Source organism: Caenispirillum bisanense, assembly GCF_039523075.1.
Lineage (GTDB): Bacteria > Pseudomonadota > Alphaproteobacteria > Rhodospirillales > Rhodospirillaceae > Caenispirillum > Caenispirillum bisanense.
Window position 1 is genome coordinate 116,991 of sequence record NZ_BAAAEP010000003.1, and the last position, 44,272, is coordinate 161,262.

Annotated in this window: 40 protein-coding genes and 1 CRISPR repeat array; of the genes, 19 read left to right on the top strand and 21 right to left on the bottom strand. The window is 70.0% G+C overall.

What is annotated here, in order from left to right; translation table 11 throughout:
* The first annotated feature begins 39 nt into the window (after positions 1-39).
* Positions 40-2,600: a CRISPR direct-repeat array (repeat unit 36 nt; unit sequence GCTTCAATGAGGCCCCGGCGGTTGGGCCGGGGAGGC).
* A gap of 452 nt (positions 2,601-3,052) precedes the next feature.
* Positions 3,053-5,299 (top strand): formate C-acetyltransferase, encoded by a 2,247-nt coding sequence (pflB, locus tag ABD056_RS03280; protein WP_425545002.1) that lies wholly within the window; start codon positions 3,053-3,055, stop codon positions 5,297-5,299.
* A 14-nt stretch (positions 5,300-5,313) separates the two neighbouring features.
* Positions 5,314-6,099: a pyruvate formate-lyase-activating protein gene (gene pflA, locus ABD056_RS03285; RefSeq protein ID WP_343864372.1), complete on the top strand. Its 786-nt coding sequence runs from the start codon at positions 5,314-5,316 to the stop codon at positions 6,097-6,099.
* Positions 6,100-6,760: 661 nt separating this feature from the next.
* On the opposite strand, the gene rpsU is transcribed toward pflA, so the two are convergent.
* Entirely contained in the window at positions 6,761-6,964 is a 204-nt protein-coding gene (gene rpsU, locus ABD056_RS03290) for a 30S ribosomal protein S21 (protein WP_009542764.1), read from the bottom strand.
* A gap of 206 nt (positions 6,965-7,170) precedes the next feature.
* On the opposite strand from rpsU, the gene def reads away from it, so the two are divergent.
* From def to ABD056_RS03305, 3 genes are all read left to right on the top strand, one after another.
* Positions 7,171-7,740 carry a peptide deformylase gene (gene def / locus ABD056_RS03295; RefSeq protein WP_343864377.1) on the top strand — a complete coding sequence of 190 codons (570 nt, stop codon included), beginning with the start codon at positions 7,171-7,173 and terminating at the stop codon, positions 7,738-7,740.
* Between the two features lie 32 nt (positions 7,741-7,772).
* Complete coding sequence (locus tag ABD056_RS03300) at positions 7,773-8,432, top strand: COQ9 family protein (protein WP_343864379.1); 660 nt, start codon at positions 7,773-7,775, stop codon at positions 8,430-8,432.
* A gap of 70 nt (positions 8,433-8,502) precedes the next feature.
* Positions 8,503-9,273, top strand: a complete 771-nt coding sequence (locus tag ABD056_RS03305; RefSeq protein WP_343864381.1) for an SDR family NAD(P)-dependent oxidoreductase — start codon at positions 8,503-8,505, stop codon at positions 9,271-9,273.
* A gap of 7 nt (positions 9,274-9,280) precedes the next feature.
* Here ABD056_RS03305 and ABD056_RS03310 read toward each other — a convergent pair whose 3' ends face one another.
* Genes ABD056_RS03310 through purE form a run of 3 tightly spaced genes read right to left on the bottom strand, consistent with a single transcriptional unit; the run spans position 9,281 to position 11,461 of the window.
* Positions 9,281-9,862, bottom strand: coding sequence for a GNAT family N-acetyltransferase (locus ABD056_RS03310; protein WP_343864383.1), 582 nt, complete (start codon positions 9,860-9,862; stop codon positions 9,281-9,283).
* Positions 9,846-10,973 (bottom strand): 5-(carboxyamino)imidazole ribonucleotide synthase, encoded by a 1,128-nt coding sequence (locus tag ABD056_RS03315; RefSeq protein WP_343864385.1) that lies wholly within the window; start codon positions 10,971-10,973, stop codon positions 9,846-9,848. The genes ABD056_RS03310 and ABD056_RS03315 overlap by 17 nt, the downstream gene beginning before the upstream one ends.
* A 5-nt stretch (positions 10,974-10,978) precedes the next feature.
* A complete protein-coding gene (purE, locus tag ABD056_RS03320) occupies positions 10,979-11,461 on the bottom strand; it encodes a 5-(carboxyamino)imidazole ribonucleotide mutase (protein WP_343864387.1) in 483 nt (160 codons plus the stop codon).
* 196 nt (positions 11,462-11,657) lie between these two features.
* On the opposite strand from purE, the gene ABD056_RS03325 reads away from it, so the two are divergent.
* Positions 11,658-12,416, top strand: a complete 759-nt coding sequence (locus ABD056_RS03325; RefSeq protein ID WP_343864389.1) for a GGDEF domain-containing protein — start codon at positions 11,658-11,660, stop codon at positions 12,414-12,416.
* Positions 12,417-12,449: 33 nt separating this feature from the next.
* Here the strand turns inward: ABD056_RS03325 and ABD056_RS03330 are convergent, their stop codons facing one another.
* The gene (locus ABD056_RS03330) at positions 12,450-12,656 is read right to left on the bottom strand and encodes a YdcH family protein (protein WP_343864391.1); all 207 of its coding nucleotides are present in this window, start codon (positions 12,654-12,656) and stop codon (positions 12,450-12,452) included.
* A gap of 98 nt (positions 12,657-12,754) precedes the next feature.
* Here ABD056_RS03330 and ABD056_RS03335 point away from each other — a divergent pair, with 98 nt between their 5' ends.
* On the top strand, positions 12,755-13,897 hold the full coding sequence (locus ABD056_RS03335) for an ATP-dependent 6-phosphofructokinase (protein WP_343864393.1): 1,143 nt from the start codon (positions 12,755-12,757) through the stop codon (positions 13,895-13,897).
* A gap of 56 nt (positions 13,898-13,953) precedes the next feature.
* Here the strand turns inward: ABD056_RS03335 and ABD056_RS03340 are convergent, their stop codons facing one another.
* Positions 13,954-14,529: a UbiX family flavin prenyltransferase gene (locus ABD056_RS03340; RefSeq protein WP_343864395.1), complete on the bottom strand. Its 576-nt coding sequence runs from the start codon at positions 14,527-14,529 to the stop codon at positions 13,954-13,956.
* 138 nt (positions 14,530-14,667) lie between these two features.
* On the opposite strand from ABD056_RS03340, the gene ABD056_RS03345 reads away from it, so the two are divergent.
* The gene (locus ABD056_RS03345) at positions 14,668-14,835 is read left to right on the top strand and encodes a YdcH family protein (protein ID WP_343864397.1); all 168 of its coding nucleotides are present in this window, start codon (positions 14,668-14,670) and stop codon (positions 14,833-14,835) included.
* 357 nt (positions 14,836-15,192) lie between these two features.
* Positions 15,193-17,154, top strand: coding sequence for a propionyl-CoA synthetase (locus ABD056_RS03350; protein ID WP_343864399.1), 1,962 nt, complete (start codon positions 15,193-15,195; stop codon positions 17,152-17,154).
* A gap of 179 nt (positions 17,155-17,333) precedes the next feature.
* Here the strand turns inward: ABD056_RS03350 and groL are convergent, their stop codons facing one another.
* Positions 17,334-18,971, bottom strand: a complete 1,638-nt coding sequence (gene groL / locus ABD056_RS03355; RefSeq protein ID WP_343864401.1) for a chaperonin GroEL — start codon at positions 18,969-18,971, stop codon at positions 17,334-17,336.
* Positions 18,972-19,020: 49 nt separating this feature from the next.
* Entirely contained in the window at positions 19,021-19,335 is a 315-nt protein-coding gene (gene groES / locus ABD056_RS03360; RefSeq protein WP_343864403.1) for a co-chaperone GroES, read from the bottom strand.
* 273 nt (positions 19,336-19,608) lie between these two features.
* Here groES and ABD056_RS03365 point away from each other — a divergent pair, with 273 nt between their 5' ends.
* The 3 genes from ABD056_RS03365 (at position 19,609) to ABD056_RS03375 (ending at position 21,735) form a co-directional block, all read left to right on the top strand.
* Complete coding sequence (locus ABD056_RS03365) at positions 19,609-19,872, top strand: usg protein (RefSeq protein WP_343864405.1); 264 nt, start codon at positions 19,609-19,611, stop codon at positions 19,870-19,872.
* A 98-nt stretch (positions 19,873-19,970) separates the two neighbouring features.
* Positions 19,971-20,711, top strand: a complete 741-nt coding sequence (locus tag ABD056_RS03370; RefSeq protein ID WP_343864407.1) for a DUF3750 domain-containing protein — start codon at positions 19,971-19,973, stop codon at positions 20,709-20,711.
* 196 nt (positions 20,712-20,907) lie between these two features.
* Complete coding sequence (locus ABD056_RS03375; protein WP_343864409.1) at positions 20,908-21,735, top strand: NF038132 family protein; 828 nt, start codon at positions 20,908-20,910, stop codon at positions 21,733-21,735.
* A 112-nt stretch (positions 21,736-21,847) separates the two neighbouring features.
* On the opposite strand, the gene ABD056_RS03380 is transcribed toward ABD056_RS03375, so the two are convergent.
* Positions 21,848-23,146 carry a hypothetical protein gene (locus ABD056_RS03380; RefSeq protein ID WP_343864411.1) on the bottom strand — a complete coding sequence of 433 codons (1,299 nt, stop codon included), beginning with the start codon at positions 23,144-23,146 and terminating at the stop codon, positions 21,848-21,850.
* Positions 23,147-23,281: 135 nt separating this feature from the next.
* A complete protein-coding gene (locus ABD056_RS03385; RefSeq protein WP_343864413.1) occupies positions 23,282-24,688 on the bottom strand; it encodes an aminotransferase-like domain-containing protein in 1,407 nt (468 codons plus the stop codon).
* 89 nt (positions 24,689-24,777) lie between these two features.
* Between ABD056_RS03385 and ABD056_RS03390 the strand changes: the two genes are divergently transcribed.
* On the top strand, positions 24,778-25,755 hold the full coding sequence (locus tag ABD056_RS03390) for a threonine dehydratase (RefSeq protein ID WP_343864415.1): 978 nt from the start codon (positions 24,778-24,780) through the stop codon (positions 25,753-25,755).
* A 23-nt stretch (positions 25,756-25,778) separates the two neighbouring features.
* Here ABD056_RS03390 and ABD056_RS03395 read toward each other — a convergent pair whose 3' ends face one another.
* Positions 25,779-27,074, bottom strand: coding sequence for an MFS transporter (locus ABD056_RS03395; protein ID WP_343864417.1), 1,296 nt, complete (start codon positions 27,072-27,074; stop codon positions 25,779-25,781).
* Positions 27,075-27,620: 546 nt separating this feature from the next.
* Between ABD056_RS03395 and ABD056_RS03400 the strand changes: the two genes are divergently transcribed.
* The 6 genes from ABD056_RS03400 to ABD056_RS03425 all read left to right on the top strand — a co-directional run bounded on the left by ABD056_RS03400 (position 27,621) and on the right by ABD056_RS03425 (position 32,079).
* On the top strand, positions 27,621-28,100 hold the full coding sequence (locus ABD056_RS03400) for an Hsp20 family protein (RefSeq protein ID WP_343864419.1): 480 nt from the start codon (positions 27,621-27,623) through the stop codon (positions 28,098-28,100).
* A 73-nt stretch (positions 28,101-28,173) separates the two neighbouring features.
* Positions 28,174-29,112 carry an RNA polymerase sigma factor RpoH gene (gene rpoH, locus ABD056_RS03405; protein WP_343864421.1) on the top strand — a complete coding sequence of 313 codons (939 nt, stop codon included), beginning with the start codon at positions 28,174-28,176 and terminating at the stop codon, positions 29,110-29,112.
* A 159-nt stretch (positions 29,113-29,271) separates the two neighbouring features.
* The gene (locus ABD056_RS03410) at positions 29,272-30,456 is read left to right on the top strand and encodes a type III PLP-dependent enzyme (RefSeq protein WP_343864423.1); all 1,185 of its coding nucleotides are present in this window, start codon (positions 29,272-29,274) and stop codon (positions 30,454-30,456) included.
* Positions 30,457-30,597: 141 nt separating this feature from the next.
* Positions 30,598-30,843 carry a type II toxin-antitoxin system Phd/YefM family antitoxin gene (locus ABD056_RS03415; RefSeq protein ID WP_343864425.1) on the top strand — a complete coding sequence of 82 codons (246 nt, stop codon included), beginning with the start codon at positions 30,598-30,600 and terminating at the stop codon, positions 30,841-30,843.
* Complete coding sequence (locus ABD056_RS03420; protein ID WP_343864427.1) at positions 30,833-31,291, top strand: PIN domain-containing protein; 459 nt, start codon at positions 30,833-30,835, stop codon at positions 31,289-31,291. The genes ABD056_RS03415 and ABD056_RS03420 overlap by 11 nt, the downstream gene beginning before the upstream one ends.
* Entirely contained in the window at positions 31,288-32,079 is a 792-nt protein-coding gene (locus ABD056_RS03425; RefSeq protein WP_343864429.1) for a hypothetical protein, read from the top strand. The genes ABD056_RS03420 and ABD056_RS03425 overlap by 4 nt, the downstream gene beginning before the upstream one ends.
* Here the strand turns inward: ABD056_RS03425 and ABD056_RS03430 are convergent.
* The 10 genes from ABD056_RS03430 to ABD056_RS03475 all read right to left on the bottom strand — a co-directional run.
* Positions 32,066-32,845, bottom strand: a complete 780-nt coding sequence (locus ABD056_RS03430) for a TerC family protein (protein ID WP_343864431.1) — start codon at positions 32,843-32,845, stop codon at positions 32,066-32,068. The two genes, ABD056_RS03425 and ABD056_RS03430, sit on opposite strands and share 14 nt — an antisense overlap.
* 100 nt (positions 32,846-32,945) lie before the next feature.
* Positions 32,946-33,800: a polyamine aminopropyltransferase gene (speE, locus tag ABD056_RS03435; RefSeq protein WP_343864433.1), complete on the bottom strand. Its 855-nt coding sequence runs from the start codon at positions 33,798-33,800 to the stop codon at positions 32,946-32,948.
* Positions 33,801-34,015: 215 nt separating this feature from the next.
* Complete coding sequence (locus tag ABD056_RS03440; RefSeq protein WP_343864435.1) at positions 34,016-36,244, bottom strand: diguanylate cyclase domain-containing protein; 2,229 nt, start codon at positions 36,242-36,244, stop codon at positions 34,016-34,018.
* Positions 36,245-36,305: 61 nt separating this feature from the next.
* Positions 36,306-36,923 (bottom strand): chemotaxis protein CheC, encoded by a 618-nt coding sequence (locus ABD056_RS03445; RefSeq protein ID WP_343864437.1) that lies wholly within the window; start codon positions 36,921-36,923, stop codon positions 36,306-36,308.
* Positions 36,923-37,291, bottom strand: coding sequence for a response regulator transcription factor (locus ABD056_RS03450; protein ID WP_343864439.1), 369 nt, complete (start codon positions 37,289-37,291; stop codon positions 36,923-36,925). The genes ABD056_RS03445 and ABD056_RS03450 overlap by 1 nt, the downstream gene beginning before the upstream one ends.
* A 122-nt stretch (positions 37,292-37,413) precedes the next feature.
* A complete protein-coding gene (locus tag ABD056_RS03455) occupies positions 37,414-37,944 on the bottom strand; it encodes a hypothetical protein (RefSeq protein WP_343864441.1) in 531 nt (176 codons plus the stop codon).
* A gap of 193 nt (positions 37,945-38,137) precedes the next feature.
* Positions 38,138-40,717, bottom strand: a complete 2,580-nt coding sequence (locus ABD056_RS03460) for an HWE histidine kinase domain-containing protein (RefSeq protein WP_343864443.1) — start codon at positions 40,715-40,717, stop codon at positions 38,138-38,140.
* A gap of 4 nt (positions 40,718-40,721) precedes the next feature.
* On the bottom strand, positions 40,722-41,270 hold the full coding sequence (locus tag ABD056_RS03465) for a biliverdin-producing heme oxygenase (protein WP_343864444.1): 549 nt from the start codon (positions 41,268-41,270) through the stop codon (positions 40,722-40,724).
* Between the two features lie 200 nt (positions 41,271-41,470).
* A complete protein-coding gene (locus ABD056_RS03470) occupies positions 41,471-43,219 on the bottom strand; it encodes an acyl-CoA dehydrogenase (RefSeq protein WP_343864446.1) in 1,749 nt (582 codons plus the stop codon).
* 12 nt (positions 43,220-43,231) lie between these two features.
* Positions 43,232-44,272: enoyl-CoA hydratase/isomerase family protein (locus tag ABD056_RS03475; RefSeq protein WP_343864448.1), on the bottom strand; the 1,041-nt coding region annotated here is incomplete at its 5' end.

The window sequence follows — 44,272 nt, forward strand, 5'->3', positions numbered from 1 at the left end:
CGCAGGCGTCGCGCACGCCAGTTGCGGGATGCAGCCGCCGCTTCAATGAGGCCCCGGCGGTTGGGCCGGGGAGGCATTACACCGCCGATCTTGATGCTACACTCCCAAACAGACGCTTCAATGAGGCCCCGGCGGTTGGGCCGGGGAGGCAGGCGTCGCGCACGCCAGTTGCGGGATGCAGCCGCCGCTTCAATGAGGCCCCGGCGGTTGGGCCGGGGAGGCCCGCCGCGTGAGACGGTATAGCGGGCACGGTTTTGCGAAGCTTCAATGAGGCCCCGGCGGTTGGGCCGGGGAGGCATTGTGCCGGCGCTGAAGGCCGGCCGCCTCGTCGTGACGCTTCAATGAGGCCCCGGCGGTTGGGCCGGGGAGGCTTCGTCCACAGTCCTTCGAAACCGTCAGGGTAAACAGCTTCAATGAGGCCCCGGCGGTTGGGCCGGGGAGGCCCAGAACCCGTGAGCCGTTTCGGGCCATCCAGACCCTGCTTCAATGAGGCCCCGGCGGTTGGGCCGGGGAGGCTGATCGACTTCCTCGGCGACGCCCGCGCCAACCACTCCAAGCTTCAATGAGGCCCCGGCGGTTGGGCCGGGGAGGCCCATCCTCCATCTACGATGGACTCGACTCATATCCGGCGCTTCAATGAGGCCCCGGCGGTTGGGCCGGGGAGGCCGGCCCTGGCCCGCGAGGTCTACAGGGCGCCGATCAACGCGCTTCAATGAGGCCCCGGCGGTTGGGCCGGGGAGGCTCCTGCGGCGCCTGAAGGCCGATTTCCGCTTCAAGGAGCTTCAATGAGGCCCCGGCGGTTGGGCCGGGGAGGCAATTATCGGTCATCCGAAGTGCACACTTGCACACTCCCTGCTTCAATGAGGCCCCGGCGGTTGGGCCGGGGAGGCCGTGGGCAATGGGCGTCAGGGCGCGCAGGACGGTCACGGCTTCAATGAGGCCCCGGCGGTTGGGCCGGGGAGGCCTGTCCGGGGTGAACGGCGGGTGCATGTGCTTCACCCGGCTTCAATGAGGCCCCGGCGGTTGGGCCGGGGAGGCCAGTTCGGCAAGCTGAAGGCTGCAAGCACTTCGGCTGCTTCAATGAGGCCCCGGCGGTTGGGCCGGGGAGGCCTACCTCACCGGGGTTAGCCTCTTCGAGTTTCAGCTTGCTTCAATGAGGCCCCGGCGGTTGGGCCGGGGAGGCTCCAGCAGGTGCAGCAGGTCGTGCAGCGGCAGCGCGGCCGCTTCAATGAGGCCCCGGCGGTTGGGCCGGGGAGGCGGTGTCGTGAGGGTTCATCGCAGTGCCCCATGATCGCGTATGCTTCAATGAGGCCCCGGCGGTTGGGCCGGGGAGGCGACCGCGTCCGGCAGCTGCACGTCGGCCATCATCATGCGGCTTCAATGAGGCCCCGGCGGTTGGGCCGGGGAGGCCTCGCCAACTACGTCGTCGCCGTCATCTCGCTGACCTGGCTTCAATGAGGCCCCGGCGGTTGGGCCGGGGAGGCAGGTTGGTAATGACCTTGCGGCGCGCCTTGATGGCCTCGCTTCAATGAGGCCCCGGCGGTTGGGCCGGGGAGGCCTGATCGGTTCGATCTGATAGAGCCGGTCATCGGGCTCGCTTCAATGAGGCCCCGGCGGTTGGGCCGGGGAGGCTGACACAGGCGCTCGGCGTCGTCGCGTCCGCCTTCGCGGTGCTTCAATGAGGCCCCGGCGGTTGGGCCGGGGAGGCAGACATCGCGCGCCGCAACAGCAGAGCGACCGACCTCGCTTCAATGAGGCCCCGGCGGTTGGGCCGGGGAGGCCCGCTTGCGCACCAGCGCATCTGCCAGCCATACGGCGATGACCAGCTTCAATGAGGCCCCGGCGGTTGGGCCGGGGAGGCGCCTCCTGGCTGACGCGCCTGACGCTTCCACCGACCCGCTTCAATGAGGCCCCGGCGGTTGGGCCGGGGAGGCCATGCTGAAAGCTGCCTGTGCCATGCCCTGATTAATCGGGCTTCAATGAGGCCCCGGCGGTTGGGCCGGGGAGGCGGGTGGTTCTGGTACAGCCAGTAGGCCGCCCGCTGCCCGCTTCAATGAGGCCCCGGCGGTTGGGCCGGGGAGGCGTGGCCCAGGTCGGGGTCCGGGTCGGCCATGAAGTTGCTTCAATGAGGCCCCGGCGGTTGGGCCGGGGAGGCATTAGGGTTCCCGGCAATGGTCTGACCTCCTGCAGTTGCTTCAATGAGGCCCCGGCGGTTGGGCCGGGGAGGCGACACCACCCGGAAGACCAGCGTGCGCCGAACCTTGTTGCTTCAATGAGGCCCCGGCGGTTGGGCCGGGGAGGCGGTCCGTGTCCGACGGCCCATCGGCGTATTGACCAGCTTCAATGAGGCCCCGGCGGTTGGGCCGGGGAGGCCGTCTGCCGCCACCATGCTTGCGTCAACCCGCGGCATATGGCTTCAATGAGGCCCCGGCGGTTGGGCCGGGGAGGCCGACACGAAGAAGCCGTACACCGCCTCGGCCGATCTGCTGCTTCAATGAGGCCCCGGCGGTTGGGCCGGGGAGGCCGTGGCGGTCCCGTAGTCGCCGGCCGTGGCGGTCCCCTCGGCTTCAATGAGGCCCCGGCGGTTGGGCCGGGGAGGCGGCGGGCGGGGTTTTGCCCGTTGCGCCAAGGGGCTGCCGGGTCCGCCGCGAGCGGGTGGCAGTCGTTACGATACCATACCATGTCTGCTCCGCCGGTCAAACGCTGAACGGAGCAGGTTTTTCTATCTTCACAATGGCCTAGAGCCACGCGAGCGGGTGCCGGGGAAATGGCAGCACTGGGGCGCTCGCGCATGGGCGGCGGAAATCGCCGCGTGTGAAGTGTACAGGATTATCGGTCCGCGCGGTACTGGGAGCGCACGCCGCCAGGGGGGGGAGGGCAGCGTCTTCGGCTGTCATCCGCCGCTCACCCTGTGCCCCCACTCCTGCTCTCGTCTGACATGCGGCAGGGGAACGGCGGCCCGTAACCATTGCCTAACCGAGTGGTGCTATAGTGCACGGACGAACTGACGGGGGGACACGTCGGACCAAGGCGGGGAAACTGGGAGAGTGTGATGAGCATGCAGGCTGATACCCGCGGTTGGACCGGTTTTCAGGCCGGGCCGTGGCAGGATCGCATCGACGTCCGCGACTTCATCCAGCGCAACTACACCCCCTACGACGGCGACGGCGCCTTCCTGGCCGGCGCCACCGCCCGCACCACCGCCCTGTGGCAGGGGCTGGCGGACCTGCTGAAGGAGGAACGGGCGCGCGGGGTGCTGGCGGTGTCGGCCGACCGGCCGTCGTCCATCCTGGCGCACGAGCCCGGCTACATCGACCGCGAGCGCGAGATCATCGTCGGCCTGCAGACCGATGCGCCGCTCAAGCGCGCCATCATGCCCAACGGCGGCGTCCGCATGGTGGAAGCCGGCCTGCACGCCTATGGGTTCGAGCTGGACCCGGCGGTGAAGGAGATCTGGAGCAAGTACCGCAAAAGCCACAACCAGGGTGTCTTCGACGTCTACAGCCCGGACATCCTGGCCGCCCGCAAGTCGGGCGTCATCACCGGCCTGCCGGACGCCTACGGCCGCGGCCGCATCATCGGCGACTACCGGCGGGTGGCGCTGTACGGCGTCGATGCCCTGCGCGCCGACAAGGAGCGCGAATACCACGAGCTGGACGACGCCGTCTTCACCGAGGAAGTCCTCCGCCTGCGCGAGGAACTGGTGGAACAGTGGCGGGCGCTGGACGAACTGCGGCAGATGGCCGCCCGCTATGGCTTCGACATCTCCCGCCCGGCGGCGACGGCGCACGAGGCGGTGCAGTGGACCTACTTCGCCTATCTGGCGGCGGTGAAGGAACAGAACGGCGCCGCCATGTCCTTCGGCCGCGTCTCCACCTTCCTCGACATCTTCATCGAGCGCGACCGCCTGGCCGGCCGGCTGACGGAGGACCAGGCGCAGGAACTGATCGACGATCTGGTCATCAAGCTGCGGCTGGTGCGCTTCCTGCGCACGCCGGACTATGACCAGCTGTTCTCGGGCGATCCCACCTGGGTGACGGAATGCCTGGGCGGCATGGGCGAGGACGGCCGGCCGCTGGTCACCCGCACCAGCTTCCGCTTCCTCAACACCCTCTACAACCTCGGCCCGGCGCCGGAGCCCAACCTGACGGTGCTGTGGAGCACCGGCCTGCCGCGCGGCTTCAAGACCTTCTGCGCCCGCGTGTCGGTGGATACCAGCGCCATCCAGTACGAGAACGACGACCTCATGCGGCCGCACTGGGGCGACGACTACGGCATCGCCTGCTGCGTCTCGGCCATGCGCATCGGCAAGCAGATGCAGTTCTTCGGCGCCCGCGCCAATCTGGCCAAGGCGCTGCTCTACGCCATCAACGGCGGCGTCGACGAGAATACCGGCCAGACCGTCGCCCACGGCCTCAGCCCCATCAGCGGCGACGTGCTCGACTACGACGAGGTGGTGGCGAAGCTCGACCGCACCATGGACTGGCTGGCGCATACCTACGTCAAGGCGCTGAACGCCATCCACTACATGCACGACAAGTACGCCTACGAACGCATCGAGATGGCGCTGCACGACCGCGACATCCTGCGCACCATGGCCTGCGGCATCGCCGGCCTGTCGGTGGCGGCGGACAGCCTGTCGGCCATCCGTCACGCCCGCGTCCACGTCATCCGCAACGAGGCCGGTCTGGCGGTGGATTACCGGGTGGAGGGCGACTATCCGGCCTACGGCAACAACGACGACCGGGCGGATTCCATCGCCGTCTGGCTGACCGAGACCTTCATGAAGAAGGTGGCGGCGCAGCCGCACTTCTACCGCGAGGCGGTGCCGACCCAGTCGGTGCTGACCATCACCTCCAACGTCGTCTACGGCAAGAAGACCGGCAGCACCCCCGACGGCCGCCGCGCCGGCGAGCCCTTCGCCCCCGGCGCCAACCCCATGAACGGCCGTGACGTGAAGGGCTTCATCGCCGCTGGTGCGTCGGTGGCCAAGCTGCCCTACGCCTGCGCCCTCGACGGCATCAGCTGGACCGCCTCGGCAACGCCCGCCTCCCTCGGCCATTCGCCGCAGGAGCAGGCGGAGAACCTGGTGAACTGCCTGGATGCCTATGGCGGTGCCGGCGGCTTCCATGTCAACGTCAACCTGTTCAACCGCGACACCCTGGTCCACGCCATGGAGCACCCGGAACTCTATCCGCAGCTGACGGTGCGGGTGTCGGGCTATGCGGTGAACTTCGTGAAGCTGACGCGGGAACAGCAGCTGGACGTCATCAACCGCACCTTCCACGCCAGCATGTGACGGAGGCGGCGGCCATGCACGACCTGCACCACGCGGCAGCGCACCTGTCGCAGGCGCTGCACCACGACCCCGACCACGGCTGGCTGCATTCGGTGGAGACCGGGGCGGCGGTGGACGGACCCGGCATCCGCTTCGTCTACTTCCTGTCCGGCTGCCTGTTCCGCTGCGTCTACTGCCACAACCCGGATACCTGGAAGCTGCACAACGGCCGCCGCCTCAGCCTGGACGAGGCGGTGGCGGAGGCGGCCCGCTACGCCGGCTTCCTGCGGGCGGCCGGGGGCGTCACCGTCTCCGGCGGCGAACCGCTGATGCAGGCGCCCTTCGTCGGCCGCCTGCTGCGGCGGCTGAAGGACGAGCACGGCCTGCACACCGCCCTCGACACCCAGGGCTTCCTCCATGCGGAGGTGGAGGACGACTGGTTCGATGCCGTCGATCTGGTCCTGCTCGACATCAAGCACAGCGACCCCGACCGCTACCACCTGCTGACCGGGCAGGAGCTGCAGCCGACCCTGGACTGCGCCCGCCGGCTGGCCGACCTGGGCAAGGCGATGTGGATCCGCTACGTGCTGGTGCCGGGTTGGAGCGACGATACCGCCGACATCGCCCGCCTGGCCAACTTCGTCGCCTCGCTGGGGCCGGTGGTGCAGCGGGTGGAAGTGCTGCCCTTCCACCAGATGGGCGCCCACAAATGGCAGCAACTGGGCCTGCCCTATCCCCTGGCCGACACCCCGGTGCCGACGCTGGAGACGACCGAAGCCTGCCGCCAGCAGTTCCGCGACCGGGGGATTTATACGTTGTGACATGCCCCTCTGCATGTCTCGCCAGGGGCGGCGACAACCTGCGCAAGGCTGGGGAAGGTTTCGCTGCGCCGGATGGCTGTGGTGTGTCAGGAGTTCTGAAGGGGGCGCCACGAGGCTGCTGCCGATGCCGATACAGATGGGCGGAAGGTAAATGCGCCCGTCGTCACCTAGTGAGTGGTGGCAGGCATCCGATCTTGAGGTGAAGCATCTTCCAAGCCTATGCTGGGGCCGCTGCAGCCGCCGTGAGGACCGGGCAAGGAACGCCCCGGCGCTGGGCTCTTCATCGGATCCTGGCAAAGTGGAACGTGGCGTCCCACCTCGGTGGTTGCAGTGCCCGTAAGCGTCGTGCAGTCGTCATGGCGACCGGGAATTGCGTCAGATCCGGCCCTGCCTTCGGCGCTCGTCGATCAGGGTACGCGGGGCGCGGAGTCTGACCTCGGCGACTGCGCAACGTCAGAAGGGCAGGATGCTCCGTTAGTCCCGATGCATCGCGGGAGGATGCCGGAGCCTGTTTCGGGGCATCTATAATCCCCTCTGTACATCCCAGAACGCCGACGGCGCGCCTGGGTCTGAAACCCGGGCACGCCAGATCGGTCGGAGATGTATGCTGTATCAGCCGCCGGTGGCGCCGGGCGCCGGGGCGGCTGGTATCGGCAGGTGCTTAGAAGCCCTCGCGCTCCAGGCGCTTGCGCTCCAGCTTGCGGGCGCGGCGGACGGCCTCGGCCTTCTCGCGCGCCTTCTTCTCCGAGGGCTTCTCGAAGGAACGGCGGAGCTTCATTTCACGGAAGATGCCCTCACGCTGCATCTTCTTCTTGAGCGCCTTCAGAGCCTGATCGACATTGTTGTCACGAACGAGAACCTGCACGGAACCCCATCTCCTTTCCAAAAACACTAAGTCGCGGCCTGGCAGCACCAAAGGGCGGCGCCAGCCGCGGATCGGTTTTCCTGACCGAAGGGCGCAAATAATAACAGCACCGCACCGATCTGTGAAGGGGGTGCAGGCATTATCATGGTGGGTCCGCGGGCAGGGGCCCTGTTTACGGACTGCGCGGAGGCGAGCATAGTACAGTCATGGCCATTCTGAAAATCGCAAAGATGGGTCACCCGGTGCTGCGCACCCGCGCCGCCGAGGTTCCCGACCCCACCGCCCCCGAAATCGCCCGCCTAGTGCGCGACATGGAAGAGACCATGGCCGATGCCGGCGGCGTCGGGCTGGCGGCGCCGCAGGTGCATGTGCCGCTGCGGGTGGTGGTGTTCTACGTGCCCGCCGGCCGCAGCGAGGACGGCCGCCCGGTGCCGCTCACCACCCTCATAAACCCGGTGATCGAGCCGCTGGACGAGGCCACCGCCGACGGCTGGGAAGGCTGCCTGTCGGTGCCCGGCATGACCGGCCTGGTGCCCCGCTTCAGCCGCATCCGCTACCGCGGCGTCACCCCGGCCGGCGGCGAGATCGACCGCGAGGCATCCGGGTTCCATGCCCGCGTCGTACAGCATGAGTGCGACCATCTCGACGGCACCCTCTACCCGATGCGCATGCGCGACTTGACGACCTTCGGGTTCGTGGACGAGATGAAGCGCGGCGCGGTGGAGCCGGCCACCGCCGCCGACGAAGATGATGACGACCAGGACGAGGCCGGCTGACCGGCCCAGGCGCGACGAAAGGACCCTGACCCATGGATCTCACCGAGTCCCGCGACCGCGTGGTGGAGCGCGCCCTCATCCACGTGCCGTTCGACGGCTGGAGCATGAAGACCCTGCGCCACGCCTGCGAGGACGAGGGACTCGGCGCCGGCGCGGCCGAGCGGCTGTTCCCCGGCGGGGTGATCGAGGCGGTGGAGCATTTCTCCGACCTCGCCGACCGCCTGATGGCGGCGGACATGGCGGCGGAGGACCTCTCCGGCCTGCACACCGCCTCCCGCCTCAAGCGCGGCATCCAGCTGCGGCTGCAGCGCTGGACCGGCGAGCGCGAGTCGATTCGCCGCGCCGTCGCCATGCTCGCCCTGCCGCAATACACCGCCACCGGCCTGCGCATGACGGGCCGCACGGTGGATGCCCTGTGGCGGGCGGCGGGCGATCACAGCGCCGATTTCTCGTGGTACACCAAGCGCGCCACCCTGGCGCCGGTCTATTCCACCACGCTGCTGTACTGGTTCGAGGACAAGTCGGACGATTTCGCCGACACCTGGGATTTCCTCGACCGCCAGTTCCGCACCGTCGGCGCCGTGCCGGCCATGACCGGGCGGGTGCGCAAGACCCTCGGCCGCCTGCCCAACCCCTTGCGCCTGATGCCCCGCCTGCCGCGGGTGCCGAAGCCGAAGTTCCGCAGCCTGTAAGGGCTCCCGTCATCCCCGGCGACCTCCGGCGCGTAGGTAGAAGACCTGCCACGCCGCCAGAGGAGCCGCCATGTACGCCATCGCCTGGGTGACCGGAGCCAGTTCCGGCATCGGCCGCGCCACCGCCCTGCGGCTGGCGGCCGCCGGAACGCGGGTGGCCGCCTCGGCGCGGTCGGAAGGCGCCCTGCTGGCCCTGCACGAGGAGGCGGCGCGGGCCGGCGGCGACATCCGCCCTTACCCCCTCGACGTCACCGACCTTGCCGCCTGCCGCGCCGTCGCCGGCCGCGTCGAGGACGACCTCGGCCCCCTCGACCTCGCCCTGTTCGTCGCCGGCACCGACGTGCCCATGGATGCCGCCAGCTTCTCCGCCGAGACGGCGGCGCAGGTGATGGCGGTCAACTACGAGGGCACGGTGAACTGCCTGGATGCGGTGCTGCCGCCGTTCCGCCGCCGCCGCCACGGCCGCATCGGGGTGATGGCGTCTGTGGCCGGTTACCGCGGCTTTCCCGGCTTCGCATCCTACGGGCCCAGCAAGGCGGCGCTCATCAACCTGTGCGAAAGCCTCTATGCCGAGTTGCGGGGGGAGGGCATCCGCCTGTCGGTCATCAATCCGTGGTTCGTGAAGACGCGCCTGACCGTCGGCGTGCGCTCGCCCATGCCCTTTGCCATCTCGCCGGAGCGGGCGGCGCGGGAGATCGTGCGCGGGCTGGCCTGCGACAGCTTCGAGATCCTGGTGCCGCGGGAGATCGCCGGCCAGCTGAAGGCGACTCGGGCGCTGCCCGACGCGCTCTACCTGCCGCTCGCCCGCACCCTGGCGGCGCTGCGGTCGGCGGCCGACTGAGGGCGCCCTACAGGGCCGGCAGCACGTCGCCGCGCACGGCGGCATAGAGGTGATCGTCGCGCCATTCGCCGCGGCGGCAGGCGTGGCGGCGCAGGGTGCCCTCCCGCCGCATGCCGATACGCTCCATCACCCGCCAGGAAGCCTCGTTGTCGACGTCGGCCACCGCCCACACCCGTTCGAACCCGGCGTCGTCGGACAGGGCGAAGCGCAGCACCATGGCGGCGGCTTCGGTCATGTAGCCCTTGCCCTGCTGCCCGGCATCCAGGCCCCAGCCCATGTCGGCGGCGGCGTTTGCGGCGTCGCGGGTGCGCAGTTCGATGGTGCCGCAGATGCGCTGCAGGGCCAGCGGCTCGATGGCCCACAGCCAGCGGTCGGGGGCATCGGCGTCGGCCATGCGGGCGGCATGGAACTCGGCCACCGCCCCGGCGGTCAGCGGCGGTAGCGGCAGCCAGCGCCAGAACGCCGGGTCGACGGCATAGCGCTGCATCTCCGCCAGATCATCCACCCGCAGCGGCCGCAGCAGCAGCCGCGCCGATTTCAGGGCGCGGCCGGGCTTGGGCAGGGCGACGGCATCACCCGTGATGGCCATCGTCCGACAGCGGCAGCAGGTAGTTGATGTGCCCCATCTTGCGCCCCGGCCGCGTCTCCGCCTTGCCGTAGAGGTGGACGTGGGCGGTGGCGTCGGACATGGCGCCCTGCCACAGGGCGACATCGTCGCCGATGAGGTTCTTCATGCGGCAGTCGCAGCGCCGCAGCGGGCTGCCGAGCGGCAAGCCGCACACGGCGCGCACCAGCTGCTCGAACTGGCCGGTCAGGCAGGCGTCCATGGTCCAGTGGCCGGAGTTGTGGGGTCGCGGCGCCATCTCGTTGACCAGCACGTGGCCGTCGCGGGTGACGAACATCTCCACCGCCAGCAGGCCCACCAGTTCCAGCGCCTCCGCCGCCTTGCGGGCGACGGCGACGGCGTCCACCAGCGTCTTGCGTCCGCGCGGGCCGGTGATCGGCGCCGGCGCGATGGTGGTGTCGAGGATGTGGTGGACGTGGACGTTCTCCACCGGGTCATAGGGCGCCACATGGCCGTCCAGCCCGCGGGCGACGATGACGCTGATCTCGCGCTCGAAGTCGACGAAGCCTTCCAGGATGGCGGCGTCGGTCTTCAGCGACGCCCAGGCGGCGGCGAGGTCGCAGCCGGCGTCGACCTTCACCTGGCCCTTGCCGTCGTAGCCCATGCGGGCGGTCTTCAGCACCGCCGGGCGGCCGAGGTCGGCGACGGCGGCCTCCAGGTCGGCAAGGCTGTGGACGGCCCGCCAGGGGGCGGTGGCGATGCCGATGCCGTTGAAGAAGGCTTTCTCGCGCAGGCGGTCCTGGCCGGTTTCCAGGATATGGGCGCCCGGCCGCACCGGCACGCGGGCGGCCAGGAAGGTCACCGGCGCCAGCGGGATGTTCTCGAACTCGTAGGTCACCACGTCGACGGCGGCGGCGAAGGCGGCCAGCGCCGCCTCGTCGTCGAAGGCGGCGCAGGTGACGGCGGCGGCCACCTGGGCGGCCGGCTCGTCATCGTGCTGGCAGAAGATGTGGACGCGGTAGCCGAGCTGCGCCGCGGCCAGCGCCGTCATGCGGCCAAGCTGGCCGCCGCCCAGGATGCCGATGGTGCTGCCCGGCGGCAGCAGCGGGGCGGAGCGCGAGGCGGAGGTGGTCATGGCGATCAGGTCTCGTCGACGGGCGCTTCGGCGACGGCGGCGGTCTGGCGGGCGCGGAAGGCGTCCAGCTTCTGCGCCACCTCGGGGTTCATGAGGGCGATGACCGACCCGGCCATCAGGCCGGCGTTGACGGCCCCGGCGCGGCCGATGGCGAGCGTGCCCACCGGCACGCCGGCCGGCATCTGCACGATGGAGAGCAGGCTGTCCATGCCGTTCAGCGCCTTGGACTGCACCGGCACGCCGAACACCGGCAGCGGCGTCATGCTGGCCGCCATGCCGGGCAGGTGGGCGGCACCGCCGGCCCCGGCGATGATGCACTTGAGGCCGCGGTCGCGGGCGGTGGTGGCGTACTCCACCAGCCGCTGCGGCGTGCGGTGGGCGGAGACGATCTTCACCTCGTGGCTGACGCCAAGCTCCGTCAGCACGTCGACGGCGTGGCGCATGGTTTCCCAGTCCGACTGGCTGCCCATGATGATGCCGACGTCCATGGCGCGCTTCCTTTCGCTTCAGCATCCGCGGAAAGCGGGGATTATAGGCAGCCGCGCCGGCCCTGCAAGGCCGCTTCCGGGCGAATGCGGCGCCGGCGGGGTGGAAGTCGGCCGATGCGCCCCCACTTCGCCGATGCTAGAGTGATCGTCACCGCCGCCGAAGGCGCGGCGGGGCGAGCGGGGAAGGGGGACTGACATGGCTGACATCAACCGGCCGCCGCCGTCGCCGCCGGTGTCGTGGAACGGCGGCGGCAACCCGCAGCAGCAGGGCCGTCGGCGCGCCTTTCGCCAGGCGGTGGACGCCTATGGCGGCACGCCGCTGGTGGAGCCGCAGGATACCCTGTCCATCCACGGCATCCCGCCGCGCGACCTGACCGAGCCGGTGCGCCGCGTCATCGACGACCTGATGGCCGAGATCGAACGCCTGCGCTGGGCGGTGGAGCAGAGCGAGGGCCGGCAGGCTTATCTTGAGGGGCTGGCGGACCGCGACTCCGTGCTGCCGGTGCTCAACCGCCGCGCCTTCGAGCGCGAGGTGGGGCTGCTGATCGGCCGCCTGGGGGCCGATCCGGCCTCGCCGCCGCCGGTGCTGGCGGCGTTCTACCTGGAGAATTTCGAGGAGCTGCACCTGCGCCTGGGCCTGGATGCGGCGGAAACGGCGCTGCGCCATGTGGCGGAGACGCTGCTGACCCATGTGCGCCAGTCGGATGTGGTGGGGGCGCTGGGCGGCGCGGGGGTGGGCGTGGTGCTCACCCTGGCCGACGAGGCGGCGGTGCGGGAAAAGGCGGCGCGGCTGCGTCAGGCGGTGTCGGCGTGGCCGCCGCGGCACAGCGACGCGGTGCTGCCGCTGGCGGTGCGCTTCGGGCTGGTGCGCCTGCGGGGCGACATGAGCGTGGCCCACGCGCTCGCCCTGGTCGACGACCGGCTGCGGCAGGGTCTGGACGACGCGATGGCGTGAAAGGGGCACCCGGCCTGCAACCGCGAGGGCGGTTCAGGCGATGATATCGGGATGCAACTTGGACTCGACGTAGGAAATCTCGTCTTTCAGGCTCAGCTTCTTCTTCTTCAGACGCTGCATCTGCAGCTGATCGAACGGCGCCCGCTCCAGAAGCCGCGCGATCACGTCATCCAGGTCCCGGTGTTCCTGTTTCAGCTCCGTCAGGCGGAGGCGCAGGCGCTCGGTCTCGTCGTCGATCATAATGCTCTGGCCTGAAAAGATTTAACGCCTTTGACACTACCAGATGCAGGTCTAAAAAGGTATGCAGTATCGCGGTCATCGTGGGAGACAGTGCTGACATGACGAAGCCCATCAAACGCATCGGCGTGCTGACCAGCGGCGGCGACTGCGCCGGCCTGAACGCGGTGATCCGCGCCGCCGCCTTCCGTGCCATCCGCACCTACGGCTGGGAAGTGTTCGGCATCGTCGACGGCACCATGGGCCTGATGAACCGGCCGCTGCAGTACCGCACGCTGGACATGCACTTCTTCACCGGCAATCACCTGCGGGAAGGCGGCACCATGCTGGGGACGACCAACAAGGGCGACCCCTTCAACTTCCCCATGCCCGACGGCAGCCGCCGCGACCGCTCCGGCGATTTCGTCGAGGGGGTTAAGCTGCTGGGTCTGGACGCGCTGGTGGTCATCGGCGGCGACGGCAGCATGCGCATCGTCTCCAAGCTGTGCGCGGCCGGCAACATCGGCATGGTCGGCGTGCCGAAGACCATCGACAACGACGTCCACTGCACCGACACCTCGGTCGGCTTCTCCACCGCCGCCAACGTGGTGACGGAAGCGCTCGACCGCCTGCAGCCGACGGCGGCCAGCCACCACCGGGTGATGATCCTGGAAGTGATGGGCCGCGATGCCGGCCACATCGCCCTCAACGCCGGCATCGCCGGCGGCGCCGACGTCATCCTGATCCCGGAAGTGCCCTACACGCTGGAAGGCGTGGCCGACAAGATCAAGGAAGTGCTGCACGGCGAAGGCCGCAGTCACGCCCTGGTGGTGGTGGCCGAAGGCTGCAAGACGGCCGAAGGCGACGTGCCGACCGTGTCCTACACCGGCGGCCAGCAGCGCTACGGCGGCATCGGCCACTACCTGACGCAGCAGATCGCCGACCTGACCGGCGCCGAAACCCGCGTCACCATCCTCGGCCACGTCCAGCGCGGCGGCACCCCGTCCATGCACGACCGCCTGCTGGCCTCGGCCTTCGGCGTCCATGCGGTGGACCTGGTGGCGCAGCGCAAGTTCGGCCGCATGGTGGCGTGGCGCGACCGCAGCGTCATCGACGTGCCGCTCGACAGCGTCACTATCGGCCCGCGCTCGCTCGATCCCAACGGCGCGCTGGTCCACACCGCCCGCGGCCTCGGCATCTACTGCGGCGAGTTCGGCGAGGACATGGAAAGCCCGCGCGACTGCTGCGGCGGCGAGAGCATCTGACGGCACGGCACGGCGGGGCGGCGGCCGGGGCGAGGGGCTCCGGCCGTCCGGTCCGTTCAGCCGCCGCCCCAGCGGCGGACCACGCCGGCATCCAGCCCGAACAGGTCCAGCGCCCGGCCGACCGAGTGATTGACGATGTCGTCCAGCGTCTGCGGCCGCGAATAGAACGCCGGCACCGGCGGCGCCACGATGGCGCCCATCTCCGTCACCGCCGCCATGGACCGGATGTGGCCGAGGTGCAGCGGCGTTTCCCGCACCATCAGCACCAGCCGGCGGCGCTCCTTCAGGGTGACGTCGGCGGCGCGGGTGAGCAGGTTGGAGGCGGTGCCGGCGGCGATCTCCGACAGGGTGCGGACGGAGCACGGCGCCACCAGCATGCCAAGGGTGCGGAACGATCCCGACGACGGCGCCGCCGCCAGATCGCCATGGCGGTGGTAGACATCGGCCAGGGCGCGCACGGCAGCGACCTTCATGTCGCATTCATGGGCGAGTGTCACCTCCGCCGCCTCGGACATGACCAGATGAGTCTCCACATCCAGCTCGCGCAGGATCTCCAGCGCCCGCACGCCGAAGATGATGCCGGAGGCGCCGGTTATTCCGACAATTACGCGGGGTCTTGTCATGGTGTTCATGAAGCTGTGTCCGAGCGGCCTGTATGGGTAATAATGTGAAAGTCATACGGTCACAACAGTTTAACAGATTGCCTGGAATCTGTTCCCGGAATGGCGTACCATCGTTGGCGTACCATATCGGTAAGACGGAGGTTTGCCATGGGCTATGACGCTCGGTTCGACGCTCTGAATACCAAGCATGCGACGCTGGAAGCTCAGCTGCAGGAGGAGGTTCGTCGGCCGAACCCCGATACCGCCATGGTGGCCATCATCAAGAGGCAGAAGCTCAAGATAAAGGACGAACTGGCCCGCATGTCGCGCCACTGAGGGCGCGCGGAACCGGTTCGCGAGGGAAAGCAGACTCCCCGGAAGACACCATAGACCTGATGTTCCGACGGGCCGGCGCGGCCGCCCCGTGAATTCAGCGCCCAGAGCGCCAGCCAGCCACAGAAGCCCGCAAATGAGAGGCAGTGGCGGCATACTCGATGAAGGCCTCGACCGCAGCGGCGGCGAGGCCTTTTCGTTTGCCGTCAAGTCGCCGAACGCACTCCGATTGTCGGACCGAGCGACATTTTCTTGATCCTTCACCCCATCGGCGTGAACATTTATGCATAAGCGCCCTTTCCTTGGCGCAACGATTGATGCAAACTCCCCGCACACATCGGAGGGGCTTCCGATGGGCCGGTGTCCCGGCGCCGGCCGGAAAGGCAGAGGTCACCAAAAAAGGAACGAAGTCAGGTCATGACCAGTCCGTATCAAGCCGCCCACGAGCGCTCGCTGAAGGACCCGGAAGGTTTCTGGGGGGAAGCCGCCAAGCAGATTACCTGGTCCAAGCCCGCGGACAAGGTGCTCGACGACAGCAACGCGCCGCTCTATCGCTGGTTCGCCGGCGGCGAGCTGAACACCTGCTACAACGCGGTGGACCGGCACGTCGAGGGCGGCCGCGGCGAGCAGGCGGCCGTCATTTATGACAGCCCCATCACCGGCGCCAAGCGCACCATCTCCTATTCCCAGCTGCAGGATCTGGTGTCGCGCTTTGCCGGCGCGCTGGCTGCGCAGGGCGTGGGCAAGGGCGACCGCGTCATCCTCTACATGCCGATGATCCCGGAAAGCGTCGTCGCCATGCTGGCCTGCGCCCGCCTGGGCGCGGTGCATTCGGTGGTGTTCGGCGGCTTCGCGGCGCATGAACTGGCGACCCGCATCAACGACGCCCAGCCGAAGGCGATCATCGCCGCCTCCTGCGGCCTGGAGCCCAACCGCACCGTCGCCTACAAGCCGATGGTCGACGAGGCCATCCGGCAGGCGGCGCACAAGCCTGACACCGTTATCGTCTTCCAGCGCGAGCAGTGCCGGGCCGAGCTGCAGCCGGGCCGCGACCACGACTGGGCCGACCTGATGGCCACTGCCGCGCCGCATCCCTGCGTGCCGGTGGCGGCGACCGATCCGCTCTACATCCTCTACACCTCCGGCACCACCGGCCAGCCCAAGGGCGTGGTGCGCGACAACGGCGGCCATGCGGTGGCGCTGAAGTACACCATGGGCGCGCTCTATGACGTGCAGCCCGGCGACGTGTACTGGGCGGCCTCCGACGTGGGCTGGGTGGTCGGCCACTCCTACATCGTCTACGGGCCGCTGCTGCACGGCTGCACCACCCTGGTGTTCGAGGGCAAGCCGGTCGGCACGCCCGATGCCGGCACCTTCTGGCGGGTGATCGAGGAACACAACGTCAAGGTGCTGTTCACGGCGCCGACCGCCTTCCGCGCCATCCGTCGCGAAGACCCGAACGGCGAGTTCCTGAAGAAGTACTCGACCAAGAGCCTGACCGCCCTCTATCTGGCCGGCGAGCGTTCCGACCCGGAGACGCTGAAGTGGGCCGAGCAGATGCTGAACGTGCCGGTGATCGACCACTGGTGGCAGACCGAAACCGGCTGGGCCATCTGCGGCAATCCCAAGGGGCTGGAGCTGTTCCCGGTCAAGCACGGTTCGCCGACCAAGGCCATGCCGGGCTGGGACGTGCAGGTGCTGGGCGAGGACCATCAGCCGGTGGCGCCGACCCAGATCGGCGCCCTGGTGTGCAAGCTGCCGCTGCCTCCGGGCACCCTGCCGACCCTGTGGAATGCCGAGCAGCGCTATCGCGACGCCTACCTGTCGGAATACCCCGGCTACTACAAGACGGGCGACGCCGGCTTCGTCGACGATGACGGCTATGTCTACGTCATGACCCGCACCGACGACGTCATCAACGTCGCCGGCCACCGCCTGTCCACCGGCGCCATGGAAGAGGTGCTGGCCAAGCACCCCGACGTGGCCGAATGCGCCGTCATCGGCGTTGCCGACGACCTCAAGGGCCAGACGCCGCTCGGCTTCGTCTGCCTGAAGGCCGGCGTGGACCGCGACGAGGCGGACATCGTCAAGGAACTGGTCAAGCTGGTGCGCGACGAGATCGGCCCGGTGGCCGCCTTCAAGCAGGCCATCGTGGTCAAGCGCCTGCCGAAGACCCGCTCCGGCAAGATCCTGCGCGGCACCATGCAGAAGATGGCCGACAACCAGGATGTGAAGGTGCCGCCGACCATCGACGATCCCGACATCCTGCCGGAAATCGAAGAGGCGCTGGAGAACATCGGCCTCGGCAAGAAGCGCGGCTGATCCCTCCACCGATATCGACGGTGACAGGGCAGGGGCCCGGCGGCAGCGCCGGGCCCCTTGCCTTTGCCCCGGCGGTGTCCGGCGGCGGGCCTTGCGCGCAAGCAGAAGGGGCCGCCCTGGCGGAGCGGCCCCGATGCTGCCTGACCGGCGGTGGAGCGGACGCGGGGTCCGCGCCGCGATCAGAAGTCCATGTCACCCATGCCGCCGCCGGGCATGGCGGGGGCGGCGGACTTGGGCTCCGGCTTTTCGGCCACCATGGCTTCGGTGGTGATCATCAGGCCGGCGACCGAGGCGGCGTCCTGCAGCGCGGTGCGGACGACCTTGGTCGGGTCGATGATGCCCTTCTTCACCATGTCGGTGTATTCGCCGGTCTGGGCGTCGAAGCCCCAGTTGGTGTCGGTGGACTCCAGCAGCTTGCCGGCGACCACGGCGCCGTCGTGGCCGGCGTTGACGGCGATCTGGCGCACCGGCGCCTGCAGCGCGCGGCGGACGATCTCGATGCCCACCTTCTGGTCATCGTTGGCCGGCGACAGGCCTTCCAGCGCCTTTGTGGCGTAGAGCAGGGCGACGCCGCCGCCGGCGACGATGCCTTCCTCCACCGCCGCGCGGGTGGCGTGCAGGGCGTCGTCGACGCGGTCCTTCTTCTCCTTCACCTCGACCTCGGTGGCGCCGCCGACCTTGATCACCGCCACGCCGCCGGCCAGCTTGGCCAGCCGCTCCTGCAGCTTCTCGCGGTCGTAGTCGGAGGTGGTTTCCTCGATCTGCGCCTTGATCTGCGCCACCCGGCCCTCGATCTCGGCACGGGCGCCGGCACCGTCGACGATGGTGGTGTCTTCCTTGGTGATCGTCACCTTCTTGGCGGTGCCGAGCATGGCGAGCGTCACGCTCTCAAGCTTGATGCCCAGTTCTTCGCTGATCAGCTGGCCGCCGGTCAGGATGGCGATGTCCTGCAGCATGGCCTTGCGGCGATCGCCGAAGCCCGGCGCCTTGACGGCCGCGACCTTCAGGCCGCCGCGCAGGCGGTTGACCACCAGGGTGGCGAGGCTTTCGCCTTCCACATCCTCGGCGATGATCAGCAGCGGCTTGCCGGACTGCACCACCGCTTCCAGCACCGGCAGCAGCGGCTGCAGGCTGGACAGCTTCTTTTCGTGGATGAGGATGTAGGGGTTTTCCAGCTCCGCCACCATCTTCTCGGCATTGGTGACGAAGTAGGGCGACAGGTAGCCGCGGTCGAACTGCATGCCTTCGACCACGTCCAGCTCGGTCTCCAGGCCCTTGGCTTCTTCGACGGTGATCACACCCTCGTTGCCGACCTTTTCCATCGCCTTTGCGATGATCTCGCCGATCTCGCGCTCGCCGTTGGCGGAAATGGTGCCGACCTGGGCGATCTCGGCATTGGTGGAGACCTTCTTCGACCGCGCCTTGACGTCGGCGACGACGGCGGCGACGGCCATGTCGATGCCGCGCTTCAGGTCCATGGGGTTCATGCCGGCGGCGACGGACTTGGCGCCCTCGCGCACGATGGCCTGGGCCAGAACGGTGGCGGTGGTGGTGCCGTCACCCGCCAGATCGGCGGTCTTGGACGCCACTTCCTTCAGCATCTGGGCGCCCATGTTCTCGAACTTGTCCTTCAGTTCGATTTCCTTGGCGACCGAGACGCCGTCCTTGGTCACCCGCGGGGCGCCGAAGGACTTGTCGAGGACCACGTTGCGGCCCTTGGGGCCGAGGGTCACCTTCACCGCGTCGGCCAGGATGTCCACGCCGCGCAGCAGGCGCGCGCGGGCATCCGCCGAAAACTTCACTTCCTTAGCGGCCATAGGTCTATGCTCCGAAACGTCGTTTGATGGGTCTGGGTCCGGGGGCGCGTCAGGCGGCCTTGGCGGTCGCCGCGCTGCCTTCGATGACGCCGAGGATGTCGCTCTCCTTCATGATCAGGAGATCCTCGCCGTCGATCTTCACCTCGGTGCCCGACCACTTGCCGAACAGCACGCGGTCGCCGACCTTGACGTCGAGCGGCTGCAGGCTGCCATCTTCCGCCCGAGCGCCGGGGCCGGCAGCGACCACTTCGCCCTGCTGCGGCTTTTCCTTGGCGGTGTCGGGGATGATGATTCCACCCTTGGTCTTTTCGTCGGCTTCGATGCGACGAACGAGAACCCGGTCATGGAGCGGCCGGAAAGTCATGGCTGTTGCCTCCGTCATTCCTTGTTCAAGCAAATGACTGCTAACGGTTGAATGTGCTCCCGCTGCGGCGGCGAGCGGCAACAGATCTAATCAAACCGGAAAAACCGTCAAGAGGGGGAATGCGGATTTTTGGCAGCACTCCTGCCAAGGTGCTGCTAAGGCATTGAATCATAAAAGGAATACCTTGATTTGCGGCAGCCTGTCCAGGCATCATGGCGTTGAACGGGAACAGGAAAAGTCATTCGGGGAATCGCCGCTGACGGAGACACCGCCATGACCGCTCTCGCCAAACAGTTGACCGGCTACCGCCTCACCACGGCCCGCATCACCTACCACCTGCCGGACCATCCCGCGCTGCTGCAGGAGTACATCTGGCAGGAGCTGGACCTCGCCCCCGGCTACCCGGAACTGCGCCGCTTCCTGGACTTCTGGCAGAAGAACCTGGATGGCCGGCTGCATTCGGTGCAGGTGGCGAGCCGCGCCCTGATATCGCCGGCCGAGATGCGCCTCGCCACCGCCGAGCTGCGCCTGCACTGACCACCGCCTGCCCTAGGTGCAGGCCCGCCTTCCCGCCGCCGCATTCGCTCCCCACCTTGGAGGCAGCGGATGCGGCGGCGGCAGGGAGGCGGCGGCGGGTGCTCAGGCTGGTGTGGAGGACGGTGCGCACCCTGATGGTGCTGCTGGTGCTGATGCTGCTGCCCATCGGGATGAGCGCCCTCAGCCGCGGCGTGCCCGACGTGCCGTGGCACGCCGCCACCCGCGAGCCCACCGGCCAGGCCCCCGATCCGGCAACGGAGCGCCGCGCGGTCATCCAGGTCTATGCCGCGCCGGCCTTCGGGTGGCGCGGCATCGTCGGGGTGCATCCGTGGATCGCGGTGAAGCGCACCGGCGCCGACCGCTGGCAGCGGTGGGAGGTGCTGGGCTGGGGCGGCGGCCGGGTGGTCAGCGACCGCATGACGCCCGATGCCGAGTGGTTCGGCTCCCGCCCGCAGCTGCTGGTCGACCTGCGCGGCGGGGCGGAGGTGGAAGCGCTCATCGATCGCATCGAGGCGGCGGTGGCGGGCTACCCCTACGACGGCCGCTACGCCATCTTCCCCGGCCCCAACAGCAACACCTTCGTCGCCCATGTGGGGCGGGCGGTGCCGGAGCTTGGCCTCGACCTGCCGGCCAACGCGGTGGGCAAGAACTGGCTGCCGTGGACCGCACCCGTCGCCCGCGCCCCCAGCGGCGGTGGCGTCATGGTCAACTTCGGCGGCTGGGCCGGGCTGCTGCTGGCGCCGGAGGAAGGGGTGGAGGTGACCCTGTTCGGCCTGTCGGCGGGGGTGGACTTCCAGCCGCTGGACCTGCGCCTGCCGGGGGTGGGCGGGGTGCGGTAAGGCGGGCGGCTGTCGCCCTGCCTTACACCTTCCGGCCTAACCCGCCGCGCCTGCGGTTCGAAATTCCTGCAACTTCAGAGACTTGCCTGACATGGCCCGCCGTTTGCTCAAGCGGCGGCCGAAGGTGGCTTTCGGGTCCGTCGCGGCCGCGGCGGGCATCTCTGCAAGGGCTCGGACGAGCGAAAGGGATTTCACCATGAAGGTATTCCACCGGTTGGCCGTCAGTGCCGCCGCTGCCTGTTTCTCCCTCGGCGCCATGGCCGTTTCCGCCGGCCAGGCGGCGGCGGGCGTGTTCGACAGCGGCATTCCTTCCGGCTGGTCGTGCGTCGGCACCTGCGGCGCCTCGCCGGCCGATGGCGTGGTCACGGCGCCGCCGTCGGGCGCCACCAACTACGGCTGGGTGTCCAGCAACCAGGGTGTGAGCGGCGTCGGCCTCGGCCTGGGCGGCGAGCGCACCGGCTCGGTCCTGCGCACGGTGGCCTTCACCGCCGAGGCGGGCGACGAGCTGGCGTTCTCGTTCAACTACGTCACCTCCGACGGTGCCGGCTTCTCCGATTATGCCTGGGCGCGGCTGCTGAACTCGGCCCTGGTGCCGGTGTCGCTGCTGTTTACGGCCCGCACCACGCCGGGCGGCAGCACCGTTCCCGGCTTCGGCATGCCGCCCATCGAGGCGACCATCGACCCGGCCACCGTCACCATCGTCGCCGGTCCGCCGGTGTGGTCGCCGCTGGGCGGCTCCTCGGGCACCTGCTATGCCGCCGGCTGCGGCTTCACCGGCTGGGTGCAGTCGACCTACTCGATCCTGGCGGGCGGCACCTACTACCTGGAGTTTGGCGTCGTCAACGTGCTCGACAGCGCCTATCAGTCGGGTCTGGCCTTCGACGGCATCACCGTCGGCGGCGTCATCATCGGCCCGCAGCCGATCCCCGAGCCCATGACCCTGTCGCTGCTGGGCGCCGGCCTGATCGGCCTGGCGGCGGTGCGGCGCAGCCGGCGCGAAGACAAGGCGGCGGCGGCGGCCTGAAGATCTTTGCTCGCATCGTGCCGGGGTGAATGAAAAGGGGCGGCCCGCCGGGGCCGCCCCTTCCGCATGGTGCCGGATGGCACTTCCGCATGGTGCCGGATGGCGCCGAGCGTCACACCATGGCGAAGGCATCCCAGCTGGCCACCCCTTCCAGGGTCACGCTGTCGCGGCCGCCGAGGGAGATGGTGAGGTCGCCGTTCTTGAAGCTGGCGCGCACCTGCGGGCTGCTGTCCACCCACGCCTTCACCGCCGCCAGGTCGGGCAGGTAGTCGCCTCCGGCCGGGCCGGTCTGGAACGACAGCACGTCGCCGGGTCCGTAGTCCTTGATGACGTCGCGGCCGAAGCCCTTGCCGAAGATGAAGGTGTCGTCGCCGCCGCCGCCCCACAGGGTGTCGTTGCCGCCCAGGCCGACGATGATGTCGTTGCCGGCGCCGCCGTCGATGACGTCGTTGTAGCGCGACCCGCCCAGGATGTCGTCGCCGCCCTGGCCGATGAGACCGACCTTGGAACTGGCGGCCATGGCCTTGTCGAAGCTCGGCGACAGCTTGGCCATGGCGTCCAGCGACACGGCATACTGCGAGCCGTCCAGCACCACCACGTCGTTGCGCCCGACCATGTCGTAGATCGGCGAGTCGGCCAGCGCCTGCAGGGCGTCGGGGAAGCGGGCGATGTCGTGGGCGGGCGAGGTCCAGGCCTGCATCACCTTCGACAGCAGGGCGATGTAGTCGGTTTCCGTGCCGGGATCGGGCATCGGCTCGCCCGGCTGGATGGCGTAGTAGAGGTTGTGCAGGGCGTTGGGGGCGCTGGTGTTGCCGACGATCTCGTAGATCATGTCGTTGGCATAGCCGACGTTCAGCTCGCGCCCGTCGTTCAGCAGGCCGGAGGTGGGCGAGTTGAAGGTGATGCCGCGCAGTTCCGGGTAGGCATCGGCGCCATAGGCCCGCAGCGCCGCATCCACCGCCGATCCGCCCAGGCTGTGGCCGGTGGCGACCACCTGCGTCACCTCGTCCGAGGCGGCGGCATAGGCCATGGCGGCATCCATCATGGCGCCCACGTCGGCGTAGTAGCGGGCCGTCATGTCGGCGCCGTCCAGCCGCCAGTAGCTGAGCATGTCCGGCAGCGGGTTGTCGACATCGGTGCCGCGGAAGGCGACGAACAGCACGCCGTCCTTTTCCAGCACGATGCCGGCGGCGTTGCGGTTGACGAAATAACCGTCGACCACCGACCCCTTGGCGAAGCTCAACTGGTCGGTGATGTTGGTCCAGCCGTCCGCCTGCAGGGCGTTCCAGTCAAGATCATTGCGCCCGTAGGAGATTTCCGAGGCAATGGCGGCATCAACCACCAGCGCCGAGGTAAATCCGTTGGTGTCGAACAAAGGTGTCGTCGTCTGCGTGGACTTAGGCTTTGCCATGCTTGTCTTCGCTCCAGATCCGTTTCCCCATCCGCCTGCGACTGTGGCAGTCCCGTTGCTGTTCATGAACATGGGAGAGGGAGAGGACGCCGGAGCAAATGGCTATGCCGGTCCCGTGCGGAGACTGTAGGGCCCTTACCAAAGTTCTGCGCCGCCGGCAGCCAGGGGCGGCGCCAGCAGCGGCGCCAGCCGCTCCAGCGCCACAGCCAAATCGCGACGGCTGCCGGCGGCGGTGAGGGAGACGCGCACCGCTGCCGGCCGCTCCCGCCCGGCGGCGAACAGGGCCGACGGCACCACCTCCACCCCGGCGACGCGGGCAGCGCGGGCGGTGGCCTCGGCATCGCCCGGCGTCGGCAGCCATTGGTGCGGCGACGGCGGCAGGGCGCGGCCGAGCAGGCGCTCGGCCAGGCGGCGGCGCTCGGCGATCTCGGCCCGCTGAGCGTCGCGACGGCGGCGGATGGTGCCGTCGTCGAGCCAGCGGCAGGCCACTTCCAGCATCAGCGGGCTCATGGGCCAGCTGGTGGTGTGGGCCTCGGCGGCGATGGGGGCGAGCAGGCGCGGCGGCCCGGCGATGAGGCCGAAGCGCAGGCCCGGCGCGCCGATCTTGGCCAGGCCGCTGACCACCACGCCATGATCGGGCAGCAGCGCCGCCAGCGGCGGCGTGTCGGTGAGGCCGCCGTAGACGTCATCCTCCACCACCGTCAGGGCGTGGCGGCGCACGACATCAGCAATGGCGTGGCGGCGGGCGTCGTCCATGGTGGCGGCGGTGGGGTTCTGCAGGATCGGCACCAGCACGGCGACGCGGGCGCTGGTGTGGCGGCAGGCGGCGTCCAGCCCCTCCGGCGTGATGCCGTGGCGGTCGAGCGGCAGCGGGTGCAGCTTCAGCCGCAGCTGGCGGGCCAGCGCCTTCATGCCAGGGAAGGTGACCTCCTCCACCAGCACCGTCTCGCCCGGCCCGGCCAGGGCGAGCAGCGCCTCCAGCAACCCCTGCTGAGCGCCGGCGCAGGGCAGCACGTCGGCGGGCCGCAGGGTCAGGCCCCGCTCCGCCAGCCACCGCGCCCCGGCCACCGCTGCCCGCCGCAGCAGCACCGGCGGGTGATAGGCCGTGAGGCCGCCCGTGGCATCCTCGGCCACCAGGGCGGCCAGCGTGGCGGCAAGGTCGGTGTCGGCGCCGGTGGCGGCGGGAATGTTGGTGGACAGGTCGATGACCGCCGGCGCACCCGCCGGGCCGCCGCTTTCGCCGGCCGGCTCCTTCAGCGCGAACAGGGCGGCCTCGGCGCTGTCGGCCAGCACATAGGTGCCGCGCCCGACCTCGCCGGAAACCAGATGCCGCCGCGCCGCCTCGCGGTAGGCCTGGGTGATGGTGGAGGTGTTGACCTTCAGCCGCCACGCCAGGTCGCGGTGGGTGGGCAGGCGGTCGCCGGGCTTCAGGGTGCCGTCGGCAACGGCGGCGGCGATGGCTTCCACCACCGCCAGATACTTCACCCGGTTGCGGCCGGTCAGGTCGGGCACCCAGGCGGTGGCGGCGGCATCGCTGGTCATGGAATCTTGTGACCCGGACAATGTATGTATTGAGCCGGACAATGCCCGGCGGCAGGCTCTGCGTCAACGTCCCGTTGAAGGAGCCTGCCATGTCCCCCCTGTTCAGCCTGGATGAACTGCACGCCGCTGCGGCGTTGATCCGCCCCAGCGTGCCGCCGACGCCGCAGATTGTGTGGCCGCTGCTGGCGCAGCGTGTGGGGGCGGAGGTGTGGGTGAAGCACGAGAACCACACCCCCACCGGCGCCTTCAAGGTGCGCGGCGGCCTCGTGCTGCTCGACCGCCTGCTGGCGGCGGAGCCCCGGTGTCCGGGCATCGTCTCGGCCACCCGCGGCAACCACGGCCAGAGCCTCGCCTTCGCCGGCCGCAAGGCGGGGCTGCCGGTGACCATCGTGGTGCCGCACGGCAACAGCCGCGAGAAGAACGCCGCCATGCGCGCCCTGGGGGCGGAGGTGGTGGAGGCCGGCGCCGACTTCGATGCCGCCCGCGCCGCCGCCGCCGATCTGGCGGCCGACCGTGGCCTGCGGCTGGTGCCGGCGTTTGGGCCGGAGCTGGTGCTGGGGGTGGCGACCTACGGGCTGGAGCTGATGACGGCGGTGCCGGACCTGGAGGCGATCTATGTGCCGGTCGGCTCCGGCTCCGGCATCTGCGGGCTGATGCAGGCCCGCGACCTGCTCGGCCGCCGCACCCGCATCATCGGAGTCACCGCCGCCGGCGCCCCGGCCTTCGCCCGCTCGCTGGCGGCCGGGCGGCTGGTGCCCGGCTGTCCGGCGGACACCTTCGCCGACGGGGTGGCGGTGCGCGAGCCGCCGCAGGCGGCGCTGGACATGGTGCGGGCGGGGGCGGAGCGGATCGTCGAGGTGAGCGACGACGAGATCGCCGCCGCCATGCGGGCCTACTGCTCCGACACGCACAACATCGCTGACGCCGCCGGCGCCGCGCCGCTGGCGGCGCTGCTGCAGGAACGGGCCGCCATGCGGGGGCGCAAGGTGGCGGTGGTGCTGTCGGGCGGCAATGTGGACCGCGACGTCTACGCCCGCATCCTGGCCGCCGATCTGGCGGCAGCCTGAGGGGCGGGCGGCGCGGGCGGCTGCTATTCCGCCGCCTGCGCCAGCGGCGGCGGGTCGGCCGGCGGGGCGTCGAAATCGAAGCTCAGCTGCGGGTCGTCCTCGCCGCGCGGGTCGAGCACGGCCGCCACCGGGGAGGTGCGCGGCACCACCTGGAACGGCGCCTGCTCCTCCATCGGCACCGGCGGGCGGACCCGCAGGCGCCAGGCGGCAAAGGCGGTGGCGGCGGCGCCCACCGCCAGCAGGAAGGCGAACAGCGCCAGCGGCCCGGACAGGTCCATCAGCGGCGAGGCGATGATGGGGCCGAGCGTCGCACCCACCGAATAGGACAGGATCAGGCCGCCGCTGGCCGCCACCAGCTCGTGCGGCTGCAGGTGGTCGTTGGCGTGGGCGACGGACATGGGGTAGATGGTGAAGGAGATGCCGCCGAACAGCACGGCCGCCGCCATCACCCACCAGAAGCCGAGGAAGCTCGCCCCGATCACCAGGATCGAGGTGACCACCAGCGCCACGTAAAGTCCCGCCAGCACGGTGCGGCGGTCCAGCAGGTCCGACAGCTTGCCGATGGGGTACTGGATGATCAGCCCGCCCAGGATGGTGGCCGACACGAAGGTCGCCGTCTGCGACACGCTGTAGCCGAGGCCCTGGGTGAACACCGGCGCAAGACCGTAGGAGGCGCCGAACACCACGCCGCCGGCAAAGGTGCCGAACACCCCCATGGGCGAGACCTGCCACAGCCGCCGGAAGCTGAAGGAGGTGACGTCGGGCAGGGTGGGGCCGGGGGTGCGGGTCATCGCCACCGGCACCACGGCCACCGACAGCAGGATCGACACCACGATGAACAGCACGAAGCCCGCCTCGTCCGGCACGTTCAGCAGGAACTGGCCGAGGAACTGCGAGAAGTAGACGGTGATCATGTAGGCCGACAGCACCTGGCCGCGCGTCTCGTTGGTGGCGCGGGCGTTGAGCCAGCTTTCCACGCAGATGAACAGCCCGGCCATGGTGAAGCCGCCGATCAGCCGCAGCACGAACCACACCCAGGCATCGGGAACCAGCGCATGGGCCAGGGCGGCGGCGGAATACAGCGAGGCGAAGGCCGTGAAGGCGCGGATATGCCCGACCCGGCGGATCAGCCGTTCGCTGAACAGGGCGCCGATGGTCAGGCCGCCGAAATAGCCGGCCATCACCACGCCGACCACGGTGGCGGAGGCGCCGCCCTGGTCCAGCCGCAGCGACGTCAGGGTACCCATGAGGCCGTTGCCGAGCATCATGAACCCGATGCCGATCAGCAGCGCGATGATGGGAACGACGATCTGGCGCATGAATGGAGAACTCTCGCGGGCCGTGGCGTGTTTGTCAGGAAAGGACGCGGTGGTGTCGCCCTCTCCGGAGGGATGAGCCAAAGCCCCGCAAGGGGAGGCTTGCATCATCCGCTCTCCGGTTCAACGGAAAGCCGGCCGGGCTCGTTCACGCACGCTCTGCTTCGCGGGCATGGCTGCCATCGAAAAGGAGACTGATTTGGTCCTGTATTCCCTTGACGGGGCGACCGGCAGGTCTATATAGTAACACTGCCGGATGCCGCAGAGCGGGTCCGGGCTTATGGTGCGCCAAGCCGATCTTCAGGGCTGCGGGCGGGCGAGCGGGGCAACAGGCACCGCTGACGCCGATGCAGCGGAGGTAGGGCGGGCACCGCGATTTCGCAAGGGAAGACCGGCGGCCGACACGCTGCCAAGGCTCCCCCATCACCGGTGATCCAGATGCGCCCGAAGGCGGTCCGTGGGTCGCCCGGCCGATACCGCCGACAGACGGGCACCGTGCCCGGTCGTGGCGGGGAAGGCCGACATCGCTCTGAAGGAGGATGTTTGATCATGAGGCACGACCTGGCCCCTCTGTTCCGCTCCACCGTCGGTTTCGACCGTGCTGCGCGCCTGCTTGAGGCCGCGCGCCATCTGGACGCCGGAACCAACTATCCGCCCTGTGACATCGAAGCCATCGGCGAGGCCGACTATGCGGTCACGCTCGCCGTTGCCGGGTTCCAGGCGGACGACCTGACGGTCGAAGTGCGCGACGGCATGTTGCTCGTCGCCGGGCGCAAAGGCAGCGCCCCTGCCGGTGACACGACCGCGCCGGAGGTGAAGATCCTCCACCGCGGCATCGCCACCCGCGATTTCCTGCGCAAGTTCCACCTCGCCGAACACGTCCGCGTCACGGGCGCCCGGCTTGAGAACGGCCTGCTGCGCATCGAGCTTTCGCGCGAACTGCCCAAGGCCAAGGCGCCGGTCAAGGTCGCCATCGCGACCGCCAACGCCGCCGCCGCCGCAGAGACTGCGACGTCCGCGGCGGCCTGACGCTCCGCCGGCACAACGGCCCCATCCTGTCGCGAAAGCGGGATCTGAAGAACACGAAGGGGAGGATTCCCTAATGCCCGAACTGAACGAAATCGACGTCCCCATGAAGGACATCCCGGTGCTGACGCCGGAAATGAGCTTCAGCTCCTACGTCGAGTCGATCCGCCGCTATCCGGTGCTCGAACCGCGGGAGGAGTATGATCTCGCCATGCGCTTCAAGCACCAGGGTGACGAGGCCGCCGCCCACCGCATGGTCAACAGCCACCTGCGGCTGGTGGTGAAGATCGCCTCGCAGTACCGCCGCTACGGCCTGCCCATGGCCGACCTGGTGAGCGAAGGCAACCTGGGCCTGATCCGCGCCGTGCAGAAGTTCGAGCCGGAAAAGGGCTTCCGCCTCGCCACCTATGCCATGTGGTGGATCAAGGCCAGCATCAACGAGTTCGTCCTCAGCCAGTGGTCGCTGGTGAAGATGGGCTCCGACGCGGTCCAGAAGCGGCTGTTCTACAACCTGCGCAAGGTGAAGGCGCAGCTCGGCCTCTACGAGGACAGCGACATGACGCCCGAGGATGTGGCCCGCATTGCCGAGGAACTGAGCGTCGGCTCCGACCATGTGGTGAACATGAACCGCCGCCTCATGGCCCGCGACAGTTCGCTCAACGCCCCGGTGTCGGGCGAGATCGAAACCGAGCGCATGGACCTGCTGATGGACGATGCGCCGAACCAGGAAGACACCTATGCGGCGTTCGAGGAACGGACCCTCGGCCGCCAGCTGATCAGCGAGGGTCTGGCGGCGCTCAACGACCGTGAGCGCGAGATCATCCAGGCCCGCCGTCTGGTCGACGACCCGATGACGCTGGAAGACCTGGGCAAGCGGTATGGCGTGTCGCGCGAGCGGGTGCGCCAGATCGAGAACCGCGCCTTCCAGAAGATGCAGGGCGCCATCAAGCTGGCCGCCGCCCGTCTCAAGGCGCCGATTGCGCAGGGCCTTGACCTGCTGCCTGCGCCTGTGTAAGGTCCGCCTCCAGATCGGGTTCCGGGTACAGCGCCAAGCGCTTGGCCCGGAACCCGAATTTTTCTAGTCGATCAATGTTTGCCTAAGCACTGCGGCTCGCGCGGCGGCGGCATTCTGATCACCCTTTGAAACTGTCACCGGTTTTGGGGAGGGGTCAAAATGAGCCAGCTGTATAGCTGCACTGCGGAGGTCGTTGACGTCCTTCAGCCCATCGATCCGATTCACTGCGTGCGCACGGATGTCCTCCGCGCGACGGCGCGCCGGTTCGTGCAGGCTTTTCCCGGCGATGTGCTCTACGCCGTGAAGTGCAACGATCATCCCGTGGTGCTGCAGGCCCTCCACGAGGGCGGTATCCGACACTTCGACACGGCCTCCATTACGGAAATCCGCAACGTGCGGGGCCAGCTGCCCGCCGCCGAGTGTCATTACATGCACCCGATCAAGTCGCCGGATGCCATCGCCGAGGCTTACTACAAGCACGGCGTGCGCTCCTTCGTGCTCGATCACGAGGACGAGCTGGCGAAGATCCTGAAGGTCACCCGCAATGCCCGCGACCTCACCCTGGTGGTGCGGCTGGAGATGCCGCGCGGCCAAGCGCTGATGGACCTGTCGGGCAAGTTCGGCGCCCCCGTCGGCGAAGCGGCCCGCCTGCTGCGCCTGTGCGAGCCGGTGGCCCAGCGCATCGGCCTGACCTTCCATGTCGGTTCCCAGTGCGTCGACGTGCGCGCCTTCGGTGTCGCCATGGACCTGGTGGGCGAGACGCTGAAGCTGGCCCAGGTGGACATCGACCTGCTGGACGTGGGCGGCGGTTTCCCCGGCCAGTACACCGGCGAGGAACCGGCATTCGAGGCCTTCTGCGACGAGATCCGCGCCGGCATCGACCGCATCGGCCTGCCCGACACCTGCCGCCTGCAGTGCGAGCCCGGCCGCGCCCTGGTGTGGGACGGCCTGTCGGTGATCTGCCGCGTCGACCTGCGGCGCGGGTCGTCGGTCTACCTCAACGACGGCACCTACGGCAGCCTGTCGGAACTGAAGTACCTGGGGCCGTGCTTCCCCATCTCGGTCATCCGCCGCCACGGCGAGCCGGTGACCAGCGAGTGGGACGACTTCCAGCTGTTCGGCCCGACCTGCGATTCGGTGGACAGCATGCCCGGCCCGCACCGCATGCCGGCCGACATCCGCACCGGCGACTGGATCGAGATCGGGCTGATGGGCGCCTATTCCAACGCCCTGCGCACCCGCTTCAACGGCTTCCATGCCGACCGTTTCGTGGAGATCCGCCACGAGGACGACGGTGGCAAGGTGACGTGGCTGGGCGACTACAAGGCCCGCAAGGTCGCCTGACAGTCCCCGCCGGAAGAAGACCGGAAACCCCGGAGCAGCCGCCGCCGCTCCGGGGTTTTTCGCGTCGGCGCCTTGACGATGCGGCGGATGTAGCGCAAATGTAGTGCATGCCGTGCCGCTGCCGGCACAAGGAGGCTTGCCATGACCCACCACACCATTTCCGCCCGCGATGCCAACCAGCAGTTCTCCCGCCTGCTCCGCCAGGTGGAGGAGGAGGGGGAGGAAGTCACCATCACCCGCCGCGGCACCCCGGTCGCCCGGCTGGTGCCGGCGGATGGGGCCAGTGACCGCAGCGACCGCGCCTGGGCGAATGTGGAACGGCTGATGGAGGAGGGGTTCGAGATCGGCTCCGGCCGCTTCGACCGAGAGTCGCTCTATGACCGATAAGCCGCTGTTCACCCTCGACACCAACATTCTGGTCTACGCCTTCGCGCGCGACCAGGGCGAGCGGCACGACAAGGCGGCGGCTCTGCTGCGGGACGCGCGGACGACCCGGCGCTGCATCCTCACCGTTCAGGCGCTGGCGGAGCTGTTCCATGTGCTGACGCGCAAGTCCATGGCTTCGGCCGACCGGGCGCGCTTTCTGGTGGAGCAATTGGCGGAGGCGTTTCCCGTCGCTCAAGCCGACAGCACCTGCCTGCTGGATGCCATGGATGCGGTCTGTCACGACAAATGGGCCTTCTGGGACGCCATGATCTGGGCGACGGCGCGCCGGGCCGGGTGTCGCTTCATCCTGACCGAAGACGGGCAGGCGGGGCGGACCCTGCTTGGGGTGACGCTCCTCAATCCCTTCGCTGAGCCGCGGCCATCGGCGCTGGTGACGCTTCTGGCATGACCGCCGTCCTTGGCATCGACGTCGGCTGGGCGGCCGGGCGCAAGTCTTCCGCCGCCTGCCGGCTGGAGTGGGATGCGAATGCGGTCGGCTGGCGCATCGTCCGCATGGGCACCGATGCGGCGGAGCGGCAGGCGGTGCTGGACGATCTGGTGGGGGAGGGGGTGGCGGTCTGCGCCATCGACGGGCCGCTGCATGGCTCGCTCGCCGTCATGGACCGCTACCGCCTGCCGGAACGTCTGCTGACGCGCGGCTTCGGGCGCATCGGCAAGCCCGGCCAGTCCAACAGCCCGACCGGCCGCCGCCTCAACGAAGAAGCCAACGCCTTCGCCCGGCTGGTGCTGGAAACCGGCCGCCTCGCCCCGGCGGCCTTCCCCACCGCCATCCACCCTGGCGCCCTGGCGGAGGCCTTTCCCACCAGCTTCCTCGGCACCATGATGCCCGACGGCCGGGTGCCGGAGCACGGCCTGCGCTCCGACGTCTACTGGAGCCACCTGACCGCCGCCGCGCCGCCGCCGCCCCATGATCTGCTGACGGCCCTGCTCGCCGACCTGCTGCCGGGCCGGGCCTGCGCCGGAAACCTCACCGCCGTGCGTGACCACGACGAGCGGGCGGCCCTGGTCTGCGCCCTGACGGCGGCGGCCATCGCGGCCGACCGCTATGTGGCGGTGGGCGATGGCGCCGACGGCTACATCCACCTCGGCCCGTGGACGCAGCCGTGGGCGCTGGAGCAACTGCACGCCAACGCCGCCGCCTGCGGCCGGCCGGAGGCGGTGGTCATCCGTCGCTGAGGGTGGTGGTGCCGCCGGAGCCCGCTGCCGCCGCCGCCTCCCGCTCCCGCCGCCGGCGGCGGGCGGCCATCAGGTTCAGGGTCTCGACGCCGATGGAGAAGGCGATGGCGAAGTAGAGATAGCCGCGCGGAATGTGGAAGTGCAGGGCATCGGCCACCAGCGCCACGCCGACCAGGATGAGGAACGACAGCGCCAGCATCTTCACCGTCGGGTGCGTGTTGACGAACCGCGCCAGGGGCTCCGCCGCCACCAGCATGACGCCGATGGCGACACAGACGGCGGCGATCATGATGGCGATCTCGTTGGCCATGCCGATGGCGGTCAGCACCGAGTCGAGGCTGAACACCACGTCCAGCACCACGATCTGACCGATCACCATGCCGAAGGCGGCGCGGGCGCGGGCCAGGGGAGCGGCCTGGCCGCCGTCCTCCGGTTCCATGGTCTCGTGGATCTCCACCGTCGCCTTGTAGATGAGGAAGGCGCCGCCGGCGGCCAGGATGATGTCGCGCCACGAGGCCTCGAACCCGCCCAGGCGGAATACCGGCTCCGTCAGTCCGATGATCCACGCCAGGCTGGCCAGCAGGCCGACGCGGGCGAACAGCGCCAGCCCGAGGCCGATGCGGCGGGCGGTGCGCTGCTGCTCCGCCGGCAGGCGGGCGGAGACGATGGACAGGAAGATCACGTTGTCGACGCCGAGCACGACTTCCAGCGCGCTCAGGGTCAGGAAACTCATCCACGCTTCAGGACTGGTCAGCAGGTGCAGCATGATGGCGATGCTCGGTGCCGGAGGGGGAGGGGGCACGCAAAAGGGGCGGCCCGCCAGCAACGCCGGGCCGCCCCTCGGGGTCTCTGCAGAAGATGCAGGTCTATGACGCGAGCCGCCTGATCCACTCCGGCAGCGCAAATGCGGCGGTGTGGATGGCGGCGTTGTAGTAGTCGGTGGCAAGCCCCGCCGCCTCCACCCGCCGGGCCACGTCCGCCGCCGGCAGGCTGCCGAGGGCGGTGCCGCGCGACGCCCACGTCAGCGCCATGAAGCCGCCGATGTAGGTCGGGGTGACGGTCAGGTAGGTGCCGGCATGGGGAAACACGCCGCGCAGCTGGGTCAGGGTTTCGCTCAGTTCCTCCGGCTGGAAGAAGGGGCAGCCGTTCTGGAACACGGCGATGCCGCGGTCGCTGAGGGCGCGCTTCAGCAGCTCGTAGAATTCGGTGGCGAACAGCACCTCGGCCGGGCCGATGGGATCGGGGCGGTCGGCGATGATCAGGTCGTAACGGCCGGCGGCGGCGTCTTCCTTCAGGAACTCGAAGGCGTCGCGGATGTGCAGGTGGAAGCGCGGATTGTCGAAGGCGCCGTTGTTGACGTGGGCGAAGTGCTGGCGGCAGGCCGCCACCACCTCGCCGTCGATCTCGCACATGTCCACTTCGACATTGGGGTGCTTCAGGCATTCCTCGGCAATGGCGCCGTCGCCGCCGCCGACGATCATCACCCGCGCCACGCCGCCGTGCTCGATCATCGGCAGGTGGGTGAGCATCTCGGAATAGGCCGACTCGTCGCGGTCGGAAATCTGCACCACCCCGTCCAGCGCCATCACCCGGCCGAGCGCGCGGGTGTTGAAGATCTGGATGTGCTGGTACTCGGACCGCTTGTCCACCAGCATGTCGCCCTTGACGTCGACGTGCTGGCCATAGCCCGTGTACAGGGTTTCGGAGAAGATGGTCGCCATCGGCTCGCGGCTCCGTCCTGTCTGGTTGTCCCGGTTCGGCTGAGCCGGTGGATATAGACCACCCCCGCCCCCCGGTCACGGGAAAATCCCGCGACCGTGCCTGGGCCGGGCCGGCGAGGGCATCTGTTGATCATGAGGGGCGAATAGGAGGCCTTTGTCGAGCATCGCGTTGAGGATGACGAAGACCTTTCGCGCGATGAAGATGGTCTTCCCGGTCAGGCGCCGGGGTTGGGGCAGGGGGTGTCGCCGGTGCGCCAGGACCAGCAGTTCTTGCCGGCGGCCTTGGCGGCGTACATGGCCGTGTCGGCGATGCTGAGCAGGCTGTCGCCGGTGGGGGCGTCGTCCGGGAACAGGGCGAGGCCGATGCTGGCGCCGATGTGCAGCGTCTCGCCGTTCCACGTCACCGGCTCGCCGATGGCCATCAGCACCTTGGCGGCGATGCGCTCCACATCGGCGGCGGTGCCCACGTTCACCGCCAGCAGCACGAACTCGTCGCCGCCGATGCGGGCGGCGGTGTCGCCTTCGCGCAGGGCGGCCTTCAGGCGGCGGCCGATGGTGGCCAGCACCGTGTCGCCGGCGTCGTGGCCGTGGCGGTCGTTGATGGGCTTGAAGCCGTCGAGGTCGATGAACAGCATGCCGACCCGGTTGCCGTAGCGGCGCGCCTGGGCCAGCGCCGACTGCAGCCGGTCGTAGAGCAGCGAGCGGTTGGCAAGCCCGGTCAGCTGGTCATAGAGCGCCAGATGGCGGATGCGCTCCGCCGCCTGATGGCGGGCGATGGCGATGGCGGCGATGCGGGCGGCACGCTGCATCACGTCCACCGCCGCATCGTCGGGCAGGCCGGGGTCCGCCGAATAGACCGCGAAGGTGCCGAGCACGCTGTCGCCCGGCGTCAGCACCGGCAGCGACCAGCAGGCGCGGAGGCCGGCGGCCTCGGCCAGCGGCGCGAAGGCGGCCCAGTTGGGATCGCTGAGGGTGTCGGAGGTGAAGCGCGGCTGGCCGCTGAAGGCGGCGGCGCCGCACGATCCCACCCCGGCGCCGATGGAGATGCCGTCGATGGCCCGCAGATAGTCGCTCGGCAGTGACGGCGCGGCGCAGTGGTGCAGGGTATCGCCCTGCGGACCCAGCAGCAGCAGCGAGGCCCGATGGCCGGGCAGCTGTTCCTCGATGGCGAGGCAGATGCGCTCCCCCACCACCGGCAGCGGCTCGGCGCGGGCGACCAGTTCCAGGATCTCGCGCTCGGCCCGCAGCAGGGCGGCGGCGCGGTCGCGCTCGGTGACGTCGATGCCGGTGCAGATGAGGTGGCTCGCCACCCCTTCGCGGTCGCGCAGGGTGGTGAAGGTCCAGCGGATGGTGCGCACCGCGCCGGCGGCGGTGCGCAGGCCGGTGGTCAGGCCGCTGGAGGCGGGGCCCTCGCCCTGCTCGTCCAGGCGGAAGGCGGCGGCGGCCTCGGCCTCGGGGATCAGTTCCCCGAGGCGGGTGCCGACCACATGCGCTTCCTGCAGCCCGGTGACGGTCTCGCACGCCCGGTTGAAGGAGACGATGCGGCCGCGCCGGTCGACCACCGCCACCAGGGCGCCGACGGTGCGCAGCACGGCGTTGGTGAAGTCCTGCTCGCGCTGGAGGCGCCGGTTCACTGCCCGCGTTTCGGCCAGGGCGGCGTCGCGTTCCTCCTCGGCGGCGCGGCGCAGGGTGATGTCGCGCTGCACGCCGACGTAATGGGTCAGCTGCTGGCGGCTGTCGAACACCGGCGCCACCATCAGCTCGTTCCAGAACGCCGAGCCGTTCTTGCGGAAGTTGCGGATGACGCCGATGCCCTCGCGCCGTTCGGCGATGGCGGCGCGGATCTCGGCCAGCCCCGGCTGGTCGCCGTCGTCGCCGTGCAGGAAGCGGCAGTTGCGGCCCGCCGCCTCCTCGGCCGAGAAGCCGGTGATCTCGGTGAAGGCGGGGTTGGTGTAGAGGATGGGCATGCCCTCGGCCTGGGCATCGACGATGATGATGCCCTGGCTGGAGGCCTCGATGGCGCGGTTGCGCAGGCGCAGGGCGGCCTGGCTCTCGCGCAGGTGGCGCTCGCGGCGGACGGCGGCCGACACGTCGTTGATCTGCAGCAGGCAGCCCGGCGTAGTGCCGCCGAGCGGCCGCACCGCCGCCGACTGCTGCAGCGGCTCGCCGTCGCCTGGGCGATGCAGGGGCAGCACGCAGCGGTGCAGCTGGTTTGACAGCACCGACGCCATGCCGTGGCGGCAGGCAAGCTGCACCGCCTCCACCAGCGACGGCGACACGTCGGCGCCGAACAGGCTGACGAGGTCGCGGCCGCAGGCGACCGCGGCGCTTACATCGCTGCGGCGAACCAGCCAGGCATTCCAGAACACGATGCGGCCGTCGCGGTCGAACAGCGCCACGCCGCAATCAAGGGCGTCGAGGGCATTGCCGTCGGCACCGGTCATCACGCTGATCCCCCAATTCTCCCGACGCCCCCGCGTCAGTTCCCCAGATGACGCCCCCGCGTCAGCCGCCCAGATTGTGCAGATAGGCGGCGATGGCGCCGCGGAAGGCCGCCGCCGTGCGCAGGTCGACCACGAAGGCGAGGTAGCCTTCCAGGTTGCGCGATTTCAGGCTGAAGTCGATCTGCACCAGCATGATGAACGTATCGCTGTCGCCCAGCAAGCGCGTAAGGCCGCTGCGGCCGGCGTGGAACGGTTCCGGCAGGCTGGCGTGCAGTTCCGTCTTCAGGGCGTTGGCGATGGTCGCAAGGCAGCTGTTGAGGATGATGTTGCCGATTTCGGCCAGCGTTTCCTGTTCCAGCTCCGAGATTTCGTCGGCCGGCAGGTCTTCGCCGATCACCGCCCGCACCAGTTCCAGGCTGCGTTCGCCGGGGAACAGCAGGGCGGCGGTGCCGGTGATCAGGCCCTCGAAGCTCTGCGTCACGCCGGCCACCACCTCCGGCACGCTGTCGGCGAAGGCGGTTTCGGCCTCGGCGGCATCGGCCAGCCGCACCAGCGGCACCGACAGCACCACCTCGTCGCCCACCAGCCGCGAGAAACTGGCGGCGGCACGGCCGACGCCCATGTTCATCAGCTCGGTGACGACGTCCTGCTCGTCGGCGCTGAACTGCCAGGCGGCCATCAGCCGGCGTCCTTGCCTGCGTTCAGCAGAAAGTCCGACAGGTCTTCCTGCCGCGGCGGCTTGGCGATGAAGCTCATGCCCAGCGCGCGGGCGCGGCCGGCGACCGCGTCCTGGATGTTGGCGGTGACCATGGCCATGCGGATTTCCGGGTGGCCGGCGGCCAGTTCCTCGGCCAGTTGCAGGCCGTCGCGGCCGGGCATGTTGAAGTCGATGAGGGCGCGGTCGACGCTCACCCCTTCGACCGCAACGGCGGCTTCATCGGCGGAAGCCGCCTCGATGATGGTGGCATCGGGCACCAGGGCCGTGACAAGGCGGCGCAGAGACAGGCGCGCCACGCGACTGTCGTCGACGATAAGAATGGTCGGCATCAAATTCCCCCCGTTGCCGGCGCGGCCGTCAGGCGCCACGCGGCCTGCGGAATTTATCGCGATTTTTATGGAACGGCAACCGCCGATCGAGACCTCCGATGCCGGATCATCGGCCGACACCCTCAGGACGGGCCGGTGCACTCGAACAGGACGCGGTTGACCATGCGGGTCTGGTCGGCCCCGATGTCCGACGCCAGCCGGGCGCGGGCGGCGAAGGCGCCCAGGCTGGCGCGCACCTCCAGGGCGGCGGCCACCGCGGCCAGTTCGGCCTCGGTCAGCACCGGGTCCAGCCGCTGCCAGAAACAGCGGCAGTTGACGTGCGGGACGCTCGCCTGGCACAGCGCCACCCGGTCGGGGCCCTGATCGCCGGCCTCGGGCGCGGCGGGGGCATCGGCGGCGCCGGCGGTGTCGCCACCCGCCCCGGCGCCGGGGATCGCCCGGCCGTCCGGGGTGCCGGGCAGGAGCAGCAGCAGCAGGACCACCACGCCGATGCCGGCGGCGGCCCCGCCGGCGACGACCGCCAGGATGGTCAGCAGGCGGCGCGGCGAACGGAGGGTGCGGCGCCACCAGATCAGGATGCGCCGGCTGAGGGGGCGGGGTCGGCGTCGCTCGGGCGACGGGGACCGCGGGGCGTAAGCGGAGCGACTGGTCATGATGGTGCCAGCTTTTTCAGACCGCCAGGGTACTTCGGGTTACGCACACGCCATGCCAGCCATCACCCCTGACCACCGGGAGCAAGACCAAGCCGCGACGTGCGGTTTTCGCGCCATGGTTACGGCGACGCTTTCATGCACTATCGCACAGTTGGATGCAATCTGCGACCGCCATTGAAATGTGGTGGCGGTTTTACCCGCGCGGCGCGGTCAGCGTTGCCAGCAGGCCGCGGATCATGTCCAGGTCGTAGGGCTTGGTCAGGCGGGGCACGGCCTGCATCTCCGCCGGGTACTCGCTGGCATCGCCGTAGCCGGTGGCGAAGGCGAACGGCACCCCGTCGGCCTGCAGGGCGGCGGCGGTGGGAAAGCTGGTCTCCGGCCCCAGGTTGACGTCCAGCAGGGCGAAGTCGAACTGTTCCGCCGCCAGCAGCTGCGCCGCCTGGCCGTTGCTGCCGGCCAGGGTCACCTGCTCGCAGCCGAGGCTGAGGAAGGCGGTTTCGGCATCCAGGGCGATGATCAGGTTGTCTTCCACCACCAGCACCCGCAGCGGCGCCGCCACCGGCTGTCCCGCCCCGGCGCCCGCCGCGCCGGTGCCGGCTGCGGCGGCGGCGGCCTGATGACGGCTGCCGGCGCGGTGGACGAAGGCGGCCGGCACCCAGAAGCGGGCGGCGAGCCCTTGCGGTGCATAGTCGACCTGCGCTCGTCCGCGCAGTTCGAAGGGGATGGTGCGTTCGATGATGGTGGAGCCGAAGCCGCGCCGCGCCGGCGGCTGCACCGGCGGACCGCCCACCTCCAGCCAGTCGAGGGTGAGGGCGCCGTCGGGTTCCGGCGTCAGCGTCACCTCCACATGGCCGCGCTGGTCGGTAAGGGCGCCGTACTTGGCGGAATTGGTCATCAGCTCGTGGATCACCAGCGCCAGGGTCGACAGCGCGGCGGGGGCGAGCAGCATGTCGTCGCCGCGCACCCGCACCCGCGCCTGATTGTCGACCAGGAAGCTCTGCGCCTCCACCCGGATGAGGGTGGTGAGCGAGCCGGGGCCCCAGTTCTCGCGCGTGATCTGGTCGTGGGCGCGGGCCAGCGCCTGGATGCGGCTGTCGAGGATTTCCGCGAACCGTTCCGCCGAATCCTCCGACCAGCCGGTCTGGCGGATGAGGCCGCGCACCACCCCCATGATGTTGCGCACCCGGTGGTTCAGTTCCGCGATCAGCAGTTCCTGCTTCTCGCCGGCGCGGTCGCGCACCCGCGCCGCCTCGTCCCCCAGCCGCAGCACCACGTCGAGCAGCACCAGTCGCAGCTGTTCGGCCATGCGGACCTGCGCCCGGTCCCAGGTTTCGCTGCGGCCGGCGACGGCGGTCTTCCAGGCGGCGAAGCTGCGGCGCGGCGACAGGCGCTGGTCGTCGGCGCCGGGCTCGGCCACCTTGTCCGGGTTGCCGGCCCAGGTGACCTGCTGGATCACCTCCGGCCGGAAGAACAGCACATAGTCCCGGGGCGTGCGCGATATCGGCACCGCCAGCAGTCCGGCCGCCTCGCCCGTCCAGGCGGCGGCTTCCGGCACTTCGGCGCTCAGGTGGTCGGTGGCGAAGATCATGTTCACCGGGCTGCCGTCGAGCAGGCGGGTGATGGCGGCGATGTGCTCCGCCGCCGGGGCGACGCCGTGGGTCAGCAGGCGGCCATCAAGCACCACCGCCGCCCCGTGGGCGCGCATGAGCGGGCAGAAGGCGGCGGCGTAGTCCAGCAGCACCTCCGCCGCCGGTCGGTCGGGCGCCATGGCCGCCGCCACCTGCGCCGACAGCCGCCGCACGTCGTCGTCGTGGCGCCGCTCGGCGGCATCAAGCTTGGTCTGCAGCACCAGCGAGAACATCTGCCCGAACAACTGCGCCCCGAGGCGGCTGGCATGACCCAGCACCAGCGGCGTGCGGTGGTGGCAGGCGATCAGCCCCCACAGGGCGTTGTCGACGATGATGGAAATGGACATGGAGGCGCCGACCCCCATGTTGCGCAGGTATTGCAGGTGGATGTCCGACACGCTGCGCAGCACGCTGTCGGACAGGTCGAGCACGCGCCCGTCGCGGTCGCGGCTGGGGTAGACGCGGCAGCCGTCGTCGCCGGCGTCGGCGATCACCCGGATGGTGTTGTGCAGATAGAGCTGGCGGGCCTGCTGCGGGATGTCGGTGGCCGGATAGCGCAGGTGCAGGAAGGGCTCCATGCTGCGCTCGCGCGCTTCGGCCGTCACTTGGCCGCTGCCGTCGGGCAGGAAGCGGTAGACCATCACCCGGTCGAAGCCGGTGAACATGCGCACGTAGCGCGCCGCATCCTCGCACAGGCGCTGCGGCGTCGGGGCGGCCGACAGGCGGTCGATCAGGCTGCGCACCATGGCCAGGGCATCGTCCACCGCCTCGCCGGGCGCGTGGGGCATGAACTCGGTGACGATGGTGTCGGCGGACAGATGCACGGCGACGTCGTAAAGCTGCCCCTCCGGTCCCACCGGCAGGCGCGACACCACCTCGCTGCCGTGGTGGCCGGTGGCGAACTGCAGGCGGTTGCGCAGGGCGTGCAGGGTGTCGCCGTCGAACAGCTCGCGGAACGGCCGGCCCACCATGTCCTCGGCGGTGCGGCCGAGGAAGTCGACCACGTTGTGGGAGGCGTGGGTGATGGTCCAGTCGGCCGCCGCGCCCAGCAGGAAGCCGTGGCGCTGCACCTTGCCGAGCAGGTGGATCGGCTCGCGGTCGCAGGTGGTGAGGTCGACGGAGGACGAAAGCGTGGAAGCGGGCATCGGCCTAGGGAGTCCTGGTCTGCTGGGCGGCCGTCAGAAAGCCGTCGAAGGTGGCGCTGGCCGCCGCCGCGGCGCGGGCGAGGCCGGCGGGCGTCCATGTCAGGCTTTCCAGCCAGGCGAGGAAGGTCGGCCACAGCGGCTGATCCTCGCCATGCCGCAGGAAGGCAGCGGGCAACGGGCCGGGCGCTGCCGCCACCCGTCGCGCCAGCACCCGTCCGCCCAGGCGCGAGCCCTCCAGCACATAGCAGATGCCGGCCACCCCCTCGCGGTCGGCGGGCAGGGTGGGCGGCGGGTCGTGCGGCAGCGGCAGACGGAGCGCGTCCAGATCGTCCTTCAATGCCTGGGACCGCAGCCGGGATGCAGCCGACGGCATCGACGCAAAGGTGGCATCCCCCGCCAGCGCCGCTTCCAGCGGCAGCAGCACCCGCGCATGGGCGCTCAGGAAGCGGCCGTAGGCGGCGGTGTCGGCGAGGTCGAAGAGGCTGAAGGCGGCATCCACCCGGGCATGATGGGCCTGGGTTGCCTGCCTCAGATGATGCCGCGCGGGCTGCATTCGGGGCGATGATCTCCGGTCGGGTGCTGGCGAGGGAACCGCGACGGCAGCCGCCGGCCCGGATGACGAGACCCCGACCTAAGAACCATCTCCGCCCCCGGCAAGGGGCAGGGGGCTGAGTCGAAGGACGGATGCCCCAAGGGGGGCGACGGTCATGCTAGCCGTCGCCGCCCGTCGGCACCACGTCCACTACCTTCGTCTTATGCGGTGGCGGCAGAGGGCCAATCCTGCCCCTCGGCAAGCGCCGCGCCGATGCGCGCCGCCAGCGTCTCCGCCTCCGGCAGCAGCAGGCGGGCGAAGGCGGCGGCGGTGGCCTGCTTGTCGGCGTGGAAGGGCTCGCCACCCCGCGCCGCCGCCGTCGCCATGCGCCCCCACATCCAGCCGTAGGACAGCAGGGCGAACAGCCGCAGGATGTCGGTGGCCGCCGCCGCCCGCGCGGTGGCGGAGGCGGCGGGCAGGTCGTCCACCGTCCGGGCCGCCGCCGCCAGCACCCGGCGCAGGCGGTCCGCCAGGGCGGGCGGCATGGCCGGCAGGTCGGCGTCTACCAGCGCGGACAGGCGCCGGGGCAGGCGGCCGCCGTCGGGCAGCAGCTTGCGGCCGACCAGATCGAGCGCCTGGACGCCGTTGGTGCCTTCATAGATCTGCGTCACCCGCACGTCGCGCACCAGCTGCTCGACACCCCACTCGCGCACATAGCCGTGGCCGCCCAGCACCTGCTGCGCCAGCACGCAGGCATCGAAGCCGAAATCGGTGCCGGCCGCCTTCACCACCGGCGTCAGCAGAGCCACGAGGTCGTCCGCCGCCTCGCGCTCCGGCCCGGCGGGCAGGCGCTCGGCGCGGTCGAGCTGCACCGCCACCCAGGCCGCCAGCGCCCTGCCGCCTTCGGTGGTGGCGCGGGCGATGGCGACCATGCGGGCGACGTCGGGGTGGTGGATGATGGGATCGGCCGGCAGGTCGGGCCGCGACGGACCGTCCGGAGCGCGGCCCTGCAGGCGCTCGGCGGCATAGGCGGCGGCGGTCTGCCAGGCGCATTCGGCGGCGCCGATGCCCTGGATGCCGACAAACAGGCGCTCGTCGTTCATCATGGTGAACATGGCCGGCAGGCCGCGATGGGGCTCGCCGACCAGCCAGCCGACGGCGCCGTCGTAGTTCACCACGCAGGTGGGCGAGGCGTGCAGGCCCATCTTCTCTTCCAGCGAGCCGACCGACCAGCCGTTGCGGCGGCCGTCCGGCAGCACCTTGGGCACCAGGAACAGGCTGATGCCGCGCGTGCCCGGCGGCGCATCGGGCAGGCGGGCGAGCACCAGATGCACCACGTTGTCCGTCAGGTCGTGATCGGCGGCGGAAATAAACATCTTGCTGCCGGTCAGGCGCCAGGTGTCGCCATCGCCATCGCCGTCGGGCTCGGCGCGGGTGCGCAGCAGGCCGAGGTCGGTGCCGCACTGCGGTTCGGTCAGCGCCATGGCGCCGGTCCATTCGCCGGTCGCCATCTTGGGCAGCCAGCGGCGCTTGAGGTCGTCGGAGGCGTGCGCCGCGATGGCCTGCCACGCCCCGCGGGTGAGGCCCGGCAGGATGCTGAAGGCGAGGCTGGCGCCGCACACCATCTCGGTCACCAGGAAGTCCACCACCCGCGGCAGGCCCTGGCCGCCGTAAGCGGGATCAAGCGCGATGCCGGTCCAGGCTCCCTCCGCCCACTGGCGATAGGCGTCGTGGAAGGCGGCGGGCATGACGACCCCGGCCGGCGTCAGGCGGGCGCCCTCGCGGTCGCCGGCGGCATTGGCGGGGAAGACGGCGCCTTCGCAGACCTTGGCCGCTTCCGCCAGCACGGCGTCGACGAGGCCGGCGTCCACCTCCGCCAGTCCGGGCAGGCCGGCGAGGGCGGTGGAGACGTCCAGCACCTCGTGCAGCAGGAAGCGCATGTCGCGGACGGGGGCGGCATAGACGGTCATCGGGCACGGTCCTCAGTTGGCGAGCGGCTTGCCGGTCTCAAGCATGGCGCGCAGGCGGTCGCGGCTGGCGGCGGTGGCGGCGAGGCGGCGCACCGCCTCGCGCTCCAGGGCGTAAAGCGCGTCTTCCGCCACCGGGGCCGAGGGCTGGGTATCGCCGCCGGTGACGATGGCGGCCAGTTCCTCCAGCACCACCCCATCGTGGGCGGACAGACGTCCGGCGGCGCGGGCGGCGTGGACGCCGTTCATCAGCGAGACGCGCCCCGATGGCCCCGGCAGGGCAATGGCCTGCTCGGCGGGCGGCACGTAGCCCGGCACCAGGGCGAGGCAGCGGGCCTTCGCATCGGCCAGCAGGCGGTCGCGGTTCATGGTGATGCCGTCGCCCGCGCCGAGCAATCCCATGGCCCGCGCCTCCAGGGCGGAGCGGGAGATGCGGGCGCCGGCGATGGTCTCGAAGGCGGCGGCGGGGGCGGGCAGGGGGCCTTTCGGCAGGTCGGCGCGGGCGCCCATGCGCAGCAGCAGGCGGGTGGTGCCGCCCCAGCCGGGAATGATGCCAACCAGCCGCTCCACCAGCCCGAGGCCGGCTTCCGCCCACGCCTGGATGGCGTCGCAGTGCAGCAGGATCTCGCAGCCGCCGCCGACCGCCACCCCCTGTGGCGCCCCGACCACCGGGAAGGGCGCGGCCCGCAGGGCGCGGAACGCCTGCTGGCCGCGCAGGATGTAGGCGTCGAGCCCGGCGGGGTCGTCCAGCAGGGCGACGAAGCGGGCCAGATCGGCGCCGGCGGAGAAGGCGCGGGGGTGATCATTGGCGAGCACCAGTCCGGCGATGTCGCGCCGCGCCGTCGCCCGCTCCACCGCCGCCAGCAGGTCTTCCGACACCACGTTCATCTTGGTGCGGAAGGACAGGCAGGCGATGCCGTCGCCGAGGTCGCGCAGCACGGCAGCCGGCGTGTCCTCCATCACCGCCGCATCGTCCAGGCGCAGCACGCCCGGCGCCCGCAGCGGCGGCCGGTTGAAGCCGCCGGCGGCGGGGGGCTCGGCGAGCAGCGGGGGGAG

Excerpts from the sequence above, each read along its gene's own strand:
- pflB (WP_425545002.1), top strand. The coding sequence starts at position 3,053 with ATGAGCATGCAGGCTGATACCCGCGGTTGGACCGGTTTTCAGGCCGGG.
- pflA (WP_343864372.1), top strand. The coding sequence starts at position 5,314 with ATGCACGACCTGCACCACGCGGCAGCGCACCTGTCGCAGGCGCTGCAC.
- def (WP_343864377.1), top strand. The coding sequence starts at position 7,171 with ATGGCCATTCTGAAAATCGCAAAGATGGGTCACCCGGTGCTGCGCACC.
- ABD056_RS03300 (WP_343864379.1), top strand. The coding sequence starts at position 7,773 with ATGGATCTCACCGAGTCCCGCGACCGCGTGGTGGAGCGCGCCCTCATC.
- ABD056_RS03305 (WP_343864381.1), top strand. The coding sequence starts at position 8,503 with ATGTACGCCATCGCCTGGGTGACCGGAGCCAGTTCCGGCATCGGCCGC.
- ABD056_RS03310 (WP_343864383.1), bottom strand. The coding sequence starts at position 9,862 with ATGGCCATCACGGGTGATGCCGTCGCCCTGCCCAAGCCCGGCCGCGCC.
- ABD056_RS03315 (WP_343864385.1), bottom strand. The coding sequence starts at position 10,973 with ATGACCACCTCCGCCTCGCGCTCCGCCCCGCTGCTGCCGCCGGGCAGC.
- purE (WP_343864387.1), bottom strand. The coding sequence starts at position 11,461 with ATGGACGTCGGCATCATCATGGGCAGCCAGTCGGACTGGGAAACCATG.
- ABD056_RS03325 (WP_343864389.1), top strand. The coding sequence starts at position 11,658 with ATGGCTGACATCAACCGGCCGCCGCCGTCGCCGCCGGTGTCGTGGAAC.
- ABD056_RS03330 (WP_343864391.1), bottom strand. The coding sequence starts at position 12,656 with ATGATCGACGACGAGACCGAGCGCCTGCGCCTCCGCCTGACGGAGCTG.
- ABD056_RS03335 (WP_343864393.1), top strand. The coding sequence starts at position 12,755 with ATGACGAAGCCCATCAAACGCATCGGCGTGCTGACCAGCGGCGGCGAC.
- ABD056_RS03340 (WP_343864395.1), bottom strand. The coding sequence starts at position 14,529 with ATGAACACCATGACAAGACCCCGCGTAATTGTCGGAATAACCGGCGCC.
- ABD056_RS03345 (WP_343864397.1), top strand. The coding sequence starts at position 14,668 with ATGGGCTATGACGCTCGGTTCGACGCTCTGAATACCAAGCATGCGACG.
- groL (WP_343864401.1), bottom strand. The coding sequence starts at position 18,971 with ATGGCCGCTAAGGAAGTGAAGTTTTCGGCGGATGCCCGCGCGCGCCTG.
- groES (WP_343864403.1), bottom strand. The coding sequence starts at position 19,335 with ATGACTTTCCGGCCGCTCCATGACCGGGTTCTCGTTCGTCGCATCGAA.
- ABD056_RS03365 (WP_343864405.1), top strand. The coding sequence starts at position 19,609 with ATGACCGCTCTCGCCAAACAGTTGACCGGCTACCGCCTCACCACGGCC.
- ABD056_RS03375 (WP_343864409.1), top strand. The coding sequence starts at position 20,908 with ATGAAGGTATTCCACCGGTTGGCCGTCAGTGCCGCCGCTGCCTGTTTC.
- ABD056_RS03380 (WP_343864411.1), bottom strand. The coding sequence starts at position 23,146 with ATGGCAAAGCCTAAGTCCACGCAGACGACGACACCTTTGTTCGACACC.
- ABD056_RS03385 (WP_343864413.1), bottom strand. The coding sequence starts at position 24,688 with ATGACCAGCGATGCCGCCGCCACCGCCTGGGTGCCCGACCTGACCGGC.
- ABD056_RS03390 (WP_343864415.1), top strand. The coding sequence starts at position 24,778 with ATGTCCCCCCTGTTCAGCCTGGATGAACTGCACGCCGCTGCGGCGTTG.
- ABD056_RS03395 (WP_343864417.1), bottom strand. The coding sequence starts at position 27,074 with ATGCGCCAGATCGTCGTTCCCATCATCGCGCTGCTGATCGGCATCGGG.
- ABD056_RS03400 (WP_343864419.1), top strand. The coding sequence starts at position 27,621 with ATGAGGCACGACCTGGCCCCTCTGTTCCGCTCCACCGTCGGTTTCGAC.
- rpoH (WP_343864421.1), top strand. The coding sequence starts at position 28,174 with ATGCCCGAACTGAACGAAATCGACGTCCCCATGAAGGACATCCCGGTG.
- ABD056_RS03410 (WP_343864423.1), top strand. The coding sequence starts at position 29,272 with ATGAGCCAGCTGTATAGCTGCACTGCGGAGGTCGTTGACGTCCTTCAG.
- ABD056_RS03415 (WP_343864425.1), top strand. The coding sequence starts at position 30,598 with ATGACCCACCACACCATTTCCGCCCGCGATGCCAACCAGCAGTTCTCC.
- ABD056_RS03420 (WP_343864427.1), top strand. The coding sequence starts at position 30,833 with ATGACCGATAAGCCGCTGTTCACCCTCGACACCAACATTCTGGTCTAC.
- ABD056_RS03425 (WP_343864429.1), top strand. The coding sequence starts at position 31,288 with ATGACCGCCGTCCTTGGCATCGACGTCGGCTGGGCGGCCGGGCGCAAG.
- ABD056_RS03430 (WP_343864431.1), bottom strand. The coding sequence starts at position 32,845 with ATGCTGCACCTGCTGACCAGTCCTGAAGCGTGGATGAGTTTCCTGACC.
- speE (WP_343864433.1), bottom strand. The coding sequence starts at position 33,800 with ATGGCGACCATCTTCTCCGAAACCCTGTACACGGGCTATGGCCAGCAC.
- ABD056_RS03440 (WP_343864435.1), bottom strand. The coding sequence starts at position 36,244 with ATGACCGGTGCCGACGGCAATGCCCTCGACGCCCTTGATTGCGGCGTG.
- ABD056_RS03445 (WP_343864437.1), bottom strand. The coding sequence starts at position 36,923 with ATGGCCGCCTGGCAGTTCAGCGCCGACGAGCAGGACGTCGTCACCGAG.
- ABD056_RS03450 (WP_343864439.1), bottom strand. The coding sequence starts at position 37,291 with ATGCCGACCATTCTTATCGTCGACGACAGTCGCGTGGCGCGCCTGTCT.
- ABD056_RS03455 (WP_343864441.1), bottom strand. The coding sequence starts at position 37,944 with ATGACCAGTCGCTCCGCTTACGCCCCGCGGTCCCCGTCGCCCGAGCGA.
- ABD056_RS03460 (WP_343864443.1), bottom strand. The coding sequence starts at position 40,717 with ATGCCCGCTTCCACGCTTTCGTCCTCCGTCGACCTCACCACCTGCGAC.
- ABD056_RS03465 (WP_343864444.1), bottom strand. The coding sequence starts at position 41,270 with ATGCAGCCCGCGCGGCATCATCTGAGGCAGGCAACCCAGGCCCATCAT.
- ABD056_RS03470 (WP_343864446.1), bottom strand. The coding sequence starts at position 43,219 with ATGACCGTCTATGCCGCCCCCGTCCGCGACATGCGCTTCCTGCTGCAC.